At 66.0% G+C, this 51,929-nt stretch carries 51 protein-coding genes and 3 pseudogenes (1 of these 54 only partly in view); 26 read left to right on the top strand and 28 right to left on the bottom strand.

Annotation, left to right across the window (positions count from 1 at the left end):
* Positions 1-175: 175 nt before the first annotated feature.
* Positions 176-265: pseudogene (locus V8683_RS16115) on the top strand (NIPSNAP family protein); the annotation flags it as partial.
* A gap of 92 nt (positions 266-357) precedes the next feature.
* Here the strand turns inward: V8683_RS16115 and rpoD are convergent.
* On the bottom strand, positions 358-2,334 hold the full coding sequence (gene rpoD, locus V8683_RS16110) for an RNA polymerase sigma factor RpoD (RefSeq protein WP_411192579.1): 1,977 nt from the start codon (positions 2,332-2,334) through the stop codon (positions 358-360).
* Positions 2,335-2,980: 646 nt separating this feature from the next.
* Here rpoD and V8683_RS16105 point away from each other — a divergent pair.
* A pseudogene (locus tag V8683_RS16105) lies at positions 2,981-3,145 on the top strand (peroxiredoxin-like family protein); the annotation flags it as partial.
* 292 nt (positions 3,146-3,437) lie between these two features.
* Here the strand turns inward: V8683_RS16105 and V8683_RS16100 are convergent.
* The gene (locus V8683_RS16100) at positions 3,438-3,779 is read right to left on the bottom strand and encodes a helix-turn-helix domain-containing protein (protein ID WP_411192580.1); all 342 of its coding nucleotides are present in this window, start codon (positions 3,777-3,779) and stop codon (positions 3,438-3,440) included.
* A gap of 78 nt (positions 3,780-3,857) precedes the next feature.
* Between V8683_RS16100 and V8683_RS16095 the strand changes: the two genes are divergently transcribed.
* From V8683_RS16095 to V8683_RS16085, 3 genes are read left to right on the top strand one after another with little or no spacing between them, the layout of a single operon-like run.
* The gene (locus V8683_RS16095; protein ID WP_411192582.1) at positions 3,858-4,757 is read left to right on the top strand and encodes a hypothetical protein; all 900 of its coding nucleotides are present in this window, start codon (positions 3,858-3,860) and stop codon (positions 4,755-4,757) included.
* Positions 4,705-4,953, top strand: a complete 249-nt coding sequence (locus tag V8683_RS16090; protein WP_411192583.1) for a hypothetical protein — start codon at positions 4,705-4,707, stop codon at positions 4,951-4,953. Before V8683_RS16095 ends, V8683_RS16090 begins: the two co-directional genes overlap by 53 nt.
* Positions 4,954-4,968: 15 nt before the next feature.
* Positions 4,969-5,835, top strand: coding sequence for an SAM-dependent methyltransferase (locus V8683_RS16085; protein WP_411192584.1), 867 nt, complete (start codon positions 4,969-4,971; stop codon positions 5,833-5,835).
* A 44-nt stretch (positions 5,836-5,879) separates the two neighbouring features.
* Here V8683_RS16085 and V8683_RS16080 read toward each other — a convergent pair whose 3' ends face one another.
* The 3 genes from V8683_RS16080 to V8683_RS16070 form a co-directional block, all read right to left on the bottom strand.
* On the bottom strand, positions 5,880-6,245 hold the full coding sequence (locus tag V8683_RS16080; protein ID WP_411192585.1) for a copper resistance CopC family protein: 366 nt from the start codon (positions 6,243-6,245) through the stop codon (positions 5,880-5,882).
* Between the two features lie 16 nt (positions 6,246-6,261).
* Positions 6,262-7,185 carry a hypothetical protein gene (locus tag V8683_RS16075; protein WP_411192586.1) on the bottom strand — a complete coding sequence of 308 codons (924 nt, stop codon included), beginning with the start codon at positions 7,183-7,185 and terminating at the stop codon, positions 6,262-6,264.
* Between the two features lie 124 nt (positions 7,186-7,309).
* Positions 7,310-7,684: a DUF2946 domain-containing protein gene (locus tag V8683_RS16070; protein ID WP_411192587.1), complete on the bottom strand. Its 375-nt coding sequence runs from the start codon at positions 7,682-7,684 to the stop codon at positions 7,310-7,312.
* Between the two features lie 196 nt (positions 7,685-7,880).
* Between V8683_RS16070 and V8683_RS16065 the strand changes: the two genes are divergently transcribed.
* Positions 7,881-8,315, top strand: coding sequence for a cupin domain-containing protein (locus tag V8683_RS16065; protein WP_411192588.1), 435 nt, complete (start codon positions 7,881-7,883; stop codon positions 8,313-8,315).
* 49 nt (positions 8,316-8,364) lie between these two features.
* Here V8683_RS16065 and V8683_RS16060 read toward each other — a convergent pair whose 3' ends face one another.
* Positions 8,365-9,717: a polyhydroxyalkanoate depolymerase gene (locus V8683_RS16060; RefSeq protein ID WP_411192590.1), complete on the bottom strand. Its 1,353-nt coding sequence runs from the start codon at positions 9,715-9,717 to the stop codon at positions 8,365-8,367.
* Positions 9,718-9,969: 252 nt separating this feature from the next.
* Here V8683_RS16060 and V8683_RS16055 point away from each other — a divergent pair, with 252 nt between their 5' ends.
* Complete coding sequence (locus tag V8683_RS16055; protein ID WP_411192591.1) at positions 9,970-10,629, top strand: glutathione S-transferase family protein; 660 nt, start codon at positions 9,970-9,972, stop codon at positions 10,627-10,629.
* A gap of 110 nt (positions 10,630-10,739) precedes the next feature.
* Here the strand turns inward: V8683_RS16055 and V8683_RS16050 are convergent, their stop codons facing one another.
* On the bottom strand, positions 10,740-11,528 hold the full coding sequence (locus V8683_RS16050; RefSeq protein ID WP_411192593.1) for a COG4705 family protein: 789 nt from the start codon (positions 11,526-11,528) through the stop codon (positions 10,740-10,742).
* 181 nt (positions 11,529-11,709) lie between these two features.
* On the opposite strand from V8683_RS16050, the gene V8683_RS16045 reads away from it, so the two are divergent.
* The 3 genes from V8683_RS16045 to V8683_RS16035 all read left to right on the top strand — a co-directional run bounded on the left by V8683_RS16045 (position 11,710) and on the right by V8683_RS16035 (position 15,070).
* A complete protein-coding gene (locus tag V8683_RS16045) occupies positions 11,710-12,372 on the top strand; it encodes a response regulator (protein WP_411192594.1) in 663 nt (220 codons plus the stop codon).
* Positions 12,369-13,709: an ATP-binding protein gene (locus V8683_RS16040; RefSeq protein ID WP_411192595.1), complete on the top strand. Its 1,341-nt coding sequence runs from the start codon at positions 12,369-12,371 to the stop codon at positions 13,707-13,709. The genes V8683_RS16045 and V8683_RS16040 overlap by 4 nt, the downstream gene beginning before the upstream one ends.
* A gap of 194 nt (positions 13,710-13,903) precedes the next feature.
* Complete coding sequence (locus tag V8683_RS16035; RefSeq protein ID WP_411192596.1) at positions 13,904-15,070, top strand: alpha-hydroxy-acid oxidizing protein; 1,167 nt, start codon at positions 13,904-13,906, stop codon at positions 15,068-15,070.
* A gap of 51 nt (positions 15,071-15,121) precedes the next feature.
* On the opposite strand, the gene V8683_RS16030 is transcribed toward V8683_RS16035, so the two are convergent.
* On the bottom strand, positions 15,122-15,994 hold the full coding sequence (locus V8683_RS16030; RefSeq protein WP_411192597.1) for a LysR family transcriptional regulator: 873 nt from the start codon (positions 15,992-15,994) through the stop codon (positions 15,122-15,124).
* Between the two features lie 182 nt (positions 15,995-16,176).
* Between V8683_RS16030 and V8683_RS16025 the strand changes: the two genes are divergently transcribed.
* Positions 16,177-17,637 (top strand): MFS transporter, encoded by a 1,461-nt coding sequence (locus V8683_RS16025; protein WP_411192598.1) that lies wholly within the window; start codon positions 16,177-16,179, stop codon positions 17,635-17,637.
* A 19-nt stretch (positions 17,638-17,656) separates the two neighbouring features.
* Here the strand turns inward: V8683_RS16025 and V8683_RS16020 are convergent.
* A pseudogene (locus V8683_RS16020) lies at positions 17,657-17,932 on the bottom strand (LysR substrate-binding domain-containing protein); the annotation flags it as partial.
* Here V8683_RS16020 and V8683_RS16015 point away from each other — a divergent pair.
* Entirely contained in the window at positions 17,823-18,248 is a 426-nt protein-coding gene (locus V8683_RS16015; protein WP_411192599.1) for a hypothetical protein, read from the top strand. The pseudogene V8683_RS16020 and the gene V8683_RS16015 sit on opposite strands and share 110 nt — an antisense overlap.
* Before the next feature lie 34 nt (positions 18,249-18,282).
* Here the strand turns inward: V8683_RS16015 and V8683_RS16010 are convergent, their stop codons facing one another.
* Positions 18,283-18,996, bottom strand: coding sequence for a GNAT family N-acetyltransferase (locus tag V8683_RS16010; RefSeq protein WP_411192600.1), 714 nt, complete (start codon positions 18,994-18,996; stop codon positions 18,283-18,285).
* Between the two features lie 98 nt (positions 18,997-19,094).
* Here V8683_RS16010 and V8683_RS16005 point away from each other — a divergent pair, with 98 nt between their 5' ends.
* Complete coding sequence (locus tag V8683_RS16005; protein WP_411192601.1) at positions 19,095-20,057, top strand: GlxA family transcriptional regulator; 963 nt, start codon at positions 19,095-19,097, stop codon at positions 20,055-20,057.
* A 26-nt stretch (positions 20,058-20,083) separates the two neighbouring features.
* Here V8683_RS16005 and V8683_RS16000 read toward each other — a convergent pair whose 3' ends face one another.
* The gene (locus V8683_RS16000) at positions 20,084-21,571 is read right to left on the bottom strand and encodes an MFS transporter (protein ID WP_411192603.1); all 1,488 of its coding nucleotides are present in this window, start codon (positions 21,569-21,571) and stop codon (positions 20,084-20,086) included.
* A 40-nt stretch (positions 21,572-21,611) separates the two neighbouring features.
* On the opposite strand from V8683_RS16000, the gene V8683_RS15995 reads away from it, so the two are divergent.
* Positions 21,612-22,544 carry a LysR family transcriptional regulator gene (locus V8683_RS15995; protein ID WP_411192604.1) on the top strand — a complete coding sequence of 311 codons (933 nt, stop codon included), beginning with the start codon at positions 21,612-21,614 and terminating at the stop codon, positions 22,542-22,544.
* Here V8683_RS15995 and V8683_RS15990 read toward each other — a convergent pair.
* From V8683_RS15990 to V8683_RS15980, 3 genes are all read right to left on the bottom strand, one after another.
* Complete coding sequence (locus tag V8683_RS15990) at positions 22,523-23,668, bottom strand: WD40/YVTN/BNR-like repeat-containing protein (protein ID WP_411192606.1); 1,146 nt, start codon at positions 23,666-23,668, stop codon at positions 22,523-22,525. The two genes, V8683_RS15995 and V8683_RS15990, sit on opposite strands and share 22 nt — an antisense overlap.
* A 36-nt stretch (positions 23,669-23,704) precedes the next feature.
* Entirely contained in the window at positions 23,705-23,974 is a 270-nt protein-coding gene (locus V8683_RS15985; RefSeq protein ID WP_411192607.1) for a MoaD/ThiS family protein, read from the bottom strand.
* A gap of 104 nt (positions 23,975-24,078) precedes the next feature.
* Positions 24,079-24,717, bottom strand: a complete 639-nt coding sequence (locus V8683_RS15980) for an FMN-binding negative transcriptional regulator (protein ID WP_411192609.1) — start codon at positions 24,715-24,717, stop codon at positions 24,079-24,081.
* Positions 24,718-24,840: 123 nt separating this feature from the next.
* Here V8683_RS15980 and pdxR point away from each other — a divergent pair, with 123 nt between their 5' ends.
* On the top strand, positions 24,841-26,337 hold the full coding sequence (gene pdxR, locus V8683_RS15975; RefSeq protein ID WP_411192610.1) for a MocR-like pyridoxine biosynthesis transcription factor PdxR: 1,497 nt from the start codon (positions 24,841-24,843) through the stop codon (positions 26,335-26,337).
* Here pdxR and V8683_RS15970 read toward each other — a convergent pair.
* The gene (locus tag V8683_RS15970) at positions 26,309-27,040 is read right to left on the bottom strand and encodes a glutamine amidotransferase (RefSeq protein WP_411192612.1); all 732 of its coding nucleotides are present in this window, start codon (positions 27,038-27,040) and stop codon (positions 26,309-26,311) included. The genes pdxR and V8683_RS15970 overlap by 29 nt on opposite strands.
* Before the next feature lie 107 nt (positions 27,041-27,147).
* Between V8683_RS15970 and V8683_RS15965 the strand changes: the two genes are divergently transcribed.
* Entirely contained in the window at positions 27,148-27,927 is a 780-nt protein-coding gene (locus tag V8683_RS15965; protein ID WP_411192613.1) for an AraC family transcriptional regulator, read from the top strand.
* Between the two features lie 12 nt (positions 27,928-27,939).
* Here V8683_RS15965 and V8683_RS15960 read toward each other — a convergent pair whose 3' ends face one another.
* Complete coding sequence (locus V8683_RS15960) at positions 27,940-28,491, bottom strand: GNAT family N-acetyltransferase (protein ID WP_411192614.1); 552 nt, start codon at positions 28,489-28,491, stop codon at positions 27,940-27,942.
* A gap of 237 nt (positions 28,492-28,728) precedes the next feature.
* Between V8683_RS15960 and V8683_RS15955 the strand changes: the two genes are divergently transcribed.
* Positions 28,729-29,922, top strand: coding sequence for an alpha/beta fold hydrolase (locus V8683_RS15955; RefSeq protein WP_411192615.1), 1,194 nt, complete (start codon positions 28,729-28,731; stop codon positions 29,920-29,922).
* Between the two features lie 100 nt (positions 29,923-30,022).
* On the opposite strand, the gene cyoD is transcribed toward V8683_RS15955, so the two are convergent.
* The 4 genes from cyoD to cyoA are packed head-to-tail and all read right to left on the bottom strand — an operon-like array spanning position 30,023 to position 33,997.
* Positions 30,023-30,391, bottom strand: coding sequence for a cytochrome o ubiquinol oxidase subunit IV (gene cyoD / locus V8683_RS15950; RefSeq protein ID WP_411192616.1), 369 nt, complete (start codon positions 30,389-30,391; stop codon positions 30,023-30,025).
* Positions 30,388-30,996, bottom strand: coding sequence for a cytochrome o ubiquinol oxidase subunit III (gene cyoC / locus V8683_RS15945; RefSeq protein WP_411192618.1), 609 nt, complete (start codon positions 30,994-30,996; stop codon positions 30,388-30,390). Before cyoC ends, cyoD begins: the two co-directional genes overlap by 4 nt.
* A 3-nt stretch (positions 30,997-30,999) precedes the next feature.
* A complete protein-coding gene (gene cyoB, locus V8683_RS15940; RefSeq protein ID WP_411192620.1) occupies positions 31,000-32,991 on the bottom strand; it encodes a cytochrome o ubiquinol oxidase subunit I in 1,992 nt (663 codons plus the stop codon).
* A 7-nt stretch (positions 32,992-32,998) separates the two neighbouring features.
* On the bottom strand, positions 32,999-33,997 hold the full coding sequence (gene cyoA / locus V8683_RS15935; protein WP_411192622.1) for a ubiquinol oxidase subunit II: 999 nt from the start codon (positions 33,995-33,997) through the stop codon (positions 32,999-33,001).
* Between the two features lie 190 nt (positions 33,998-34,187).
* Here cyoA and V8683_RS15930 point away from each other — a divergent pair, with 190 nt between their 5' ends.
* The gene (locus tag V8683_RS15930) at positions 34,188-35,588 is read left to right on the top strand and encodes an aminotransferase-like domain-containing protein (protein ID WP_411192623.1); all 1,401 of its coding nucleotides are present in this window, start codon (positions 34,188-34,190) and stop codon (positions 35,586-35,588) included.
* 93 nt (positions 35,589-35,681) lie between these two features.
* Here the strand turns inward: V8683_RS15930 and V8683_RS15925 are convergent, their stop codons facing one another.
* Positions 35,682-36,641 carry a LysR family transcriptional regulator gene (locus V8683_RS15925; RefSeq protein ID WP_411192625.1) on the bottom strand — a complete coding sequence of 320 codons (960 nt, stop codon included), beginning with the start codon at positions 36,639-36,641 and terminating at the stop codon, positions 35,682-35,684.
* A 329-nt stretch (positions 36,642-36,970) separates the two neighbouring features.
* Here V8683_RS15925 and V8683_RS15920 point away from each other — a divergent pair, with 329 nt between their 5' ends.
* Positions 36,971-37,300 carry a hypothetical protein gene (locus V8683_RS15920; protein ID WP_411192627.1) on the top strand — a complete coding sequence of 110 codons (330 nt, stop codon included), beginning with the start codon at positions 36,971-36,973 and terminating at the stop codon, positions 37,298-37,300.
* Between the two features lie 38 nt (positions 37,301-37,338).
* Here V8683_RS15920 and V8683_RS15915 read toward each other — a convergent pair whose 3' ends face one another.
* A complete protein-coding gene (locus V8683_RS15915; protein ID WP_411192628.1) occupies positions 37,339-39,564 on the bottom strand; it encodes a TonB-dependent receptor in 2,226 nt (741 codons plus the stop codon).
* 288 nt (positions 39,565-39,852) lie between these two features.
* Positions 39,853-41,109 (bottom strand): LysR family transcriptional regulator, encoded by a 1,257-nt coding sequence (locus V8683_RS15910; protein WP_411192630.1) that lies wholly within the window; start codon positions 41,107-41,109, stop codon positions 39,853-39,855.
* Positions 41,110-41,655: 546 nt separating this feature from the next.
* Here V8683_RS15910 and V8683_RS15905 point away from each other — a divergent pair.
* The 3 genes from V8683_RS15905 (at position 41,656) to V8683_RS15895 (ending at position 43,315) form a co-directional block, all read left to right on the top strand.
* Entirely contained in the window at positions 41,656-42,522 is an 867-nt protein-coding gene (locus tag V8683_RS15905; RefSeq protein ID WP_411193498.1) for a gallate dioxygenase, read from the top strand.
* Positions 42,519-42,878, top strand: coding sequence for a protocatechuate 3,4-dioxygenase (locus V8683_RS15900; protein WP_411192632.1), 360 nt, complete (start codon positions 42,519-42,521; stop codon positions 42,876-42,878). Before V8683_RS15905 ends, V8683_RS15900 begins: the two co-directional genes overlap by 4 nt.
* A gap of 110 nt (positions 42,879-42,988) precedes the next feature.
* A complete protein-coding gene (locus V8683_RS15895) occupies positions 42,989-43,315 on the top strand; it encodes an antibiotic biosynthesis monooxygenase family protein (RefSeq protein WP_411192634.1) in 327 nt (108 codons plus the stop codon).
* A gap of 48 nt (positions 43,316-43,363) precedes the next feature.
* On the opposite strand, the gene V8683_RS15890 is transcribed toward V8683_RS15895, so the two are convergent.
* From V8683_RS15890 to V8683_RS15870, 5 genes are all read right to left on the bottom strand, one after another.
* A complete protein-coding gene (locus tag V8683_RS15890) occupies positions 43,364-44,191 on the bottom strand; it encodes a peptidoglycan DD-metalloendopeptidase family protein (protein ID WP_411192635.1) in 828 nt (275 codons plus the stop codon).
* 255 nt (positions 44,192-44,446) lie between these two features.
* Entirely contained in the window at positions 44,447-45,586 is a 1,140-nt protein-coding gene (locus tag V8683_RS15885) for a CmpA/NrtA family ABC transporter substrate-binding protein (RefSeq protein ID WP_411192637.1), read from the bottom strand.
* A 10-nt stretch (positions 45,587-45,596) separates the two neighbouring features.
* On the bottom strand, positions 45,597-46,172 hold the full coding sequence (locus V8683_RS15880; RefSeq protein WP_411192639.1) for an ANTAR domain-containing response regulator: 576 nt from the start codon (positions 46,170-46,172) through the stop codon (positions 45,597-45,599).
* A gap of 207 nt (positions 46,173-46,379) precedes the next feature.
* The gene (locus V8683_RS15875; protein ID WP_411192640.1) at positions 46,380-47,561 is read right to left on the bottom strand and encodes a metallophosphoesterase family protein; all 1,182 of its coding nucleotides are present in this window, start codon (positions 47,559-47,561) and stop codon (positions 46,380-46,382) included.
* Between the two features lie 214 nt (positions 47,562-47,775).
* Complete coding sequence (locus V8683_RS15870) at positions 47,776-48,549, bottom strand: SDR family NAD(P)-dependent oxidoreductase (protein WP_411192642.1); 774 nt, start codon at positions 48,547-48,549, stop codon at positions 47,776-47,778.
* A 354-nt stretch (positions 48,550-48,903) separates the two neighbouring features.
* Between V8683_RS15870 and mug the strand changes: the two genes are divergently transcribed.
* From mug to V8683_RS15850, 4 genes are all read left to right on the top strand, one after another.
* Positions 48,904-49,488 carry a G/U mismatch-specific DNA glycosylase gene (gene mug / locus V8683_RS15865; RefSeq protein WP_411192644.1) on the top strand — a complete coding sequence of 195 codons (585 nt, stop codon included), beginning with the start codon at positions 48,904-48,906 and terminating at the stop codon, positions 49,486-49,488.
* A gap of 357 nt (positions 49,489-49,845) precedes the next feature.
* The gene (locus V8683_RS15860; protein WP_411192646.1) at positions 49,846-50,058 is read left to right on the top strand and encodes a hypothetical protein; all 213 of its coding nucleotides are present in this window, start codon (positions 49,846-49,848) and stop codon (positions 50,056-50,058) included.
* A 44-nt stretch (positions 50,059-50,102) separates the two neighbouring features.
* On the top strand, positions 50,103-50,387 hold the full coding sequence (locus V8683_RS15855; protein WP_411192647.1) for a hypothetical protein: 285 nt from the start codon (positions 50,103-50,105) through the stop codon (positions 50,385-50,387).
* A 41-nt stretch (positions 50,388-50,428) separates the two neighbouring features.
* On the top strand, positions 50,429-51,929 hold the beginning of the coding sequence (locus V8683_RS15850) for a two-partner secretion domain-containing protein (RefSeq protein ID WP_462880661.1). Its footprint extends 7,334 nt past the window's final position; only the first 1,501 of its 8,835 coding nucleotides appear in the window; its start codon is at positions 50,429-50,431; its stop codon lies beyond the right edge, outside the window.

The following is a 51,929-nucleotide window of genomic DNA, read 5'->3' as shown; positions in this document are numbered from 1 at the left end:
CTGTAACCCGGAACCCCGGCCTCTCCCACAGAGCGCCGGGGTTTCGGCGTTTACGCACTCCACTCGCCGGACCCCGGCAGCCCGCGCAAATCCCGCGCACAAAAAAACCGTCCCGAAGGACGGCTTTGTCATCCTGGCTGGTGCGAAACCGATTCAGTGCGCGCTGTCCTGCAACCGATTCGGTGGCCGGCATCACGGATATTTCCTGCCGGCGGAAGGTGCCAACGACATTGTGTTGGCGTTATTCTCTTTCCCAAGCTTGGCTTTGTCGCCATCCCGACGTTCAAGCAAAAAGGCCCGTCACAACCGTGACGGGCCTTTCCACAAATAACTTCAGTCAGCACAACGAAAAACCGCTCAACGCTCCAGGAACGGCCGCAGCTTGTCGGCCCGGCTCGGGTGCATGAGCTTGCGCATCGCCTTGCTTTCGATCTGGCGGATCCGCTCGCGCGTCACGTCGAACTGCTTACCCACTTCTTCGAGCGTGTGATCCGACGTCGTGTCGATGCCGTAGCGCATGCGCAGCACCTTCGCCTCACGCGGCGAGAGCGCCTTGAGCGCCTCGTCGATCGCGGCACGCATGTTCGCGTGGATCGCCGCGTCGGCAGGCGAAGCGGAGCCGGCGTCTTCGATCATGTCGCCGAGCGTCGCGTCGCCGTCGTCGCCCACCGGGCTTTCGAGCGAGACGGGCTGCTTCGCGATCTTCAGGATGCCGCGCACCTTCTCTTCGGTCATGCCCATGCGTGCGGCCAGATCCGCCGGATGCGCTTCCATGCCCGTCTGTTGCAGGATCTCGCGCGAGATGCGGTTCAGCTTGTTGATCGTCTCGATCATGTGCACCGGCACGCGGATCGTGCGCGCCTGATCGGCGAGCGCGCGCGTCACGGCCTGGCGCACCCACCACGTGGCGTAGGTCGAAAACTTCCAGCCGCGTCGGTATTCGAACTTGTCCACGGCCTTCATGAGGCCGATGTTGCCTTCCTGGATCAGGTCGAGGAACTGCATGCCGCGGTTCACGTACTTCTTCGCGATCGAGATCACGAGACGCAGGTTGGCCTTCACCATCTCGCCCTTGGCCTGGCGCATCTTGGCTTCGGCGGCGGTCATGCGGCGGTTGATGGCCTTGATCTGCTGCAGCGAGAGCGACGCGGCGGCTTCGATTTCGGCGAGCTTGTTCTGCTCGGCCTGGATGGCCGGCAGGCTGCGTTCCATCGAGGGGCCATACTTGCTCGACTTCGCGGCCATGCGCGTGGTCCAGTCGAGTTCGGTCTCGTGGCCCGGGAACTGCTCGACAAAGGTCTCGCGCGGCATGCCGCAGCGATCCACCACGATGCTCAGCACGTTGCGCTCGATTGCGCGAATTTGCGCCACCTGGGCCTGCAGCAACTGGCAGAGGCGGTCGATCGTGCGCGCCGTGAAACGGATCGGCGCGAGCTCGCGCTGGATATCTTCGCAGATCTTCATTTCGGCGGCCGATGCGCGCGCTTCCGAATCGGTCGTGCATGCCATCTGGTCGAAGAGCGTACGCACGCGCGTGAAGATCGCGAGGCTGTCGGCCTTCAGCTGCGCGAGTTGCGCTTCATTGGCCTTGTTGGCGTCAGCCTCGCTGTCCTCTTCGTCGGAGCCGTCGCTTTCTTCGGCGTCGTCAGCCTGCGCTTCGATCTCCGCACCGTCTTCGGCGTCGGCTATTTCGGCCTCGGCTGCCGGCTCGTCGCTGCCGATGCCGTCGACGAGTTCATCGATGCGCATCTCTTCGGCCTCGATGCGATCCGCGTCCGCGAGGATCGTCGCGACGATCGACGGGCACGCCGCGATCGCCTGAATCATTTCCTGCAGGCCGTCTTCGATGCGCTTCGCGACTTCGATTTCGCCGGCGCGCGTGAGCAGTTCGCTCGAGCCCATTTCGCGCATGTACATACGCACGGGGTCGGTCGTGCGGCCGAACTCCGAGTCGACGGTCGAGAGCGCGACTTCGACTTCCTCGTCCGCTTCGTCGTCGCTTTGCGTGTCTGCGCGCGCTTCGTCGTTGAGCAGCAGCGTTTCGGCGTCGGGCGCTTGCTCGTAGACCTGCACGCCCATGTCGTTGAACGTGGCAACGATCGTTTCGAGGGCGGCCGTCTGCGCGAAGTTGTCGGGCAGATGGTCGTTGATGTCGGCGTGCGTCAAATAGCCGCGTTCGCGGCCGAGCTTGATCAGCGCCCGCATCTGATGCTGACGCTTTTCGAGTTGCGAGCTTGTGTCCAACTGAGTCGTATCGCCGGCCTTCTCTTTCGAGGCGCGGCGGGCAGGGCGGGCAGACGAGGCCAGCACGTCGTCCCGGTCATGGCTTGTCAATACGTTCTCCTTGAAGAGGGGGCCTGACAAGGGCAAAAAGAGTCACGCGCCAGCGGCGTTGCGTCCTGGCGAAGACGAAATTGCAGGGGAGTAGGCGGGGGCGAATGCCGGTTCCGCCGGGCGAACGCCAGACGCACAGGGCGTGAGGCGGCCTGAATTTTCGTGCAATGCAGAAAGATCGCGTATGGTAGTGCGTTACGCCATGCGAGGCAACCTGAATCGTCGTGTGTAACGCACAGTTTCGCATTCGCATAGGGTCGGATTACCACGCCGGCTGAACCGCACCGGTTTCCAGTCGATTTTCGACGCCGGAAAGTGCGATCGGTTCGATCGAATCCTCTGATCAATAAGCGTGCGCACTGCTTTCCGGCCCTCAATCGCGAATGGCGACCCTATGATGAACGCGTTTGCCCGATGACTGGTTGACCGCCGCAACGTCCAGCAAAAGCGTGGCGCCGCTGGGCGCCTGTTCCGCAATTGAGGCCTCGAACGCCGAATACAAGCGGCCGGCCGTGTCGCGCACGTTGCCGCTTTCCGTGGCGATCAGTCTTCGCGTGTCGCGACAGCGCCCGTCAAGTCCAGTAACGGACCGAGCGTCTTTTCTATATAGCTCACGAGCGCGCGCGTGCGCGCATTGACCATGCGGCCGACCGTGAACGGCGACCCGAGCTGGACTTTGCCGATGCCGGCGCGCTACGTGATCGGCCTGGGCGGCGTGATTCTGTATCCGGAGGTCAATCCGGACTACACGCGCCGCCCCGAGCCGTCCGATCTGCTGCCCGTGCTGCAACATGCGCGCACAACGGTCTGAGGTAGCGCCGAAGCCCGGCGCGGGAGGCGCAAGGTAACCGGATTTGGGATCCGGCGACCTTGCAGGCTGGAACGCGGCGCACGGCGCGGCTTTCCGAGGGCCGCGCAACGCGTTTCCGACGGAATTTCTCTGACGAATCGGCCTCTTTCCGGGGCCAACTTCCCATAACCGGTGACCTTTCGAGGCTTCGTCCCCTCCACCCGGCGACCTGTGCGATCGCTACCCGCATCTTTTCCTTCCGGGCCGCCTGGCGCCGCGACCTGCTGCGGCTATCTGGCGACCTATTGGCTACCTACCGCGGCCGTCCGCTCATCTCTTTCAATCCGTTGATCACGACGAGCAGCGCGCGGCCGTGCTCCTCCGATCCGTCCCACGCTTCGACGATCGCGTTGCGGAGCAAGTCGTTATAGGCAGCGTCATGCCGTCCGGCGGGCGGAGGTTTGACATCGTAGAAACTGCATAGCTTATTGAATGACGCGCTCCGGCGTAGCCGGCGCCCGTTCGACGACCGAAGTCGCGAGACGGTAGGCTGGCTAACTCCCGAAAGCCTTGCTATTTCGCTGGCCGAGCGGGAATCTGCCGACAGCCGCATCAATAGCTCCTGCACCGGAAAATGTTTGTCTGGGGCTTCCATGTCATGCATTATACCTATACAGTAACGACTATTGAATTGCTCGCCGAATTGGCGAGTCGATGTATTCCGAGGAAGTCGATGGCACTGAAACACCTACCGCCCACCTTTTGCTGGTCCCGATCCGGATCGGAGACCGGGGAAGATCTCGCTACGCTCATGCTGCGCAAGGAGTGGGAGCGCAGGCTGGGCGGCGGGCGGTTCCTGTGGGGCATCAGCCAGTCGCTCGGCAGCAGCGCGCAGGTCGCGGCACTGCGCACGGGCTCGCTGCTTGCGCTCTTTTCGCCTTCGGCGGGCCGGCCCCGCCATGTGCCGCGCAAACGCGAAGACGCGCTGGTATGGAACGCCTGGGTCGATGCGGGCGGGCAGGTGCGGCAACTGCCCATGCATGTATTCGTGGCGAGCCGCACGACCTGGCCTTCGGGGCGCGCCCGCGATCACCACTACGCGCTGGTGTGCGCTTCGCCCACCGAGCTCAGCATCGGTAGCAGCCTCAACATCTGTCCCGAGCGGCTGCGCAGCGTGAGCACCGGCAAGGCGCCGTGCGTGTCGCAAGCCACGGTCGTGGTCGATCGCGTGGAGCGCGCGGGAGAGCCTGCGCCGGCGGGCAAGCCGTACCCCGTCGCGCTGGGCGTCGAGCTCGAAGCGCCGTACTTCGTGCGCCTCACGCAGCCCACGCTCGTCAAGGCGCGCGATCTTGCGTCGATTCACGAGGCCGTGCGCAACGGCGATTTCGAAGCCTATGCGGATCTCACGAAGCGCATGCGCAGCCAGCCGGCCACGCAGCAAACGCGCGGCTTCACGCGCGATCTCTTCGATATGTCTCCGGTCGAGCCGGTCGTTGCGGCCCGGCACGGGGGCGCACGTTCACGGGCACGCAGCGTTGCGCGCGTGACCGACTGGACGCAACTGACGATGGAACTCTTCCATGGCGATCATCATCCGTTCACGAGAAGCCGAGGCCGCGCAACGCTTCGTTGAAGCGACGCGCAACGTCGAGGTGGCCTTTCGCGCCGTTCGCGGCGAGGCCGAATTCGAAGTCTCATCGATGGCTCATGGAGCCGCGCAGTCGCGCCTCGACCACGCGCTGGACGAGCTTGCGCGCGCCGAGGCGCTGTTCGACTCCGTCGTCAGCGTGCAGGGGCGCCGGCACGGTCCGAATCATCTGGATACCTGAACGATTGGGCCGGCCGTGACCCACGAAGCCGCCCGGACCAGTGTGGACCCAATGGCGCTGGTGGCGCTGGAGCAGCATTTCGCGCCGCGCGAGCGGATCGTTACCGACCCTCTCGCCGTCGCGCTCCTCCCCGGCGCCGCGCGAGCGGCACTTGCCCGCATGGGCCCGCGTGCGGCCAACGTGTTGGCCGCACTGGCGGAGCGACGCTACCCGGGCCTATGGGGCGGCATCCTGTGCCGCAAGCGCTTTATCGACGACAAGCTGCGCGAGGCGCTGGACGGGATCGAAGCGCTCGTCAATCTCGGCGCGGGCTTCGACACGCGCGCATACCGCATGCTGCCGGGCACCCGCGTACGCGCGTGGGAACTGGATCAGCCGGTGAATATCGATGCGAAGTGGCGGCGTCTGTCGCAGCGCCTCGGTTCTTTGCCGCCGCAAATCCATCTCGTGGCGGCGGACCTTGGGCACGACGCGCTGGACGCGACGCTTACCGCTCACGGCTACGCGCCGCAGCAGCGAACGTTCTTCATCTGGGAGGGCGTCACGCAGTATCTCGACGAAGCGGGCGTGCGCAAGACCCTCGAATTTCTCGCGACGGCGGTGCCCGGCAGTCGCCTGGCGTTGACCTACGTGCGCCGGGATTTTCTGGAGGGGGTGCCGCTGGATGGCCAGGACGTGTTCTATCGCCGCTTTGTGGCGAAGCATGCGATCTGGCGATACGGCATCGATCCGGCAGAACTGCCCTCATTGCTTGCGTCTTACGGCTGGCGCGTGATCGACGCACCGGAGCCGGCCGAGCTTGCGCGGCGCTACATCGTGCCAACGGGCCGTACGCTCGTCTGCATGCCGATCGAGCGATCGGTCTACGCGGAGCGCATCTGAAACGAGGCGGCGGCGCGCGGCCGCCACCGGCCTGACTGCCAGCCCTATTTCACCGTGAACGAGTAATGGCCCTGCGTGCGATGCCCGTCCGCGGCGACGGCTACCCACGCAACCGTATAGACGCCCGGCGTCAGCGCATTGAGCCCCACCGACATGTGTTTGCTGTCCGAAGCGTCGACTTCGGATTTGCCGCTCGTAACGGACTTGCCCTGAGCATCGGTGACGGCGATCGAGCTGAACGCAGGCTCGAGCGCGTCGTCGAATTCAATCGCCACGTCCTTCTGCGTGGCCGGCACGGTGGCGCCCGCGGAGGGCTCCTGGTGCTTGGGATAGGCATGCGCGTGGGCGAGCTGGCAGGTGGCGACGAAAAGCGCGGCAACGGTGGCGCGTACGGCAGTATGCAGTTTCATGGATAGTCTCCTTCGATCAGAAGAGGGGTTTGCCAAGCGAATTCGGGAAGAGATCGTCGAAATACAGGTGGGCGTCGAGCAGCACGCCGACGTGATTGCCGGTCAGGCGGTTGACCGGAATCTCGGCTTCGACGCCGAGCTGGCCATAGCGGTTGAGCCACAGGACGCCCGGGTTGATGGTCCCGGTCGTCTGCCCGGAACATGCGCCCGCCGTGCAGGTCGCCATGGGCGCTTCGACAACAAGGTACAGGTTGCTGAACGGCTGCGGCAACCCAAGATCCTTCACCTCCTGCTGCAGGTAAGGGATGCTGTACTGCAGGGTGAACGCCCAGCCGAACGAGTTCGGCCCTTCCGCCGATGTCGCGGTCGTCAGGTTGGGCCCGATCTGGGCCGTGATGGCGAACGGCCTCAGGTAGCTGAGCGAGGCGGGCAGGTCGCCAAAGCCTTTGCCGAAATAGACCGTGGGCGAGAACGTGGAATACGGGTCTGCGACCGACTTCGCGCCCGTGCCGCCGATGGTGGCGAGCAGCCCGACCGACGCCATGAACTCGTGCCGGGCGTTCGCGTAGACGAGGTATTTCGCGCCTATCGTCACGTCGTCCCAGCCCTTGGCCGAATTGCCGCCCGGCGCGTTCTGGCCCACATAGTCGCTCTGTACGATCAGGTCGAGATTCTTCGTGATGAGCTTGTCCCACTCGTAGGAGACGGTGTTGACGTTCATGTTGTCGCCGTCGTCGTCGGGCGACTTGATATGGCCGAATTGCGTGTCGAATTCGTCGCCCACGCCGGGGTCGTCCACGGTGAGCGTGGCCGGGAAGACGCGGTCGCCGACCACGGCGTGCGCGCGCGCGGCCGTCGGGCCGGCCGCGCACAGGACTGCGGCCGAAGCGAGCAGGGCGGCGCGCGCAGGCGCGATATGCCGCCTGAAGTGCGTATGCATGTGATTTTTCCTGATGTGTGTTTCCGAAGTCATGCGCGCACGCATGACGGCCAGCCGCGGCTGCGGGTGCAGCGCGGTGTTCGGTTTTTCGGTTCGTTACCGGGGGAGCCGGGGGTGGACCGGATCAGGAAAAGGCGGGAGGGGCGCGCGGCTGCGCGGTGGTATGGATGGCCAGCGCGCGGATTTCGGGCCGCGCCGGCGCAACCGTCGCGCGTGCGATGGCGAGCGAGACAGCAAACGGCACGGACACGCCGGGGAGCACGGGCACATGCGCGAGCAGGCCGCAATACGGGCAGGCCTGCCAGTGCTGCATGGGCGCATGCTGGCCGCTGTCCTGCGTCGCGCCGGTGCCGGCTTCGGCCGTGCAGTAAGTGGCGAGCGCGTTGCCCAGGCGATGATGGGCGGCCAGCGTCTGCGAAACGGTCGGCGCAAGCGTGCTCAGCAGGATTGCAAGCAATCCGAGCAGGCTGCCGAGTTTCTGTAGACGGATGCGTAGCATGCGGCGCGGGCGTGCGCCACGAAGGCGCGGTTCAGGTGCAGGCGAGGCGCGCCGCGGTGCAGCGTGGCGTGCTCGGGTGCGCCGATTATGCCACGCAAAGCCGGAGTGCCCATGCATGCGCGGCTATGCCGCGATTCGCGGCGATGGAACGGGAAATGCTTGTTTTCAGGCCGCCATTCTGAATGGGAGCCGGGTCATGGCCACGGAGTTCGCTACTCGCTTTTCGCACGTCAAGCCGCAGGACACCGCATTCGAGAGCGGCGGCCTGCGCGACTTCTTCGTCTATCGCGATCTGGGGATCGCGGCGGCGACGCACGGCAAGGTCGTCGCGCAGCTCGTGCGCGCGAATCAGCCGCCCGAGCAGGGCACCGGCTGGCACCGGCACGAGGCCGACTTCCATATCGTCATCATGCTCAAGGGCTGGGCGCGCTTCATGTATGGCGAGCAGGAGACGCTCGTCGAGGCGGGTGACTGCGTGCATCAGGCGCCAGGCATCGCGCATTACCTCTTCGACTACTCGCCCGATATGGAGTACCTGGAAATCGTGAGCCCCGCGAGCTTCAAGTCGATCGACGTCGAAGCCCCCTGCGCGGTCCCCGCGCCTGCGCCCTGGCGTACCGCGAACGTTTGATGCAGGGCGCCATACGGGACATTGCGCCGGACATCGCGCGGGCCTTGCCTCAGGTCTGCGCCGCCTTCGCGATGACGGCGGCGGTCCTGGCTTCAGCGTCGACGAGCTGGCGCAGGCTCACCTGCTCGCCGTGCGCCCCGGCTTGCGAAGCCGAGCCGAAGCGGCGCACGCGCGGCTCGTGATCGTGAATCGTCGCGCGCACCATGGGGTAGATCTGCGACTCCCATTTGCGGCCGTTGAACACGCCGTAATGTCCCACGCCGGTTTGCACGTGATGTGTCTTCATGTACGGGCGCAGCGCCGCACACAGCTCCTGGGCCGCTACGGTCTGTCCCACGGCGCAGATGTCGTCTTTTTCGCCTTCGATCGTGAGGAGCGCCGTGCGGCGGATCGCATGCGGCTCGACGAGGCGCTCGCCCACCTTCAGCCTGCCGAGCGGCAGTGCGTATTGCTGGAATACCGAGCTTACGGTTTCGAGGTAGAACTCGGCGGTGAGGTCGGTGGTGGCGAAATACTCTTCGTAGAACGTACGGATGGCGTCGGCCCTGGCCGGATCGCCCTTCGCGCGTTCGCGGTGCAGATCGGCGAACGAGGCCGCGTGCCGCTCCAGATTCATCGACATGAACGCGGTGAGCTGCACGAAGCCCGGGTAGACGCGCCGCTGCGCGCCGGCGAAGCCGCCCGGCACGACACTGATGAGGTTGCGCTCGAACCATTCGATGGGCTTGCTGTTCGCGAGATCGTTCACGCGCGTGGGATTCACGCGGCAATCGATGGGGCCGGCCATGAGCGTCATGCTGGCGGGCTGGGACGGATCGTTGTCGGCGGCCATCAGCGAAACCGCGGCGAGCGCCGCCACCGTGGGCTGGCAGATCGCGACGAGGTGAGCGTCCGGCCCGATGCGGCGAATGAACGAGATGACGTGCTCCACATATTCGTCGAAGCCGAAGCGGCCGGCCGCAAGCGGGACGTCGCGCGGGTTGTGCCAGTCGGTGATATAGACGTCGTGGTCGGCGAGCATGGTGCGCACCGTGCCGCGCAGGAGCGTTGCGAAGTGCCCCGACATCGGGGCGACGATCAGCACGCGAGGCTGCGGTACGGCGCTGTCCTTGCGAAAGTGCAACAGCGAGCCGAACGGCGTACGTTTCACGTACTCCTCATGAACGGCCACGGGTTCGCCGTTCACGTCGATCTGGCCGATGCCGAAAGGCGGCCGCGCATGCGTGAGGCCCATCATCTCGACGAGTTCGCAGCACGCGTCCAGGTGCCGCGCGTCGAGGCCGAAGCCTGCGGTGGCCTCGGGCCATGCGGCGAGGGCGGCGCGCACGGCCGAGGCGCCGGCGCGCCATGGGGCGCCAAGATCGGCGATGGCCTGATAGAGCGGATAAGCGAGCAGGTTCATGGGGCGCAGACCGGGCGAAGGCCACAGCGGGGACAGGCGTGAGCAAGCAATACGTGAGCCAGCGTGACGCCGGCGACTGGCACGACGCTTGCGGCGAACCGCTTGCAAAGGCGGTGCCGCGGCCTCGCGAACGAGACGCGCATGATCCGGCGGTCCGCACCGCGCCGCAAGTTGGTGCATCGCTCGCCGTTCGCGGTGCGCGGCGCACCCCGACGACACCACTTGAGATGGCATCGCCACGCGGAGACGCGCATGAGTCAGACGGAAACGACCTTGACGATCAGCAGCCGGAATTATTCGTCGTGGTCGATGCGGGGCTGGCTGCTGGCGAAGCTGGCGGGACTGCCGTTCGAGACGGTGACCGTGCCCGTGGACGATCCCGCGGCGCGCGCGGAGTTGCTGCTGCTTTCGCCGTCGATCCTCGTGCCCTGCCTGCAGCACGACGGCATCAAGATCTGGGACACGCTCGCGATCTGCGAGTATCTGAACGAGGCGTGCCCGAACGCGGGTTTGCTGCCGGCCGGGCGCAATGCGCGCGCGCATTGCCGCTCGATCTGCGGCGAGATGCATTCGGGCTTCAGCGCATTGCGTTCGGCTTTGCCGATGAACCTGCGCGGCCACTTCCCCGACTTTCGCGTGTGGTCGCGTGCGCAGGACGACATCGAACGCATCGTGACGATCTGGCGCGAATGCTTTGCCGCTTATGGCGGCCCCTGGCTCTTTGGCGAGATCTGCGCCGCCGACGCCATGTATGCGCCTGTCGTCACGCGTCTTCTGACCTATGACGTGAAGCTCGACCGCGACATCGCCGACTACTGCCTGCGCGTGCTCAAGCAACCCTTCGTCGCGGAGTGGATCGCGGCGGCCCAGTCGGAGACCGAGGATATCGACGAGCTCGACGTCGAGTTCTAGATTTACGCGTGGCGCCGGGCGTTGCAGTACCACATCGTTGGCGTGCGCTCAACGTCGTGATGCGCAGCATCCAGTACGCGAATGGCGTGCGCGTGGGTTGAGCGCAAGCGTTACGCGGAAGGCGCGCGCCGCGCCGCGCGTTGCGGGATCAGCACGACGCAGCCCACCATGAACACGATCAGGATGGCCGACGCGTAGAAGCGGCTGAAATCCAGGCCGCCTTGCGCGACCGGCTTGTCGAGCAGATCCCCGAGCGTGGCGCCAAGCGGGCGCGTGAGCACGAACGCGGCCCAGAAGAGTGCCGTGCGCGATACGCGCGGCCAGAGCCGGAGCAGCGCCACGACCACGAGTCCGGCGCCGAAGAGGGCGGCGCCCGTTTCGAAGCCGAGGCCGAGCCCGCCGCGATCGTCGTCGGCGACCCAGTCGCCGAGCGCGGTGCCGAGCGTCTGCGAGAACAGAATCGTGATCCAGTAGAACCATTCCGCGCGTGCGCTCACGACGCTCTCGACCGACACCGTGCCCTCGACGCGATACCAGACGGCAAGGCTCGCGACGAGCAACGCGGCGACGATCGAGACGCCGCCCGGATAGCCGACGCCGAGCGAGCGGTCGCAGAAGTCGGCGAGCGTCGTGCCGAGCGTGGTCGTCGCGACGATGGTGGCCCAGTACAGGAAGGGATAGAACCGCTGTGCGCGGATCTGGCCCGAGACCAGTACGATGAAGCTCACGAGGAAGATCAGCGAGCCGGCGAGATAGCCGAGATTCAGCGACATCGTCACCCAGTCGCCGCCCGTTTCGCCGAGCGTGGTGGCCGCGATCTTGATGAGCCAGAAGCCGAGCGTGACCTCGGGGACCTTGCTGACGACATGACCGGCAAGACTTCGACTGCTGGAATGCATGGGGCGACTCCCTGGGGAACGTACGGAGGAAACGAAACAGTCGCGCACTTTAAGCTTCCGCGGCTTAACGAACACTTAAGCGGCACGGAGCAGTGCGTCGCGCATTCGCATGGCATGCAGTTTAAGCCCGACTTAAGCCGCGATGCGGGACAATGCAGGGTTGCGATAAACGGGGAGCGCCATGCGCCTCTTGCTGGTGGAAGACGACGAGATGATCGGCGAGACGGTGCTCGAGTCGATGCGGCGCGAAGGCTATGCGGTCGACTGGGCGCATGACGGACGCGAGGCCGAGCTCTCGCTCGGCAGCGGCGTCTACGACCTCGTTCTGCTTGATCTGGGCCTGCCGAAGAAGGACGGCATCGCGGTGCTCACCGACTATCGCCTGCGCGACGGCGATGCGCCCGTGCTTGTCCTGACCGCGCGCGACGCGGTGAGCGAGCGCATCGGCGCCCTCGACGCCGGCGCCGACGACTACCTCATCAAGCCCTTCGACCTCGACGAACTGGCAGCCCGCGCCCGCGCGCTGCTGCGCCGGCGCACGGGCAAAAAGCAGCCTGTCTATACGCACGGCGCGCTGCTGCTCGATCCGGCCGGCCATGAAGTGACGATGAACGGCGAGAACGTGGCGCTGCTGCCGCGCGAGTTCGCGTTGCTGCGTGCGTTGATCGAGGAGCCCGCGCGGGTGTTTACGCGGGCCGAGCTCGAAGAGCGCATGTACGGCTGGGGCGAGGAAGTGGGCAGCAACACGATCGAAGTGCATGTCCACAGCTTGCGCCGCAAGCTCGGCCCGGAGCAGATCGTTACGGTGCGCGGCGTGGGCTACCGGCTCAAGAGGTGCGAATGAGTTCGATACGCCGCAAGCTGCTGGGCGGCCTGATCTGCGGGTTCGCTGTCGCTTCGGCGATTTCCGCGTTCGGCATCTTTCACACGGCCCGTAAGGAGGCCAGCGAACTGTTCGACTACGAGTTGCGCACGGTGGCGCTCTCGATGCCGGCGAATCTCGAAGCCGCACGCAATGTCGAGCAACCCGATCCGGAATACGAAGGCATTGCCGACGACCTCATCCTGATCGAGATCTGGGACGACGCCGGCCATCTCGTCTACCACTCGCGCATGACGCCTACGCTGCCGCGCTATGTGAGCGGCATTCGCACGGTCGAACACGAGGAGAATCGCTGGCGCGTGTACGGCACGCAGCAGGCGGGGCGCTACGTGCAGGTCGCGCAACCGGTTTCGGTGCGCGACGGGCTCGCGCTCAGGCTCGCGCTGCATACCCTGTGGCCGTTCGCCCTGTTCGTGCCGGCGGCGATTGCGCTCGTGCTGCTCGTCGCGGCACGCGGGCTCGCGCCCGTGAGCGCGCTCTCGACGGCACTCGCGACGCGCTCGCTCAACTCGCTCGAACCGCTGCGCATCGACAACACAACGCCGGTCGAACTGCGACCGCTCGTCGAGGCGCTGAACGACTTGCTGCAACGCCTGAGAATCGCTTCGCAGACCCAACGCAACTTCATCGCCGACGCGGCGCACGAACTGCGCTCGCCGCTCGCTGCGCTCAAGCTTCAGCTTCAGGCGGCGCTGCGCGACGGTACGCTCAGCGGCGAGGCGCACACGCTAGAACGTGTCTCCATGCGGCTCAATCGCCTCATCCGGCTCGCGCAGCAACTGCTGACGCTCGCGCGCGAGGACGCCGGCCCCGAGCGCGACGCGGCGCGCGTGAGCCTGCGCAAGCTCGCGGAGCACGCGGTTGGCGACTTCTCGCTGCTGGCGGAGGAGAAGGGCATCGACCTCGGTCTCGAACACCGCGCGCCGGTCTCCCCAGACGATCCGTGCGAGGTGCTCGCGGACGCGCATGGCCTCGCCACGCTCCTCGGCAACCTGATCGACAACGCGGTCCGCTACACCCCGCAGGGCGGCAAGGTCGATCTCGTGCTGACGCGCAGCGGCGACCGGCTCGGCTTCCAGGTGGTCGACAACGGACCCGGCATTCCGGCGGACGAGCTCGAACGCGTGCTCGACCGCTTCTACCGCAGCAGCCATGTGCCCGGCACGGGCAGCGGGCTCGGGCTTTCCATTGCGTGGCGCATTGCGGAGCGGCAGGCCCTGACGCTGACATTGCAGAACAATGCCGACGGGCACGGCCTGACCGTGGCCGTGGAAGGGCTGAGCGCAGCCGGCGCTTGAGACGGCGCAGGCCTTCCGGCCGTTGCCACGCTTTATTCCCGCGCACGGAGTTGTCGCCTACCCGACAGAATCCGCGCGGGATTACCGACATCATGCCTCCACGCCTCTGGCCACGCGACGCCGCCGGTACCGCACAGGCGCCCGCGAGTCGCGCGACGCGTCCGGAGATCGCCCACCCACTTGTGCAGGTGACCATGAAGCAATTCGGTGATTACCAGAACGAAATCTACTTCAAAGGCCTCCACGGCATTCGGCCGAGTCTTCCCGTGGATTTCAAACGGCTGGAGGAGCGGGCGGCCTCCGCCCTGTCGCCGTCGCTGCTGAGCTACGTCCAGGGCGGTTGCGGCGACGAGTCCACGCAGCGCCGCAATGTCGATGCCTTCGCGGAGTGGGGGATCGTGCCGCGCATGCTGGTCGATACGCGCGAGCGCGATCTTTCCGTCGAGATGTTCGGAAAGCGCTACCCGTCCCCGCTGATGCTCGCGCCGATCGGCGTGATCGGCGCGTGTGCGCAGGACGGCCACGGCGACATCGCGACGGCGAAGGCCGCGGCGGAAGCCGGCGTGCCGATGATCGCTTCCACGCTGATGAACGACCCGCTCGAAACGGTTGCGCAAGCGTTGGGCGAAGGCACGGCCTTCTTCCAGCTCTATACGCCCAAGGATCGCGATCTTGCCGCGAGCTTCGTGCGGCGGGCCGAAACGGCCGGCTACCAGGGCATCGTCGTCACGCTCGACACCTGGCTGACGGGCTGGCGCCCGCGCGACCTCAACGACAGCAACTTTCCCCAGTTGCGCGGCGTGGCGCTCGCCAATTACTTCTCGGATCCGCACTTCCGCGCAAAGCTCGCGGCGCCGCCGGAAGAGGATATCGCCGGGGCCGTGCGTCAATGGGCATCGGTATTCGGGCAGACCGTCACCTGGGACGATCTGGTCTGGCTGCGCTCCCTCACCCGCCTGCCGCTGATCGTCAAAGGCATCCAGCATCCCGACGACGCGAAGCGCGCCGTCGACACCGGCGTCGACGCGATCTATTGCTCGAACCATGGCGGCCGCCAGGCCAACGGCGGAATCGCCTCGATCGACCTCCTGCCCGCGCTCGTCGCGGCATGCGGCAAGGTTCCGGTCTGGTTCGATTCGGGCATCCGTTCGGGCACCGACGTCGTCAAGGCGCTCGCGATGGGGGCCAGCATGGTCGGCGTCGGCCGGCCGTATGCCTATGGTCTTGCGCTGGGCGGCGCGGCCGGCGTCGTCCACGTCGTGCGGTCCCTGCTTGCCGAGGCGGATCTGCTGATGGCCGTCGACGGCTTCCCCGATCTCGCGATGCTGCGGGCCGCGGGCGTGCGCCGCACGCGCCCGTAACGCTATCCACCGGCCCGGCTCTTCTGGCCGAGTGGCCAGGTCTCACACGTCTCACACCAACAACTGCCGCGACAGCACCTCTCTCGCCTGCGTCACCGTTTCCCGTTCGCCGGGATGCGGCGGCGTGAGCGAGAACACGGCCTCGGGCAACACCGGCAACCGGTACTTCGCGCCCAGCCGCACGAGCCCGTCCGGGATCGACGACGCGCAGAGGCAGCCCACGCCGAGGCCGGCCGCGACCATCGATTGCAGGCCAGCCACGCCGGACGCGCTGTGCACGAGCTCGTAGGGCAGCGCCTTGTCTTCGAGCGAACGCACCGCGGTCTGGTGCATCATGCAGTCGTCCGGCAGCAGCACGAGCGGCAGCCGCTCGGGCAACTGCTCCGCCAGCGCCGCCGACGCGACCCAGTAGAGCGGCTCGCGCCGCAGGATCCACTGGGCGTCGCTGGCAACGGGCCGGTACGGCCCCGTCGAGAGGTTCATGACCACACCCAGGTCGATCTGCCCCTTCGTCTGGGCGAGTTCGATATCGGCGCTCTTCATCGCGCGCACATGCAGGCTGAGCCGCGGGTAGCACTCGCGCAGCCGCGCGAGCAGGCCCGCCACCTCGTTGGGACGGAAATATTCGGTGATCGCGACACGCAGCTCGCCCTTGATCGCCTGGCCGCGCAGTTCGTCGAAAGCGGCCTCGTTGAGCGCTACGAGACGCCGCGCATGCTCCAGCAGCCGTGTGCCCGAAGCGGTCGGCTCGACGCCGCGCTTGCTGCGCACGAAAAGCGGCACGCCCGCGCGCTCCTCGAGCTTGCGCACCTGTTCGCTGACGGTCGATTGCGAGAGATGCAGCAGCGGCGCAGCCGCGGAGAGGCTGCCCGCCTCCGCCACCGCTGTGAAGGTCTTCAACTGGTCGAAATCGAAACCGCGCATCGCACGCCTCATCCATCGGGATATGCGATGGATGCTACCATCATTTCCCGCTTTTCCGGATCATGAGGAAAGGTCAGAATGGCGTCTCGAATGCCCGGCTGTGGGTTCCTGAAAAGGCGAGCGGCTGTGGCGCTGATTGGCCCATCTGGCCCATCATCCGGCCCCCCATCGAGATTTCGCTCATGACAGACAGCACGCTTGCCGCACGCGCTCCGGCGTGCGGCGCCACCGCTAAGGTGGCGCACAACCATCACGGCTGGGCGCTGGTCGTCTTGCTGGTCGGCGCGATCCTGCCGCCGATCGACTACTTCATCGTGAACCTCGCATTGCCGGCCATCCGCGACGGACTCGGCGCGCAACCCGCCGAGCTGGAGCTGGTGATCTCCGCCTATGCCTGCGCGAATGCCGTTGCCCAGATCACGGGCGGCCGCCTGGGCGACCTGTACGGCCGCAAACGCATCTTCATGATCGGCATGACCGGCTTCGTCCTTGCGTCCACGCTTTGCGGGCTGGCCGGCAGTGGCGGCGTGCTGGTTGCCGGGCGCGTGCTCCAGGGTCTGTTCGCGGCCATTCTGGCGCCGCAGGTGCTCGCCACGATCCGTAGCGTCTTCACGCCGCACGAACAGGTGCGCGTCATGGGGTTCTACGGCTTCGTGTTCGGGCTTGCCGCCGTCATCGGCCAGCTTGGCGGCGGCGCGCTGATCAGCCTGCATCCGTTCGGGCTGGGCTGGCGCGCAATTTTCCTCGTCAATCTGCCGATCGGTCTGCTTGCGCTCCTCGGCAGCTGGCGCTTCATCCCGGAAAGCCGGCCGCCGCGCGGCCAGCGCATCGATCTGCCCGGCACGCTCCTGCTCTCGCTGTTCCTGCTGATGCTCGTGTATCCGCTCACGCGCGGACGCGAGGCCGGCTGGCCGCTGTGGATGCTGGCCTGCCTCGCCGGTTCGTTGCCGGTGCTCGGTTGGCTGCTGCGCGTGGAGTGGCGCAAGCTCGTGGAGGGCCGCGATCCGCTGCTGGATCTGCGTCTTTTCCGCAACCCCGTGGTGGCGCTGGGCCTCGCGCTGGCGTTTCTGTTCTACACGATGAGCGCGTTCTTCCTGACCTATGGCATCTATCTTCAAGGCGGCCTGCACTGGTCGCCGCTCGCCTCGGGGCTCGCGATCCTGCCGTTCGGCCTGGGGTTTCTTTCGAGCCCGCTGCTGATGCCGCAGCTCGTCCATCGGTTCGGCGGTTACCGCGTGCTCACGCTCGGCTACGTGCTGCTCGCGTGCGGGCTCGCGGCCTCTGCCGCGTTCGCGGGAAGCTCCGCGCCCGGATTGGGCTTTTACCTGGGACTCGCTGCGATCGGCATGGGGCAGGGGCTCGTGCTTCCCTCTGTCGTGCGGATCGTGCTGGCCGAGGTGGCGCCCGAACGGGCGGGCGTGGCGTCGGGGATGGTGACGGCGACGCTGCAGATTGGCGCGGCTGTGGGTGCCGCAACGCTCGGCGGGGTGTTCTTCTCGGCGCTCGGTGCGCATCCCATGGTCGCCGATTATGTGCACGCGTTCAGGACTACGATGTTTGTGCTCGTCGGGGTGCTGCTGGCCTACGTGGCGCTTTCTCTCGCGCTTGGGCCGTTGCATCGGCGTTTGCATGGGCGCGCGTGATGCCGGGCGGCACGGACTCCTGAAACAGGTGCGCACACATGAAGTCGACGAAAACGCGCAGCTTCGGCGAAAGCTGCCGGCTGGACGGCCACAGGATCGAGAGCTGGCCGAGCGCGATCGGGTGATCGCCGAGCGCCGTGACGAGCGCGCCGCTGGCGAGCGTTTCCTGGGCAAGGAAGTCCGGCATGAAGCCGATCCCGAAGCCCGCGGCTACTGCGCCGCGCAGCGCCTCCATGTTGTTGCAGGTCATCGTCGTGCGCAGGTTCGGCGGCTCGCTGCCGTCGGGCGTGAGCGCGCTGCTTGCCGGACTCGTGCAGGCGCGGCTGCACGCGGCGCTCCCGCAAGCGCAGCCGGCCGCGGTGGCCGATGCTGCTGCGCGGCTCGCGGCGGGGAACCTTGCCGATGCGGCGGCGCGACTGCCGGGCCTCGCGCCCGCGACACTGCAGGCCGGCTACCACGCGGCGTTTGGCCAGTTACTCGACGGACTCGCGCTGATCACGCTGCTATGCGCGCTCGCCGCGTTTGCGTTCCTGAGCCGCGTTCGGGTGAGGGACGAGGCGCTCGGCGAACCGTCGCGCCGTTCCGGGATTCCCGCCACGGAGCAGCTTTAATTTCGCGCTTCGGCCTGCCGACAATCGATCAACTCTACGCCACGCCAAGCACCATGAGATGCATCGCGCGCCGCTCGACGAAGCCCAGCTTTTCGTAGAGCGCGATGGCGCCGCGATTCGACGCGATCACGTGCAGAAAGGGCGTTTCGGAACGCGCGGCAATGGTCGAGATCAGCCGCTTCATGAGACTTGCTGCAAGACCTTGCCCTCGAAAAGCCGGGTCTACGCAGACCGCGCTGATCTCCGTGAAGCCGTCCGGCTTGATGCGTTCGCCGGCCATCGCGGCGAGCTTGCCCTCGTGACGAATGCCGATATAGGTGCCGAGCTCGATGGTGCGCGGACCGAAGGGGCCGGGTTGCGTGGCCGCCACGAGGGCGAGCATTTCGGGCACATCCTGGACCGTCAGCCTCACGTGCGGCGGTTCGTGCTGGCGGTCGGGTTCGCCTTGCCACACCATCTGCAGCAGGGTGTCGCGCCTCGCGATGGAGAAACCCGCGGGAGGCACGACCTCGCTCACGGTCACCAGGGCAGTCGGGCCGTGCTGCTCGATGAGCGCGCGCAACGTCCGGAACGACTCCGGGCTGGTGTCGGCTATCGCCCCGAACGGAGCGACCGTGCCTGCATAGCGCCGCACGCGGTCGTCTCCTTCCGCGAAGGCGTGGTGTCTGCCGGCGAGCGCGTTCCCTATCGCCTTGTCCAGCGGGTGCGCGGTGCCGGCTTCCTGTTCGGCGAGGGTCGTTTCCGCCATGCTGTCCTCCTGCATCGATCATGTGGTGGTGCAAAGAATAGACGCAGACGGCCCGCGAAGGTAGCATCGCAAATGACATTATTCGAATCATTTACGCCATGCGTATCGTCGTGTTTCCTCTGGATGGCGTGTTCGACACGGGCCTCGCGGTGGTGCGCGACGCGCTCAGGATGGCGAACGGGCTCGCCGCGGTCGCGCATCCCGGCGAGCCGCCGCCATTCGAAGTCGAACTGGCCGGCCTGCGAACCCGCGTCACGACGGCGCTTGGCGTGACGGTCGAGACACACAAGGCGCGTACCGTGCAGCCGGCCGACTGGATCCTCGTTCCTGCGATCAGCACCGTGGCGCCCGACATGCTGGCCGAATTTCTCGAGCGCCCTGCGGTGCGCGACGCCGGGATGCAACTGCGCGACTGGTACTCGGGGGGCGTGCGGATCGCGGCGGCCTGCGTCGGGACGTTTATCCTCGCCGAATCGGGGTTGCTCGACGCGGAGGAAGCCACGACGACCTGGTGGCTCAGTCCGCTTTTTCGCAGCCGCTACCCGAAGGTGCGCCTCGACAAGGACCGCATGCTGGTGCCATCAGGCCCCTTCGTGACCGCCGGCGCGGCGATGGGGCACCTCGATCTCATACTCTGGCTGATTCGCCAGGCGAGCCCGGAGCTGGCGACGCTCGTGGCGCGGTACATGCTGGTCGACGGCCGGGTTTCGCAGGCGCCGTACATCATTCCCGATCACCTTGCGCACAGCGATCCGCTCATCGAGCGCTTCGAGCGCTGGACGCGCGCGAACCTGGCAAGCGGCTTCTCGCTCCAGGAGGCGGCGAGTGCGCTCGCCACCAGTCCGCGCACGCTGCAAAGGCGCGCGGAAGCCGTGCTGGGCAAATCGCCGTTGTCGTATTTCCAGGACCGCCGGGTGGAGCGCGCACGGCACCTCATCGAAACGAGCTCGATGGATCTGGATGCCATTGCCGCGGAAGTGGGCTATGCCGACGGCGCCACGCTGCGAACGCTGCTGCGCCGCAGGTTGGGGCGAGGGGTGCGGGAGCTGCGGTCGGCGTGAGCGGGGAGGCCGGTTCGGATATCGGGCTATTCCTGTACCTGCATTCCGGCAGTCGCGCCGAGGGTAGGCCGAATCGGTGCCTGGCGTATCAGTTGCGGCGGAAGACGCCACGCCGCAAGGCCGGCAATGAGTACCACGCCGGCGACGACCCATAGCACCACGCTCAGCGCACTTTCAAACGTGACCGCTTTCGATGCGATGCCCGGGAACGCGGTTCCGGCGTGACGCATGGCGCCCGAAAAGATCGCATCGAGCACCGACACCCCAAGGGCGCCCGCCACCGACCTGAACATGACCGGGCTCGCCGTAGCCACACCCAGCAGGGTTGGGCAGACCGATCGCTGTGCCACCACGGTGACGAGCGGAAACAGGATTCCCAGGCCGGCTCCCAACGGCGCGAGGCACGCGGAAAGTACGAACACAGGCGCGCGATGGCTGGCGAGCCCATACGCCAGCGCCACGAGGGAGGCGAAGATCAGCCCGCACGCGGTTATTGCCAGGCGGCGTACTCGGCCGGCGGCGGCGAGGGAACGGCCGCCGGCCGCCGAGCCGAGCGTAATGCCGGCGGTAAGCGCCATCAGATGCCATCCGGACGCGGTCGGCGTCAACATTCGCGCGGACTGGAAATACAGTGGCATGAACACGACAATGGCAAAGAGCGCGATGCCCGACGCAGCGCTCAGCACGTTGGCCGCCACATAGGAAGGATGCCGAAACGGTTCGAGCGGAAGAAGCGCATTGGGCGTACGCGCCTGGAGCCAGATAAAAACGGAAGCCAGTGCAATGCCCGCCAGCACGAAGCCGGGCCGGCCTACGCCCATCGCCACGTTGCGGGACGTCCCCACGATGATGCATACCAACGATGCGGTCAACAGCAGCGCACCGCGGTAGTCCATGCCGCTGGCCCGTATCGCGCGCGTGCGAGGCAGCGTGAAACTGAGGACCGCGATGGCGAGCAACGCCGCGGGGACATTGAAAAGGAACGCCCATCGCCACGAGCCGTATTGCACGAGGATGCCGCCCAATACCGGTCCAGCCATGGTCGAAAGGCTGAATGCCGCGCCGAGCAGCCCTTGAAGCCGAAAGCGCAGCGGCGGATCGAAGAGACGTGCTACCGAGGTCATGGCCAGCGTCATGAACGCGCCTCCCCCCGCCCCTTGAAGTCCGCGCGCCAACACGAGTTCCGTTGCGCTGCCGCTCGCGCCACAGAAAACGGAGCCCGCCAGAAAGATCGACGCAGCAGCGAGCAGAGCCGGCTTGCTACCCCACTGATCGGCGAGCTTTCCGTATAGCGGCACTGCAACCGTCGATGTGATCAGGTAGGCAGAGAATATCCACGAAATGTCGCTCGTGCCGCGAAGATCGCGTTGAATACCGGGAAGGACCGTCGATACGACGGTCTGATCGAACGCGGCCAGTACAACGAGGCTGAGGAAGGCCAGGAACGTCGCGGCGAGCGGAAGCGCGGTGTTGGGTCTCGTAGTCATGGGCGCCAGTGTTGTACGATGGCTCACATTTGACCAGTGCAATGTTCTTAATCGATACCTGCACGAAATGAACAAATTCGACTTGAACCTGCTCTGTGCGCTCGACACGCTGCTCAGTACCGGTAGTGTGAGCGAGGCCGCGGAACGCATGCACCTCAGTGCGCCGGCAATGAGTCATACGCTCGCGCGCATTCGCGAGGCGCTGGGCGATCCCATCCTCGTGCGTGCCGGCCAGCGCCTCATTCCTACGCAGCGCGCGATGGAACTACGAGAGCCCGTGCGCCGGCTCGTCGCCGAGGCGCGGCAGTTGATGCTACCCGCGGACGGACCGCAACTATCGGCCATGCGTCGCGAATTCGTCGTGCGTGCGATGGACAGCTTTCCTGTCGTGTTTGGCGCGCAGTTGCTGGCAGCGGTGCGGCAGGTCATGCCGCTTGCCACCGTGCGCTTCGTGCCCGAGCTCGACGGCGACGTCATGGCTTTGCGCGAGGGTCGCGTCGACGTCGACATCGGGACTTTGTACGATCGCAGTCCGGAGATTCGTACGGAGTTGCTCCTCGAACAGCACATCGTGGGCGCCGTAAGGGCGGGGCACCCGCTGATACGGTCGCGGGCCACGCTCAAGCGCTTCGCCGCCTCGCAGCATGTAGCCGTGCTGCAGCGCGGACAAAGCCGCGACGTGCTGGGCCGCGCGCTGGCCGACGCCGGGATCGTGCGCGAGGTTGCCTTGACGGTGCCGACCGCCTACGGCTCGCTGATGGCAGCGGCTCAATCGGATCTGGTTGCGTGCGCGGCGGAGCCTATGGTGCGCAACGTCGAAAAAAGCCTTGGAATCGCGATGTTCCGGCTGCCGGTGGCCGTGCCGGCCGAGCAGATCGTGCAGGGGTGGCATCCGCGCGCCGACACCGACCCCGCGCACCGATGCCTGCGCGAATGCATTCGCGGCCTCGTTGCGCACCGTTGGGCCGGCGCCACGCTTCATCCGAACCGGACACAATAAACCGGCGGCAAATGCGCTGAAATCAAATGCCAGTGTTCCCCGCCGTTATCGGACGTCCACAGCGCGCCGGTGGTCGACCCCATGGCGAGGCGCGTGCCGGAGTCGTCGATCGCGAGTCCGTGCCGATACACGAGGTCATACGCGGGTGCGGGCGGCAAGCCGTTCGCAAAGCGCTCGAAGGTGCGCCCGCCGTCCCGCGTGCGCGTGACGACGAACTGACCGCTCACCGGGATCCGGTACTGGTCTTTCGCGGCGGGGACGAACCATGCGGTGTCCGGCTCGCCCGGATGCACGGCCACCGCGAAGCCGAAGCTCGAAGGCTGCGCCTCGATCCGCTGCCAGCGCGCCGCCCCGTTGGTCGAGCGGAAAATCCCGCAGTGATGCTGCGTCCAGAGCACGTCGGGATTGGCGGGGCACTGCACGACGCGATGCGGGTCCTGCACGTTGCCTTCGCCGCGCCGCTCGGGCGGCATGTAGTCGGCTTCCATGCCTTCGGCGGTCAGGTGCCAGCTCGCGCCGCTGTCGAAGGTCTGCCAGACGCCGCCGCTCGATACGCCCAGGGTCACGTGCCGGCTGTCGCGTGGATCGACCAGCACGGAATGGATGCCCGGCCAGTCGTAGCCGCCACCGGCCCATTCGCGGCGCTCCGGGCGGTCCCATAGCGCGCGGTTGAGTGCCCAACTGTCGCCGCCGTCGTCGGAACGGAAGAGGCCGCCAGGTATCGTGCCGGCCCACAGGACGCCCGGCTCGTCCGGGCCACCCGTTTCGAGCGACCAGATCTGATGAAGCGTCCAGGCGAGCGGCGGGCCGGATGGATCGGTATCCTGATCGTCTTCGCCCGTGTTCGCGCTGCCGTCGGCAAGCGGCTCATTGGCAGGCTGCGGCGGATAAACAGGAACCGCGCACTCTTCCCAATTCGCCGCGCCCGCGCGCTGGCGATGCAGCTTCACGCCGAAGTGGCCGAGATTGAGCGCGGCGTACAGCGATCCGTCGCGCGGATCGTGCAGCACCATGCTTACCGGCTCGCCGACGAAATGGGGGTCGCCGAGTGTCCAGCCGCCCTTGCCGTCGGTATGCAGAACGAACAGCCCTTTGCGGGTTGCGACGAGCAATCGATCGTTCATGCCGAATGTCTCCTCGTGTACAGCCGTGATGTCCCTTTATCCGCCCGACAATGCCTGCACGACGTACACGCGGCTCTGCTCGCCGAGCGAGTCGGATAGATGCTGGCGGTCGCGCACCGGCCGGCCGTCCACGAACACGGCCAGATGTTTTCGCAGCGAGCCCTGGTCGTCGAGGATGTAGCCGCGCAGCCGGGGTTGCGCGGCAAATACGGCCGCGAGCGCTTCGCCGAGCGTACGTGCGTCGACTTCGTGCTCGGGCGTTGCGATATGGCGCTGAATCGAGGCTGCGAAGAAGAGGTGCGCCATGATGGACCCATGCGGGTTGACCGCGTTCGCCGGTTCTGTAGTGTAGGCGATTTCCGCGCGCGCTTTGGCGAGAGAGGCGGACGCCGAAGCTCCGCCAAAGCGCGTTATTCCGGCTTCCTCGCGGCCTCGACGAGCATGGCATCGCCAATGGGCGACGCTCCGCTTGCCCTGAGCGCATCAGCCGCCCCGCGAATATCGCGGGTTTCCTTGTTCTGGCTGAGTTTGCTCTTGCCGACGAGTTGCGTGATCTCGATCTGCAGGCCGACAATCGCCTTGAGCATCGTATCGATATAGTCCTCGGGCGCGTCTCCCATTTTCCAGGGCTTCGGCAGCGGTGCTTCGTGCGTGCGCGTCAGTCGGCTGACCACGCCGCGCACATAACGCTCGTCGTCGAGGATCGTGATCCGCCCGTGCGCGTGGACGACCCTGTAATTCCAGGTGGGCACCTGTTTGTGCGTTTCGTGCTTGCTCGGATACCAGTTCGGCGAGATATAGGCGTCCCCCGCCTGGAAAATCACCAGTACCTCGTCGCCGTTCGCCACGTCCTGCCATACCGGATTGGCCCGCGCGACGTGCGCGCGCAGCACACCCAGTTCGCCTTCCGCGGCGGCCAGTTCGAACGGAACGTGATTGGCGTCGAGTCCGCTTTGGCCGTGCGTGACCAGCGTACCAAACGGGTGCTGGACGATGAGGGTATGCAGCACTTCCTTGCGGGATTCGGCGAAATGGGCGGGTACGTACATGCGATTGCCTCGGGCTGGCGTGATGAACGGGATGATGGGCGGGCACGGCAACGGCATCCAGTTTGCCCGAAAAGTGGTTTATTCTGTAGATCCAGTTTATTCCATTCCCGATAGACCAGAATCATGGCGAGAACGGTGCGGATTGCGGAGATGCCGTCGTTCGGCGCGCTCGATCGCACGGCGGGCAATCTGAGCCGTCAGGTTGCCGAGGCGTTGCGGGAGGCGGTGCATAAAAGCGATCTCGGGGCCGGCGATGCGTTGCCGTCCACGCGTTCGCTTGCCGCTTCGCTTCGCGTGGCTCGCGGCACGGTGATCGAAGCCTACGCGCAATTGATCGCCGAGGGCTTTCTCGAATCGAAGGCGGGCGCGGGAACGCGCGTCGCGCAGGCACTGGCCCGGCCGCAGCCGGCCAGCGAATCCCGTGCGGCGCGAGGGCGCGCGACATCGGAACCCGGCCTGTCTGAACGCGCCAGGGGATTCGCGCAGATTGCGCAAGAGTTCCGGCCGCTGGAGCCGATACCCTTCGCGATATCGGTGCCAACCGGCCTCACTGCACCGGCCGACACCTGGCGCCGCCTCGGAAACCGGTTGCGCGCGAGGGGACCCGGCGCGCCAACGGGATATGCCGATCCGCTTGGCGCACCAGCGCTGCGCGAAGCGATTGCCGCGTACGTGCGCAAGTCCCGCTCGGTGCGTTGCGAAGCGGATCAGGTCGTGGTGACGAGCGGAACCCAGCAGGGGCTCTTTCTTGCAAGCCAGGTCCTGCTGGGGCCGCACGATCGGGTATGGGTCGAGAACCCAGCCTACCGCGGCGTTACCGCCATTCTGGAGAGCCTGGGCTATCGTGACGGCATGGTGCGGGTTCCCGTCGACGCCGAAGGCCTCGACGTGGAAGCGGGCATGCGCATGGCGCCGCAGGCACGCGCGGCCTTTGTCACGCCGTCTCATCAGTATCCGCTGGGGATGCCCTTGAGCATGGCCCGGCGCACGGCGTTGCTGGCCTGGGCGGGGGCCGGCAACGCCTGGGTGGTCGAGGACGACTACGATAGCGAGCTGCGATATGAGGGTTATCCGTTCCCGGCGCTTCAGGGCCTGGACCCGGACCGCGTGGTTTACCTCGGCACTTTCAGCAAGATCCTGTTTCCCTCGCTGAGGCTGGGCTATGCGATCGTCCCGCGCAGTCTTGCGGATGCCTTCTGCGGGGCCAGGGTGCTCATGGACCGCCATCCGCCCACCGCCGATCAGCACGTGCTGGCCGCTTTCATGGCAGAGGGGCATCTCGGGCGTCACATTCGAAAGGTTCGCAACGTGTATGCGGAGCAGCGCATTCAGTTGATCAGGACGCTTGACGAAGTATTGCCGGGGAATCTGGCCTGGATCGAACCTGGCGATCAGGGCATGCACCTGGTGCTGTGGCTCGCCGACCGCTTCGACGACCGCGCGGTCGTTCAACTGGCGGCTCAGGCCGGTGTGGCGGTGCGCGCGGTGTCGCCGATGTTCGCGCGGGGAACCGGCCGCCCTGGGCTCATACTCGGCTTTGGCGGATTCGGCAGCGCGCAGATGGCGGCGGCGGCGCGGCGACTCGCGGCGATTATCGTCGAGGCGGCAGGAAGTCCTTGAACATGGCCGCCGCGGCGTGCTCCAGCTTCGCGCCGTACCGTTGCGTATCGTCGCGCAACTGCTGCACGGTGACACCGGGTGTCGCTGCGATCTCGCAGGCATGCCCGATCAGCCAGCGTTCGAATTCTCGCGCCCGCACTTCAGGGTGGCACTGAAGCGCCAGCACGTTGCGCCCATGCATGAAGGCCTGGTTGCGATACAGATCCGTCGAAGCCAGCAGCACGGCGCCTTGCGGCAGATCGAACGTGTCGCCGTGCCAATGCAGCATCGACGTGTGTTCGGCCCCAAGGTGCCGCAAGGGCGAGGCGAGGCCCGCAGCGGTCAGCTTGAGAGGCGACCAGCCGATCTCCTTGCGGTCTCCCGGGTAGACGCTCGCGCCCAGGGCACGCGCCAGCAACTGCGCTCCAAGGCAGATCCCCAATGTCGGAGCGTCTGCCCGAACGCGTCGATCGAGTACCCGAAGCGTATTCGTCAGCCATGGGTAGCGGGTTTCCTCGCAGGCGCCGATGGGACCTCCCAGAACGACGAGCAGATCGGGCACGGTTGCCGCTTCGTCGGGCAGTGCCTCGATGCCGGCTTCGAAGTATCGGATGGCGTAGCCCGATTCGGTCAGGACGTCGGCCAGACTGCCGAGATCCTCGAAGTGGACGTGTCTGAGGACCCATGCGGTCCTGGTTGCCGCAGCGGTGGAGCGTGGTGTCATGACAGTCAGCCTGAATGCGATAGGGCAGCGCAGTGTAGGTCGATGACGCCGGCTTCGCTACACTATATCGGCCAACCTCTGCATCAAACCGGACACGTCAACCGGCCATGAAAAGCTCTAATCGGGACGACTACCAAACGATCGCGCGCGCCGTAGGTGCGATGGCCAAGGAATTCGCGCGCGGCACGGTGAGCGCCTGGCATTGCCATGCACGCGCGCAACTGCTCTATGCGCCGGTGGGCGTCATGGAAGTCCGTACCGGCGGGACGACGTGGGTTGCGTCGCCGCAGCGCGCCATCTGGATCCCGCCGTCATGCGGGCACGAGGTCCACTTCCGGACCGCCACTTCCGTGCGGACCTTCTATATCGACCCCGCGGTGTTGCAGGGAGACGTGCCTTCCGTGCCGTGCAGTATCGACGTGTCGCCTCTACTGCGAGAGCTGATCCTCAGAGCGGTCGAGATGCCGATCGAGTATGACGAAGCGGGGCGCGACGGTCAGATTACGTCGCTCGCACTGGCGGAAATCGAATGGTCGACGGTGCGGCCACTGGAACTGCCGGCGCTGACCGATTCGCGACTTCAGGTCTTGCGCGAGGTGCTTGAAAACGCGCCAGCCGACTCGCGCACGCTCGAAGAATGGGCGCGTGCGCTGAACATGTCGGCGCGCACGCTTGCGAGATTGTTTCGCGCTCAGGCCGGTATGTCCTTCGGACAATGGCGGCAACACATGCGCGTTTATGCAGCCTTGCCGCGACTTGCCGCCGGGGAGCCGGTCACGGCCGTCGCATTCGACCTCGGTTACGATTCGGCCAGCGCGTTCGCAGCGGTTTTCCGGCGCATCATGGGCGTGGTCCCCAGCCGATACTTCGCAGCACCTCGACGATAGCCGGCTGGCCGCTCAGGCCCGACGATCGCGTTCGAGCAGCCCGTAGAGCGCGCTATCCGATACTTCGCCACCCACCACCCAGCGTTCGCGCAGCAGCCCCTCCCGGACGAAGCCGAGCCGCTCGAGCAGGCGTGCCGAGGCGGCGTTGCGCGGGTCGATATCGGCCTCGATGCGGCGCAGACACAAGGTGCCGAACGCATGCTCGATCAGCGCCGAAACCGCTTGGCTCATATAGCCGTTGCCCCAATGCCCGCGCTGCAGGCTAAAGCCGACTTCCGCGCGCCGGCATTGTTCCTCCGCGTGAAACAGCGCGCAGTCACCAACCACTTCGCCGGTGCCCTGCAGCTCGATCACGCAGATGAAGCTCTCGCCATCCATCGCAGTCCTCAATTTGCGCGCAATCCGATCTTTTGCCTCGTCGAGATGATTCATCGCGGGAAACGAAAAGTAGCGCATCGCTTCTGCATCCGACCAGATCGTGAACAGCGCTTGCGCATCGTCTTCGCGTAGCGGCCGCAGATTGAGGCGAGGCGTAGTCAGCGTGGCGGGCGTGAATAGCGGCATGGCGGCAAGCGGGGCGGGAAAGTAAGGACACCATTAAAACATGGAAGTCCGGCATTGTTGCCGGGAGAAACCGTTTCCGCGCTTGCGAGCTAATTCGATCTTGCTGTGATCGACTGTCGATAAGGGATGCCGGATTATCAATTCAATCGACCGGGTCTACGATGCTTTCATGGTTTGGGTCCACTCCCAACCACTCCACTTTTGTGCCACCGGCACACCAGACCCAGGAGCATTGCCATGCATATCCAGACGAACGGCCCGAGAATTCATGTCACAGTACAGGGCGACGGCGAGCCGGCGCTCGTGTTTCTGCATTACTGGGGCGGATCGTCCCGCACGTGGGATGGTGTCGTGGGGCAGCTAGCGGACCGCTACCGCACCGTCGCCATCGACCATCGCGGCTGGGGCGATTCGGAAGCGCCTGCGCAGGGCTACGCGATAGCGGACCTGGCCAACGACGCGCAAGACGTTGTCGAAGCACTCGATCTGCGGCGCTATGTGCTGGTCGGGCACTCAATGGGCGGCAAGGTTGCGCAACTGCTCGCGTCGCGCCGCCCGCGCGGGCTGGCGGGTGTCGTGCTCGTCGCGCCTTCGCCGCCGTCGCCGATGGCCCTGCCTGACGAGCAGCGCGCCGCGATGGTTTCGGCCTATGCGTCGCGCGAATCCGTGAGCCAGGTGCTCGATCACGCGCTCACTGCGAACCGGCTCGAACCCGCGCATCGCGAGCAGGCCATCGCCGACAGTCTGCGCGGCGCGCCGCAAGCGAAGACCGCGTGGCCCATCGCCGGCATGCTCGAAGACATCACGGGCGAAGTGGGGGCGATCGATGTGCCCGTCGTCGTGATTGCCGGCGAGTTCGATCAGGTCGACCGGGTCGAGACCTTGCGCAAGGAGTTGCTGCCGCGCATTGCCGGTGCGTGCCTGCACGTACTGCCTCGTGTCGGACATTTGTTGCCGCTGGAGGCGCCCGCCGCCCTCGCGGCGCTGATCCGGCAGTTCGCCGGCAAACTGGACGCAGACCGCGCGGCAAACGGACCCGGCACCCCCGAGCAGGTTCCGGTGGCCTTCGACGCCGCGTTCAACGCCGGCGATATTGACGGCATGCTTGCCGTGTTCAGCGAGAACGCGACAATGCGGATGGCCGATGGCAAAGGTGTGGCGAGCGGTCACGACGCGTTGCGTACGCAGTTCTCCGGACTCCTGAAGGCGGGGCCCCGCATTCACAACGAGGTACGGCGCTCGCTCGTCAGCGGTAACGTGGCGCTGGTCTTGATCGACTGGACCGTGACGGTGGCGTTGCCGAACGGGCGGGAGGCCCGCCAACGCGGCACGGCGACCCAGGTGATGGTACGCGGCGACGACGGCGTGTGGAAGCTGACCATTTCGAACCCGCCCGGCATCGCCGAAACGGCAGAAGAGGTTGTGGTCTAGCGCGACGGGCTGTGCGGGGCGAGGGGGTATGCGCGGGCGCGCTACCGGAAGGCCGGCGGGCCCGCCCACGGGGCAGGCCGCCGGCAAGACGCCGGCGCGTCTAGTCGTGCGCCATGGCGCGCTCGACGGTGAGGTGCGTCGACATCATGTTGACGTTGGCATTGTGCATGACCCACAGCGAAAGTCCGACGATCACTGCGATCAGAAACGTCGTACACACGAAGATGCCCGTGTTCGCGCGCTGGCTGCGCGCCGAGCCGATATGCAGAAAGTAGACGAGCTGCACCACGAGCTGCGCGATGCACAGCGCGACGATGGCCGCCAGCCCTGCACCGGGTGGCACGACGTGAAACATGACCACGCCGAACGAGGCGAGCGTGAGCAGCAGTGACAGGACGGCGCCCGCCATGTAGCCCTTGAGGCTGCCATGCGCCTGGCCGACCGGATGCGTGACGGGGGAGTGGCTCACAGCAGACCTCGCAGATAGACAAAAGTGAAAACGCAGATCCACACGAGATCCAGGAAGTGCCAGAAGAGGCTCAGGCAGGCGAGACGGCGGCGAATCGTGCCGGTCAGGCCGAACTTCAGGGTCTGGTGCATCATGAGGGCGATCCACAGCAGCCCCACCGTGACGTGCAGGCCGTGCGTGCCGACGAGCGTGAAATACGCCGAGAGATAGGCGCTCGTGCCGGGGCCGGCGTTTTCGGCCACGAGTTTCGCGAACTCGTTGACTTCCATGCCGATGAAGCCCGCGCCGAACACGAACGTCACCGCGAGCCACGCTATCACCGCCGCGCGCCGGTGCGCATGGAGGTTCAACATCGCCATGCCGAACGTGACGCTGCTGGCAAGCAGCAGCAGCGTTTCGCCGAGCACGTAGGACGGCTCGAACAGTTGCGTGGCGCCAGGACCGCCTGCTGTTGCGTTCGCGAGCACGCCGAAGGTGGCGAAGAGTGTCGCGAAGATGAGGCAGTCGCTCATCAGGTAGATCCAGAAGCCGAACGTGGTCTTCGTGGTGTCGTCGTGATCGTGGCCATGCGCATGGCCGGCGTGATGGATTGCAGCGTGCGCCATGAGTTACGCAGCCTCCCTGATTTCCAGTTGCGCGAGCTGTTCGAAGCGCGCGTTCTCGATGCGTGCGACCTCGGCGGCGGGGACCCAGTAGTCCGTGTCCTCGTCGTAGGTGCGCAGGATGAAGGTGACGATCATGCCGGCGAGGCCGATCGCCGCGAAGAGCCACATGTGCCACACGATCGCGAAGCCGAACAGCAGGCTGAACATGGCGATGATGAAGCCCGCGCCCGTGTTGCGCGGCATGTGGATGTCCTCGTAGACCAGCGCTTCGGCGTACGCGCGGCCCGCTTCCTTGTTGTCCCAGTGCTGCTCCATCGAAGTGATCTTCGGCAGCACGGCGAAGTTATAGAACGGCGCGGGCGAGGCGGTCGACCATTCGAGGCTGCGGCCGTTCCAGGGGTCGCCCGTGAGGTCGCGGTTGGCTTCGCGGTCGCGCACGCTCACCACGATCTGCACGATCATCGCGAGAATGCCGAGGCCGACGAAGACCGCGCCCACGAGCGCCACCACGAGCCACGGATGCCATGCCGCCACGTCATAGTGATTCATGCGACGCGTCATGCCCTCGAAGCCGAGGATATAGAGCGGTGTGAAGGCGAGCCAGTAGCCGATGAGCCAGCACCAGAACGAGACCTTGCCCCAGAACTCGTTGAGCGTGAAACCGAATACTTTCGGAAACCAGAAGCTGACGCCGGCGAGACAGCCGTACACCACGCCGCCGATGATCACGTTATGGAAGTGGGCAACGAGAAAGAGCGAATTGTGCAGCACGAAGTCCGCGCCCGGCACGGCCAGCAACACGCCGGTCATGCCGCCCACGGCGAACGTCACCATGAAGCCGATAGTCCAGAGCGTTGCGCTGTGATAGCGGATGCGACCGCGGTACATCGTGAAGAGCCAGTTGAAGAGCTTCACGCCGGTCGGGATCGAGATGATCGTGGTCATGATGCCGAAGAACGCATTGACGTTCGCGCCCGATCCCATCGTGAAGAAGTGGTGCAGCCACACGAAGAACGAGAGGATGCCGATCGAGGCCGTGGCGTACACCATCGACTTGTAGCCGAACAGCGGTTTGCCCGAAAACGTCGCGATGATTTCGGAGAACGCGCCGAACGCGGGCAGGATCAGGATGTACACCTCGGGATGGCCCCACACCCAGATCAGGTTGATGTACATCATCGCGTTGCCGCCCAGCTCGTTCGTGAAGAAATGCATGCCGAGATAGCGGTCCATCGTGAGCAGCGCGAGCGTGCCGGTCAGCACGGGGAACACGGCGACGATCAGGATGTTGGTGATGAGCGCGGTCCACACGAACACCGGCATCTTCATGAGATCCATGCCGGGCGCGCGCATGCGCAGGATCGTCACGATGAAGTTGATGCCCGAGAGCGTGGTGCCGAGGCCGGATAGCTGCAGCGACCATATGTAGTAGTCCACACCGACAGTCGGGCTATAGCCGAGCTCCGAGAGCGGCGGATAGGCGACCCAGCCCGTAGCCGCGAAATCGCCGACGAACATCGAGATCATCACCAGCACGGCGCCCACCACGGAGAGCCAGTAGGAGAGCGAGTTGACGAACGGATAGGCCACGTCGCGCGCGCCGATCTGCAGCGGCACGACCACGTTCATGAGCCCGAGAATGAGCGGCGTGGCCACGAAGAAGATCATGATGACGCCGTGCGCCGTGAAGATCTGGTCGTAGTGGTGCGGCGGCAGATAGCCGGCGGCGCCATTGTACGCAATGGCCTGCTGCACGCGCATCATGATCGCGTCGGCGAAGCCGCGCACCAGCATGACGATGGCGAGCACGATGTACATGGCGCCAATGCGCTTGTGGTCGACCGAAGTGATCCACTCGCGCCACAGATAACCCCATTTCCCGGCGAGCGTGATGGCGGCGAGCAGGGCGAGTCCGAGCACCGCCACGACGGCGCCGGTGCCCATGATGATGGGCTCGTGCCAGGGAACGGCATCGAGCGTGAGTTTTCCGAACATGATGTGATTACTCCGCTGCCAGGGTGGTGCCGCGGCTCAGGGTGGGAGGAGGCGCGGCGCTGCCGCAGATGGGGTTGCCGTAGACGTCGCGCATGTACTTGTTGACCGCGCCTTCGAACAGACCCGGCGCGACGCTCGAATAGAGCGTCACCGGGGCCTTCTCGCCGGGTTGCGCGAGTGTTTCGTAGGCCGAAAGGCTCAACGGCGCATTCGAGGCTTTCGCACGCGCGATCCACGCGTCGAAATCGGCGCGACTGGTGGCGATCGTGTTGAAGTGCATGTCGGAGAAGCCCGGGCCGCTGAACGCGGACGAGCGGCCCGCATACACGCCGGGCTGGTTCGCGATCAGGTGCAGGTGCGTTTCCATGCCCGACATGGCGTAGATCTGGCTGCCCAGTTGCGGGATGAAGAACGAGTTCATCAGCGATTCCGCGGTCAGCCGGAACGAGACGGGCGTATCGACGGGAATCGCGAGCTGGTTCACGGAGGCGACGCCGTAGTCCGGATAAATGAACAGCCACTTCCAGTTGAGCGCGACGACGTCGACGCGTATGGGCTTTTGCTGCGACTCGATCGGCCGGTACGGATCGAGCGTGTGCGTGGTGCGCCAGATCAGCCCGGCGAGCATCAGCACGATCACGCACGGAATCGACCAGACGACGATCTCGATCGCCGTGGAGTGCGCCCACTTCGGCGCGTAGGTCGCGCGCGTGTTCGACTCGCGATAGCGCCATGCGAACCATAGCGTGAGCACGATCACCGGGATCACGACCAGCAGCATGAGGCCGAGCGCGATCAGGATCAGGTTCTTTTCCTGCACGCCGATGTCGCCCTTGGGGTCGAACAGTACCGCCTGGCAGCCGCCGAGCAGCGTGAGTGCGCCGGTGGCCGCAAGCGTGGCGGCGGCGCGCAATCGCGGGCGGATAGAACGCCCCAGGCGGGGAGGAGGGGGTGGAGGTGCGCCGGCTTCGGCGGCCGGTCCTCTTCGAATGTCGGGATTGCGCATGTCGGGTTCCGTGGTTGGCGATCGCGCAAACCCATCCCTACGGGCCTGTGTAGTCTTGACGGGAGGTGCACAGGACGGCGCTTTCCGGTCAAAAGCCATACATGATCATATGTATGGATTTACGCGCTTCGTGTCCGCATGCTAGAGTAAGACATGATGCATACATGTGCGGCAAGATGACGCAAATCCGATGACGCGAAATCCTTCTTCCGGTGCTGCCAGAGACGCTTCGCCGTGGTCCGTGGCGCTTAAGACGGGCAGCGGTCCGCGCTACCTGCGGCTTGCCGACTTCATCGAGCGCGCGGTTGCCGAAGGCACGCTGGCGGCCGGCACGCGCATGCCGGCGCAGCGGGCGCTGGCGGCGCTGCTCGGCGTCGATCTCACGACCGTCACGCGCGGCTTCAACGAGGCGCGCCGGCGCGGGCTGATCGAGTCGCGCGGTCCGCTCGGCACCTTCGTTGCGCCCCCGCGTGCCGCGCAGTTGCAGCGCGTCGACCTGAGCATGAATATCCCGCCGGCGCCGCTCGGCATCGAGATGGCAGCGCTGCTGCGCGAAGGGCTCTCGCGGCTGCTGTTGCGCAGCGATGCCGATCTGCTCATGACCTACCACGTTGGCGGCGGGACCCTGCGCGATGGCGAAGCCGGCGCGCGCTGGCTCGAACCGGTGCTCGGCGCGGTCGCGCCGGCACAGGTAGCGGTTTGCCCCGGCGCGCAGGCGGCGCTGGCCGCGTTGATCCTCGCCTTCAGTGCGCCGGGCGAAGTCGTGCTGTGCGAGCCGCTGGTCTATCCCGGGCTTCCGCATGCGGCGGCGCAATTGGGCCGCCGCCTCGAAACCGTGGCCGCCGACGCCGACGGCATGCGGCCCGACGCGCTGGAGGCGGCCTGCCGGATGCACGGCGCCCGCCTCGTGTACCTCAATCCGACACTGCAGAATCCCACCGGCGCGACCATGCCCGAGGCGCGCCGCCGTGACATCCTGCGCGTGGCGGCGCGACAGGGTCTCCTGGTTGTCGAGGACGATCCGTACTGGCGTTTCGCGCCCGAGGCGCCGCCCCCGCTCGCGAGGCTCGCCCCTGCCCGGGTCTGCTATCTGTCTACGCTTTCGAAGGTACTGACGCCCGGCCTGCGCACCGCATTCCTCGTCTTGCCCGACGCCATGGCGCATGCGCGCTTTCTGGCGGCGCTGCGCTCGTTTTCGCTGATGGCGGCGCCGCTCACGTACGCGCTGGCCATCCAGTGGATCGACGACGGCACGGCTGCGCGAATTTTCGAGGGTGTGCGCGCCGAGGCGCACGAGCGTCAGCGCGTTGCCGTGCAGGCGCTTGGCGCGCCGGCGGGCGCGGGCATCCATCTCTGGTACGTTCTGCCGCGCCACTGGTCGGCGCGCGATCTGGCCGCGGCGGCCAGTACGGAAGGCCTGGCGGTCGCGCCTTCCACCGCGTTCGCGGCCGACGGGCGCCAGGACGTGACGAGTGCGATCCGCATCTCGCTGGGCGCAGCGGCGGACCGCGCCCACCTGCACTCGGCATTGCGGCGACTCTCCGCACTGCTCGCCAACGATCGTTTCGCGCAGACGCAGGTGATCGTGTAGCGTTCCGCAGGCCGCCGGATCGTCTGCATTCCTGATGGTTGTCCTGAGGCAGACGCAGCGCCGCGTGCGGCCATGCATCGATTGCCCGGCGGCTTAGGTCTTCGACTTGCCGCGCGAACCCCGCGGGCTGCTCCGGCGTCGTGATGCGCCGCGATCCCACGGCGGTTCGTCGCCGAACGTCGTCGCGAGAAAATCCAGGAAGCGGCGCACCTTGAGCGGCAGATGGCGCGCGCTCGGATAGACGGCCTGGATCGCAAGTTCCGCCGTGTCGTACTCCGGTAGTAGCTCGACTAGCCGACCAAGTGCGATCTGCTCACCGAAGACAAAGGTCGGCCCATAGGCGACGCCGGCTCCGGCAAGCGCCGCTGCGAGCAGCAGTTGGGTGTTGTTGGCCGCCAGCCGGCACGGGCCGTCTATGACGTGACGGCGGCCGTTTGCGTCGATGAGTGTCCAGTCGTCGTCGGAAACGGCTTCGCTGAACGTGAGCCGGGTGGCTTGCCGCAAATCGCGGGGATTGCGCGGCGCGCCGTGGCGCTTCAGATAGGCAGGGGACGCACAGACCGCCATGCGGCATGGCGCGAGCCGGCGCGCGACGAGCCCGGAGTCGGGCAGGCGGCCGATTCGTATGGCCACGTCCACGCCGGTTTCGAGCAGGTCGACGTAGCGGTCGTTCAGCGATATCTCGATGTTGACCTGGGGGTGCGCCTCCAGATACTGCGCGACGACCTCGCCAAGATGCATTGCCCCGAACGTGACCGGCGCGGCAATTCTCAGAACGCCATGGGCCGATCCGCTGGCATCCGTGACTTCGCGATTGGCTTCGTCATAAGCTTCGAGAATCCGCTGGCACCGCTCGTAATAGACCTCGCCGATATCGGTGAGGGTCAGGCGGCGCGTGGTGCGGTGGAGCAGCCTCGCATTCAGCCCGGTTTCGATCGCGCTGACGTATTTGCCGGCCATCGCAGCGGATAATCCATAGTGTCGTGCGGCTGCGGCAAAACTGCCGCTATTGACTGCGGCGACGAACACTCTAATGCCGGTCAGCCGGTCCATGAAATCCTCGATTCGAAGCGCCGATTATCAGGTGGGCAATGCGCTCGTCATTATTGACGAGCTACGCCAAGGTTAGCCAAAGCTTTAATTTCTGTTACAAAATAATCAGTTGGCTGGGCAATGAGGCCGAATGTATTCTTGCGACTTGAGATTTTCTTTTCGAATTGAATCTTTCGTGCGATGCGAAACGGCTCATCCGGAAATGATTCATTTTGACTAAGGCATCGTTCGCCGTATGCGCGCCGGTTATGCCTTTTATGGTTGACGTCAGAAGAGTTGAGGGGATTTTTATGATAATTCGCAGACCTATATTATTTTTCGCTTCTGTCGTGACGTTTGCCGTAGCGGGCGTCGCGTATGCGCAGGACCAGGATCAGACGCTAAAGCTCGCGAAGCTGGGCGTGCAGTTTGCCGCGAACAACGCTCGGGTGGCTGCGGAAGTCTGCGGCGTCGATGCATCGACCGTTTCGAACTACAAGGACGCCGCGAGCCGGAAATTCGTCCAGGATCCGGATTTCGCGAAAGACTGGGATGCGGGCTGGAAGAGCGCCGCGCAGACCGTCAATGGCCTGCGGCAGATGAAGGCGAGCAACCCGCAGGAATACGATCAGCAGAAAGGGGCGATCTGCAGCGATATGCAGCGAGAGATGAAGTCGTGAACGGCGGGGCGGGCTGATGCCGCGCCGCCGTTGCCCGATCAGAAGTCCGTCGTCATCGAGAAGAGCACGGTGCGCGGCGCGCCCTGCGTCAGATATCCGCCGATCGTTGAGGCCCAGTAGGCCTTGTTCGCCACGTTGAGCACGTTGGCGCGAAACGTGGTCGGCCTGCCGAACACGGTGGTTGCATAGCGCGCGCCGAGGTCGACCGTGTCCCACGCCTTGATCGACAGGGTGTTGGCCGCGTCCAGATACTGCGGGCCCGTATGCGTCCAGCGGGCGCTGAGCGTGAGGCCCTGGAGCCACGGCACGTCGTATTCGGCGCCCAGGTTCAGCAGGAACGAGGGCACGCCAACCGGACGGTTGCCGTTCGTCGCGCCGTTTTCCGTGTCGAGTTGCACGGCGTCGATATAGGTTGCGCCCGCAATCACGCGCACGCCCCTGAACGGCTCGCCGAACACGGACGCTTCGAGGCCGCGATGGCGCTCGGTGCCGTTCGCGGCAAAGTAGCCGTCACCGTTCGTGTAGGTCTGCGGCTTTTCGAGCTGGAACGCCGCGAACGAGGCGCCATAGCTGCCGGTGTCGTACTTGATGCCCACTTCGTACTGCTTCGTGCGCTCGGGCGCGAGCAGCGCGCCATAGTTTTTCGAGCCGAGCGGCGCCTGGTCGCCGGCTGCGAGCGATTCGGCGCGGTTCGCGTAGATCGATACGTTCTGCCAGGGTTTGACGACAAGACCGAACAGCGGTGTCGTGATCGCGTCGTTGTAGGCTTCGGTCTGCTCGAGCGTCGACGACGAATACGCGTTCGAGAGGATCTCCTGGTGGCGCACGCCTACCGTGAACAGCACGCGGTCGTTGAGGAAGCCGAGCGTATCGGAAGCGGCGACGCTGCGCATGAGCGTGAGCGCCGTGATGGGCGGGTTGCCGTCCATGCCCGCGGAGTAGACGGTGGCCGGATACGGAACCTGCACGGTGTTGTAGAGGCTCGCGGGGAACGAGCCGCTCAGCGTCCAACCCGACTGCGTTTCCACGCGCGTGATCGAGGCGCTCGCCGTGACGAAGTGGCTCACCGGGCCCGTGTCGAAGCGGCCGCGTACGCCGGCCTCGGCAGAGTCGGCGTCGTCCTTGCGCGGCACGCCCAGGCGCGAGCCCGTCGTGGTCGTCGGGTCGGTGTAGTACGGCGAGTAGTACTCGCCGTGTTCGTTAGTGTGGCGCGTGCCGCCCGTCACGTAGGCGGTCCAGCCCGGCAGGAAGTCGTACTCGGCCTTCAGGATGCCCACCGTGTCTTCGGCCGAGCTGTATTCCCAGGTCTGGCCGTAGTTGTAGCTGGCGGACGGCACGGAGGGAATCGTGTCGCCGCTCACGTAGACCACCGGGCGGCCGTCTGTGATGGTCTGGCGCTGGTAGAGGAAGTCGCCTTCGAGCCGCAGCTTGTCGCCGCGCCAGTCGAGCGTGACGGCCGTCTGGTCGCTGCGGCGGTGTTCGCCGTCGATGCTCGTTTCGCCGTCGTGGTTCGACTGGTTCACGCGAATGCCGAACTGGTCCTCGCTGCCGAAGCGGCGGCCAACGTCGATGTGCTCGCCGAATTCGCCCGAGCCGGTGCCTTCGAAGGTGACGCGGGTGAGCGGCTGATCGTCGGCGCGCTTGAGCTGGAGATTGACGCTGCCGCCGATCGCCGAGCCGTTCGGCGACGCGCCGTTCAGGAACGCGCTCGCGCCCTTGAAGACGTCCACGCGTTCGAGTGCGTCGGTCATCACGAGCTGGCGCGGCGTGATGCCGTAGAGGCCGTTGAGCGAAACGTCGTCGCTGTCCAGCTCGAAGCCGCGGATCACGTAGACCTGCTGGAAGTTGCCATAGCCGTAGGCCGAGCGCACGGCCGGATCGTTCGCGAGCACGTCCGCGACGGTGCGGGTCTGCTGGTCCTCCATGAGCTTCGACGTGTAGGTCGTCATGCTGAACGGCATGTCGATGTTCTTTTGCTGGCCGAGCACGCCGTAGTCGGCGCCGCGCGCTACCTGGCCGCCGGCATAGGTGGGCGCGAGATCGCCGGGAAGGGTGTCTTTCTGCGCCTGGATTTTCACGCTCGGCAAGGTGCCGTTCGTGTTCGCGTTCGTGCCCGCGTTGCTGCCGGTGGTGTCACCGTTAGCCGCCTGCGCGTGCGCGGCGGCGGGGCAACCGAATGCGATGGCAATGGCAGCCAGGATGGCGCAGCGGCTGGAGGAACGGGGGAGGGCAAGGGCAGGCGTGATCGGGCGGGCAACGGACATGGACAGGTGATGGGCGAGTGGTTAGCCGCCGCCCCGCGATGCCGGGAGATCCGGGCGGCGTGTTATTGGGCGGAGGCAGGCCGTTTCGCACCGGGCGCGTGGCTGACGCACGAGGGGTACGAAGCAGGCATGCAAACCGCATACACATGGCCGCAAATTGTATGGCAAATGATAATGATTTGCATTTAAAATATTGGCGTTGCCATGGGTATTCGGCGTTTACGCAACAGCGCGCACCACCGCGTTGCTGCCAGTCTGGTTGTGTGAACAACGAGAACGCGAGCTGGGCTACGCGCGCCGCCCTTCCACCACCCGCACGTCGGGGGCGAGGTTCGCCACCGTGAGCCGGACCGCATCGATCAGCGCGCGAGCGGCCGGCGAGGGCGCGCTTTCGGCCCGCAGCGTGAGGCCGATGTCGCGCCGCGTGTTGTGGAGCGGCAGATCGAGCGCCACGATCAGACCTGCCTGGCACTCGTAGTAGAGCTGCTGCGCGGAGAGCGCCGCCACCATGTCGGTGCCGAGCAGGAGGCCCCGGATGACGGCGAGATCGGCGCTTTCGACGGCCGGCGCCGGCGGTTTGAGCTTTAGCCGTCTGAACTGCGCCTCGAACAGCAGGCGCGCGGGCGAGTGGATGCGCGGAACGATCCATTGCGCGTTGCGCAGGTCGCCGATGTTGAGGTCTTTCTTGCACGCAAGCGGATGATCGCGCCGGGCGAACACCACCATGTCCTCCGACATCAGCCGCTCGTTCGCGAGACTGCTGGCGGCGTCGCTCTCGCGCAGCGCGCCGAGGATGAAGTCGATATCCCCCGCGCGCAGTCCGGCCACCAGCAGGTCCCACGCGCTTTCGTCCGTCACGACGCGCACGCCGGGATGGCGCGCGTTCAGCCGCGCGATCGCCGCGGGCAGGATCAGCGTGCGCCCGAGCGGCAGGGCGCCCACCGTCACCGCGCCCTGGATGTTGCCGTGCAGGGCGGCGATATCGTCGGGAACGTGGCGCAGCTCGTTCAGCGCGCGCCGCACATGCAGCAGGAAGGTTTCGCCTTCGGCCGTGAGCAGCACGCCGCGCGGGCCGCGATGAAAGAGCGTGACGTCCGAGCCGCTTTCGAGCACACGCATGGCGCTGCTCACGGCGGGCTGGCTGATGCCGAATGCGCCGGCCGTGCTCGGCATGTGACGGTGCCGCGCGAGCGCGACGAAGAGCTGCAGCCGCCGCGTATTGAGCAGCCAGGCGGGTAGCGCGCCTTCGGGCAGCGCGCGGCGCCGCGCCTGCCGCGAAGCGCACCAGTGCGCGAGTTCTTCGAGTTCGCCGAAAATGCGCGCGCAGCGTTCGAGCACCACGCGCCCGACCGCGGTGGGCAGCATGCCCGAGGGCTTGCGCTCGAAAAGCGGTTCGCCCAGCGCGGTCTCCAGTTCCTGCACGGAACGCGTCACGGCGGATTGCGCGCGATACAGGGCGGCGGCGGCGCGTGTGGCGCTGCCGGTGTCGGCCACGAGGCGAAAGGCGCGCAGTTGCGCGAGATTCAGGAGTTCGGGCTGGCTCACGTTCGAATCGATAGGGACGTCGGGTCGTGCATGCCGGGCGCGGCGTTCACGGGCATGATTGTGCGCGGCTTCCTCGATTGGCGTTCGGAATCCGGCTTTCGTCGCCGCGTCGCGCGCCGGCCCGCGTCGTTCGGGTTCGATGCCGCCACCGCTGCCGGTGGCCTCGCATCGTGTTGCCGGCTGGTCGAGGCGCCGCGAAGTCTCGCGCGAACACAGCGCAGCCGCAATAGCCGGGTTTGCGAGTTGATTCTTTAGCGATCTGTTTTATTTATGACCGAGCGCGCCGGCGCGCCGGATGCCCCACCGGGCGGGCACGGTTTCGCGATATCAAGATCCTTTGGGGCACGCGGGTCTCCGGTCGGCCGGACAGGGCGCGGCGATACAAAAATCTCCTGAAATAAGTAGTAAACATCCGGACCTAAAGGTTAACCCTTGCTTATCGCACGAACCGGTATTCGGTAATTTCCTCTCCCGATTGAGCGGCTGCCGCGCGCTGCAAGCATTCGGGCGGCCGCAATGGAATCTGGCGTTAGCGAGGGCATCGACATGGCAAGAATAGTGGGCGGCATCGGCACTTCGCACGTGCCGACGATCGGATTGGCCTATGACAAGGGCAAGCAGAACGAGCCCGCGTGGGCGCCGCTCTTCAAAGGGTACGAGCCGGTGGCCGAGTGGCTCGCGGCGCGCCAGCCCGACGCACTCGTGATGATCTACAACGATCACGCCAACAGCTTTTTCTTCGACTGCTATCCCACCTTCGCGCTGGGTGTTTCCGCGCAGCACGAGTTTGCCGACGAAGGCGCGGGCAAGCGGCCGCTGCCCGATATCGCGGGACATCCCGATCTCGCGATCCATATCGCCGAGCAACTCGTGAACGACGAGTTCGACCTCACGATCTTCCAGGACAAGCCGCTCGACCACGGCTGCAACTCGCCGCTTTCGCTCATGCTGCCGCACGCGGGCGGCTGGCCCGCGGCGCTCGTGCCGCTGGAGGTGAACGTGGTGCAGTATCCGCTGCCGACGGCGCGGCGCTGCTATCGGTTAGGCCAGGCGCTGCGCCGCGCGATCGAATCGTTCGATGCGGATCTCGACGTCGTCGTGGTCGGCACGGGCGGCCTCTCGCACCAGGTGCACGGCGAGCGCAGCGGCTTTAACAACACCGAGTGGGACATGGCGTTCCTCGACCTGATCGTGAACGACCCCGAGCGGCTTGCCGCCATGAAGCACGTGGACTATGTCCGTCTGGGCGGTGCGGAGAGCGTGGAGACGATCATGTGGCTCGCCATGCGCGGCGCCCTCGGGCCGACGATAAGCGAGGTACATCGCCACTACTATCTGGCGACGAGCACCGCGATGGCCGTGACAGTGTACGAAGAGGTGGCCGCAGGGGTAGCCGAAGGAGGGGCGCAATGAATCCGCAGCTCGTGGGCATCGAGGAACTGACGGGCACCTATCCGTTCGACATTCGCCAGAGCATGAAGGCGATGCGCCTGAACCGCTTCTTCTGGCAGATGCGCGAGCCGGCCGCGCGCGATCTGTGGCTCGCCGACCGCCAGGCGGCCTACGACGCGGCCGCGTTGACCGGGGAAGAGCGCGCGCTGGTGGACAACACCGACTGGCTCGGGCTCGTGCGCTACGGCGTGTGCTTCTTCGTGCTGGAGAAGTTCGCGCGCGTGGTGAAGATCACGAATCTCGGCATGTACGCGAGCATGCGCGGCGAAACGCTCGAAGCGTTTCTGAAGACGCGCCAGGTACCCGAGGCCGTCTGAGGGCCCTGGGGGCCGAGGGTCGCCGGACGAACGCGAAAACTTCCCCGTGCTAACGTTGCGGCTGGCCGCTTCGCCGTGTGTCCTTTGGGGACGGCGCGGCGTAGCGGGTCATGCAACGCAGTTCCGAATCAGGAGAGGGTCTCGTGGTCTACGAAATGGCGCACATCGTCGTGCAGCAGGGCAAGAACGCAGAATTCGAAGCGGGTGTGGCGCAAGCGCTTGCGCTCTTCCATCGCGCACGCGGCTGCCGCGGCGTCGAACTGCAACGTTCGATCGAAGAGCCGAACCAGTATGTCCTCGTCGTGCAGTGGGATACGGTCGAGGATCACATGGTGCACTTTCGCGAGTCCGCGGACTTCCAGGTGTGGCGCCAGCTCGTTGGCCCGTACTTCGAGAAGCCGCCGGTGGTGGGGCACACCCAGGTTGTCGTGAAGTAAGGGCGCCTCGCCTGCGTCATGCACGCCGCAGGCGAGGCCCGTCCCGGCTTATTGCGGCGGCAGATAACGCAGCGGATCGACAGGCTTGCCGTCGCGCCGCAGTTCGAAGTGCAGCATCACATGATCCGAATCGGTGCTGCCCATGTCGGCGATCACCTGGCCCTTGCTCACGGTGTCGCCTTCCTTCACCTTGAGGTCGCGGTTGTGCGCGTAGGCCGTGAGGTAGGTCGCGTTGCTCTTCACGATCACGAGGTTGCCATAGCCGCGCAGCCCATTGCCCGCATATACCACGCGCCCGCCGGTTGCCGCCCGCACGGGCTCGCCGGCGGTACCGCCGATGTCGATGCCCTTGTTGGTCGAATCGTTGAAGCGGCCGATCAGCGGCCCGCGCGCGGGCCAGGCGAGCGCGAGGCTGCCGGCGTCGGGCGCTGGCGCGCTGTCGCCAGCCGCGGCGGCGACGGTGGGGGCCGCCGCGGGCGCTGCGGCGGGGTTGGAGGGTACTGGCGCGGCCGGCACAGGCGCGGAGGCCATCGCACCGCCCTCGTCCGGCGGCACCACGCGCAGCACCTGGTCCACTTCGATATGGTTCGGATCGGTGAGGTTGTTCCACGCAATCAGATCGCGGCCGCTGCGGCCGTTCGACCGCGCGATGGAATACAGCGTGTCGCCGGGGCGCACGCGGTAGTAGCCGGGCGGCGGCGGGCCGAGCGGGACCGGTGCGGCGGCGCCAGGCGCGAGCTGGCCCGGGGCCGGCACGGCAGCTTGCGCGTTGGGGTTCGTGCCGGTGGTCATGTCGACGACAGGCGCCGGGTCGAGCCGCGTGGCGCACGCCGACAGCAGGCAGAGCGCGGCGGCGCAGATGCCGCGTTGGGTCATGGTCGTTCGGAGGCCCGGAAGATTTGCTCGCATCGCTTGATACCTGGTTCTTTCAGTTGCTTGACGCCCCGGGCGCACCATGCGGCGCGTCCGCGTTCTGGACTGTCAACGATTGGCCGGGGGCGATGGTTGACCGCGCGGATGCGTCGGTCTTCGCCGCCGTGGCGGCATGCATGATAGCCCGAGAAGCCGGGTCTCAGGCAGACGAGGCAGACGCGGCGGCCTGTCTCCTTGCGCGCGGTGCGGGCCGGCGGCTCAGGCGCGGATCATGAAACCTTCCACGTAGGCGCGGGGATCGGCGGCGTCCCAGCGATGCCCGTCGATCAACACCGGTGGCGCATTTTCCTCCGGCAGCCGCTCCACAAGGCCTTGTGCGGCCTCGCGAAAGCGTTCGGTCTGATTCAGCGCCTGCGCGATCTCGCGATAGTCGCCGCGCCGCGCGAGCATGCCCCAGCGTTCGAACTGCGTGAGGAACCACACGCCCTCCGAAGCGTGCGGGGTGTTCACGACACCACCATCGAAGAAGCGCACCGGCGGCACGCCGTGCGTGTCCGCGCTGTCCAGCCGCGAGGCGATCAGCGCGGCGTCGACGCCGACGAATTCCGGCCGCGCGAGCCACTGCGCGATTTCGCGCCGGTGCCCCGCGCCGTCGAGCCAGCGGCACGCCTCCAGCATCGTGCGCACGAGCGCCCGGGCGGTACGCGGGTACGCCCGCACGAAATCGCGCCGGCAGGTCAGCACCTTCTCCGGATGATCCGGCCAGATCTCGCCGCTATATGCAACGGTGCGGCCCACGCCGCGCTGCTGCGCGAGCGCGTTCCAGGGCTCGCCGACGCACAGGCCGTCGAGCCGTTCCTCGGCGAGCGCCGCGACCATCTGCGGCGGCGCGATCGCGACGCTTTGCACGTCGCGCAGCGGATGCACGCCCTGCGCGGCAAGCCAGTAGTAAAGCCACATCGCATGCGTGCCGGTAGGAAAGGTGTGCGCGAACACAGGCTTTCTGCCGAGCGCGGCGAGCGCGCGCGGCAGCGTGCCGTGTGCGTCGAGCGCATCGGCGAGGCGGTTCGAAAGCGTGATGGCCTGGCCGTTGCGCGCGAGAACCATGAGCAGCGCCATCTCGGTCTGCGGCCCGCCAAGGCCGAGCTGCACGCCGTAGACGAGCCCGTAGAGCGCATGGGCGGCGTCGAGCTCGCCGGCGAGCAGCTTGTCGCGCAGCGCGGCCCACGAAGGCTGGCGCGAGAGCTCCAGCGTGAGGCCGTGCGCGTGGCCGAATTCGAGCAGCTTGGCGGCGACGAGCGGCGCCGCGTCGGAGAGCGGCACGAAGCCGATCTTGAGATGCGTCTTCTCGGGAGCGCCGTCCAGGTCGGCGGAAGGGGAGAGCGTAGTCGGATTCATGGGCATCGCCTCATTCTTTCGCGCCGGCCGCCTCGACGATCTGGCGTGCGGCCTCGGCGAGCTTCACGCTCTGGTTCATGGCGCGTTTGCGCAGCGCGGCGTAGGCGGCCGGCTCGCTCAGCTTTTGCTGCTCCATCAGGACGCGCTTCGCGCGGTCGATCAGCTTGCGCTCGGCGAGTTCGGTCTCGGCCTGCGTCAGGCGCTCGCGCAATTCCGCTTCCTGGGCGAAGCGCGCGAGCGCCACTTCGAGTATGGGGGCGAGCCGTTCGCTCGCGAGCCCTTCGACGAGATAGGCCGTCACGCCCGCCTGCACGGCGGCGCGGATGAGCCGCTGGTTCGCGTCGTTGCTGAACATCAGCACGGGGCGCGGCGCGGTGGCATTCATCACGGCGAGTTGTTCGAGCGTGTCGCGCGAGGGCGACTCGGTATCGACGATGATGACGTCGGGGTGCGCGCGCTCGACCACGCGGTGCAGGTCTTGCGGCGTGGCCGGATCGGGCAGCATGGCGTAGCCGAGCCGCGCGAGGGCGTCGCGCAGATCGCCGATGGGCTTCTCGGTGTCGGTGACGAGCAGGACGCGCAGCATGCGAGCTAAAAAGCAAACCTCGTGCCAGCTTGCGGCGCGTCCTCCCGCGATGCCTTGCAGGAGGGCTCGCGGGCCGGCTGGTGCACCGCAGCAGTGCGAGGTGCGCGAGGCCGCACTCAACTGGCGCAGCGGGCGCACGCCAGGGCGGCGCGACGAAACCCCGCGACGCCCCCGCCCGCCGCGCCTCGGGCGGGTTCCCGCGGGTTCCTATAGCTGGTTCGGCACCCAGCGCCGGTGCTTGACGTCGTACTGCCAGTGATCGAACAACTGCGATCCCTTGGTGCGCGGCTCCTGCGGACGCGGCACCAGGTAGTACCGCCCGGTGACGAGCGTCTTCGTCACGTCCATGCGCAGGAAGCCGTGGTGGTCGTCGGAGTAGGTTTCGAGCGTGACGGTTTCGCCGTCGCCCGCGTCGAAGTTCACGGGCGCGACCATCTTCTCGCCATCCACCTTCATGATCGAGTGCAGGTTGTGATAGCCGCCCGCGCCCGTTACGAGCTGCGGAATGAGGCCGGCGTCGGGGTGCATGCTCGAAATGCGCTGATAGTTGTGGACATGGCCCGTGAAGATCATGTCGGGATAGCGGCCGGCGCTCTTGCTCGCATCCTGCAGCACCTTGCGCATGCGCGAGCTGCCGGAATGGTAGTCGTCGGCGGAGTAGAGCGGATGATGAAGCGCCACGAAGAGCGGCAGGTCCCTGGGCAGCGTGCGCAGCTCTTCCACGAGCCAGTCGGTTTGCGGTTCGACGATCTCGCCGCCCTCGGGCACGTTGCTGTAGAGGCCGACGATCGAGCACAGCGGCGTGAGCAGCGTCCAGTAGCAGTTCGGCTGGATCATCGCCGTGCGGAACGAGCCCATCGACTCCGGCGTTTTCGTGCCGGGCTTGCTCGCGCAGAAGTTGCGCATGAAGCCGTCCAGCGTCTGGTCGGTCGCCAGGTTCTCGCCGTCATGGTTGCCCGGCACGGCGAATACGGGACGATGGTACAGCTCGTAGGGCTCGTAGAACTGCGCGTAGTACTGGCTGATCTGCCCGTTGAAATAGACGCAGTCGCCGGTGATGTAGAGAAAGTCGGGCAGCGAGCCGTCCTTCGTCGCCTTCGTGAGATCGGTTTCCATGCCCGCGGCTACGAGTTCCTGCGGGACCGCATAGCCAATGCCGCCCATGTCGCCGTTCAGGTGGAACACGAGACGCTGGCGTTTCACGATGGCGTCGTAGTCGGCCTTGCTGATGATGTCCTTCAGGTCGAGCCGGAACGGCGCCTTGCCGGTTGGTGGAGGGAGGTCGCGGAAGTGCGTGTCGCGCGGCGGATCGCGGTGGATGGCGTAGCCGGTATGCGACGGTCTCATGCGGCCGAAGATATGGCCGTGCGAACCCTTGGAAACGGTCATGGGGGTCTGCTCCTTGTGTGCCTTGCTGCCTCGTGGGGAAAGAATGGCTTGGGGCGCAGCCGGGGCCGCTGCACGGCTCCGGCGCGTGCAGCGTTAGTTTGGTTTCCTCGGACTAAAGTTTCGTGTCAGTTCTGTTACGGCGGTCGGGGCGCCATGACGGCGCCTTGGGGCCTGCGATCCGGCCAGCGACTACGTGGCCCGGTCGATGCGCGCGTCAGTTGCGGCCGGCCATCACGCCGCCGTCCACGTCCCAGATCGCGCCGGTGACCCAGCCTGCCTTCTCCGAGAGCAGGAACGCGATGACTTCGGCAACGTCTTGCGGGGTGCCCACGCGGCCGATCGGGTGGAAGCTGTTGAAGCCCTGCAGCGTGTCGTGCACTTCGGCTTTCGGGATGAAGCCCTCGTAGATCGGGGTTTGCACCACGGCGGGCGAGACGGCATTGACGCGGATATGCTTCGGCGCCAGTTCCATGGCCAGGTGCTGGGTCAACGAATGCAGACCGGCCTTGGCCATCGAGTAGGCCGAGGACGGCGTGGCGGCGATGGCCTGTTTCGCCCACATCGAACCGACATTGACGATCGCACCTGGCTGGTTCTTCGCGACCAGGTTCGCGGCGACTTTCTGCGTGATGAAGAAGGTTGCCTTGTTCAGCTTCATGTACGGGTCATAGTCGGCCTCGCGATGTTCGAGGAACGGCTTGGGAAAGAACACGCCGGCCGCGTTGACGAGCAGGTCGATATCCGGGTGTTGCCCGTCGATCGCCTCGAGCAGCGCGGCCAGCCCTTCATCCGTGGCCAGGTCCGCGCTCAGCGCGGTGACCTGGCCGAGCGCGGAGAGCGCCTCGCGCGCTTCCTCGGTCTTTTCCGGGCGGTTACCCACGATCACCGCGCTGCCGCCTTCGGCGAGAACCAACCGGGCCGTCTGCAGGCCCATTCCGCTCGTGCCGCCGACAACCAGCAGCTTCTTGCCCTTGAACTCATTGCTCATTTCGATCTCTCTTTCTGTCTGGTGGAAGAAAGCCGGGAACGAGCGTTGGCTGCTTTCAGGAAGAAAATCTATTCATTCCGTCAGCGACTCGCGGACTCCCGGCGCCAGTCGGCGGCATCTGCCTTCGCACCTGGCTTGAAAGATATTTTTCGCCGATTTCCTCGTATGGACAAACGAGATAAAATGTCTTTCATTGAAAGAAAAACTTTATTGCCACGGCGTGCTTGTTCAGGCGCCTGAAGAACCGGGACTACCAATGCCGCTGGACAGAGGCGAGGAGGCTGAGATGCAGCAGCGCCCCCACGTTGACGAGCGTATCGGCCCGGCCGGTGGCTTGCACGCCGCGAGCCGGCCGTGACGCACGCTGATTCGGCGCAATCTCTGCCGGACATCCTCGCGCCGGGCTTGTCGATCGTATTTTGCGGAATCAATCCGGGCCTGCGCGCGGCAGCTACAGGCCATCATTTTGCCGGCAGGGGCAACCGCTTCTGGCGGGTGCTCCATCTTGCCGGATTGACGCCCGGGTTATTGGCTCCCGAGAACGACCGCCTGCTATTGCAATACGGCTATGGTTTGACCACGGCGGTTTCGCGACCCACCGCGCGCGCCCACGAGCTGTCGCGATCGGAGATCGAAGCCGCGGCGCTGCAGTTCGAATCGAAGATTCGACGATACGCGCCGGGCGTGATCGCGTTTCTCGGCAAGGCGGTGATTTCCGCGATGACTGGCGTGCGCGATATCGAATGGGGTCCGCAAGCCGCCCGATTCGGCGGCGCGCATGCCTGGGTCCTGCCCAACCCGAGCGGCCTGAACCGGGCATTCAGTCTCGACGCGCTGGCTGCGGCTTATCGCGAACTTCATATCGCAGTCGCGTCCTCGAGCCCCGCTGGCGGAGGGCGTGCGGCTGCGTCGCCTGTACGGCATGCTCGATCGCCGTGAAGTGCCTCAGTACTTCGAGGAAGTGAAGCCAGCCGCCTGAAGCGGAACCGGCAGGATGACTAATCAAGAGAAGTCGGGTAGCATCGGCTGCGCCGCATCTTGCCCCTGCGCTAGAGTCGGGACTGCCACCAAAACAGCGGTGGCTCAGGCTTGGTCGCCTGAAAACGCAACACCCCGCCTGCCCCCCCAGGGGCAGGCGGCTGCCTTTGTTCGTCCATTGTTTTCTGTCTACGGGCGGGCCTGGCAGGGAGGCTTCGTGCCTGCCGGTTTGGTGTTGCGCCGGTCGACCAACCCTGTCATGTGCCCGCTCGCCCCTCTGCACCGGGCGGGCCGTTTCCACTCACAGGAACGGACGCGATGCACGACAGACCTCTTTCCGTTTTCCCCAGCGGCTATACGACCGACGACCTGATCAATGAACTGGTCGCGCAATCCGCCCACATCTATTCCCTGAAAGCCCGGGTTCGCGAGCTGGAGCAGGTCATTCGGACCCTGTCTACGCTCCACGCAGGCCGGCCCAAATCCGCTCGCCGGAATTTCGGTGCCCTGCTGACCGGCCGCAAGCACTGACGCGCCGGCCAGTATGGCGTATCTCAAGCGCTTGCCGGTTGTCTTTGCCTGACGACGATGCCCTCTTCGCGCAAGAGCATACGCAGACGGTCGAGTCCGGTTTTGACAGCAAGACGCATAAAAGATTAACGAAGCGTGGTTTCGACGCCGAAACCTGGCAATGCTTGACAACTGTTAAACAGGGATTGAGTGAAGCTCTTCCCATGCCCGTGCGCGCAGATAGCGCGCTTTCAGGTGCGATGCCGCGTCTGGTGTCGTGTGACGTAACTGGGAAACATCCTGCAAACCGGCAGGGCTTCATCCAGCATCACAGGTACAAGAAAAAATGAACCATCGTTGTTACCGGCTTGTGTTCAGCAGGCTTCGGGGAATGCTTGTCGCCGTTTCGGAAACGGCCATCGCGCAGGGCAAGTCAGGCCAGGGCGAAACCGGCCCATCGGTCGCACGCCGGTCCTTCACGCTGTTCGCCATGCGTCATGTGGCTTTTGCTGCGCTCGCGGTCTTTGGCCTCGCACCCTTGATGGCCGGGGCGCAGATCGTGCCATCCGGTGTGCATGCGCCGAACGTGATCAATACGGCTAACGGTCTGCCGCAGGTGAACGTGCAGAAGCCCTCGGGGGCGGGCGTCTCGCTCAATAGCTACTCGCAGTTCGACGTCGGATCGGGTGGCGCGATTTTGAACAATTCGCCCACGAACACGAACACGCAGCTCGCCGGGCAGATATCGGGCAATCCGAACCTCTCGCCCGGCCAGTCCGCGAAGATTATCGTCAACCAGGTCAACAGCAGCAACCCTTCGCGGCTGGCCGGCTACGTGGAGGTGGCCGGGCAGAAAGCCGATGTGGTGATCGCGAACAGTTCGGGCCTGGTGGTGGACGGCGGGGGTTTTATCAATACGGCCCGCGGAATTTTAACGACGGGCAATCCGCTCATCGACGGCAGCGGCAACCTGAGCGGTTTCAGCGTCACCCAGGGCACCATCACGGTCCAGGGCGCGGGCCTGAACGCCTCGAATATCGACGAGGTAGACCTGCTGGCGCGTGCCGTGCAGGCCAATGCGGCGGTCTACGCCAACCGGCTGAACGTCACCACGGGCGCCAACAGCATCGACTATGCGAGCCTGACGCCGACACCCATTGCGGGCAGCGGCCCCGCGCCCGGCGTGTCCATCGACGTGTCGCAGCTCGGCGGCATGTATGCGGGTAGCATAACTCTGGTCGGCACGGAGAATGGTGTCGGGGTAGCGAATGCCGGCACGATTGCGGCGCAGGCGGGAGACCTCACGCTCACGAGCGCGGGGCAGCTCGTACAGTCGGGCCGCATGAACGCGAGCGGCAACACCACCCTCAGCGCCGCCAGCATCCAGAACACCGGCACGGTCTACGCGCAGCAGAATACCATCCTCAATACGCCCGGTGCGCTCGTGAACAGCGGGACCCTTGCGGCACAACAAAACACGTCGGTCAACGCGGGCAGTGTCGCCTCGACGGGCGTGTTCGGCGCGGGCATCAACAGCGACGGCACGACCGGTCCGAGCGGCAACCTGAGCATATCGGCGGCGGGTCTGCTGTCGGCGAACGGCCAGACCGTTGCCGCTGGCTCGGTGACGCTCTACGGCGTCGCGCTCGACCTCTCGAATGCGAATATCGGCGCCGGCACGGCGCTGGCTCTCACGGCCACCGGCGGCAACCTGAGTCTGGTCAATGCGACCACGGGCGCGGGCACGTCGATCACAGCGAACGCGGCCGGCACGTTCGACAACAGCGGCGCGAAACTGTCGAGCGGCACGTCCACGCAGATTACGGCGGGCGCGGTCACGAACGCGGGCGGCCAGACGACGGCCGGCACGACGCTCGGCATCGCGACGGGTG

The organism is Paraburkholderia sp. AV2 (assembly GCF_054968425.1).
Note: the sequence above shows the minus strand (reverse complement) of the source record. Positions and strands in the feature narration are given on the sequence as shown.

Excerpts from the sequence above, each read along its gene's own strand:
- V8683_RS16025 (WP_411192598.1), top strand. The coding sequence starts at position 16,177 with ATGACAGACAGCACGCTTGCCGCACGCGCTCCGGCGTGCGGCGCCACC.
- V8683_RS16050 (WP_411192593.1), bottom strand. The coding sequence starts at position 11,528 with ATGCATTCCAGCAGTCGAAGTCTTGCCGGTCATGTCGTCAGCAAGGTC.
- V8683_RS15930 (WP_411192623.1), top strand. The coding sequence starts at position 34,188 with ATGACGCGAAATCCTTCTTCCGGTGCTGCCAGAGACGCTTCGCCGTGG.
- V8683_RS15980 (WP_411192609.1), bottom strand. The coding sequence starts at position 24,717 with ATGTACGTACCCGCCCATTTCGCCGAATCCCGCAAGGAAGTGCTGCAT.
- V8683_RS16075 (WP_411192586.1), bottom strand. The coding sequence starts at position 7,185 with ATGCATACGCACTTCAGGCGGCATATCGCGCCTGCGCGCGCCGCCCTG.
- cyoC (WP_411192618.1), bottom strand. The coding sequence starts at position 30,996 with ATGGCGCACGCTGCAATCCATCACGCCGGCCATGCGCATGGCCACGAT.
- V8683_RS15915 (WP_411192628.1), bottom strand. The coding sequence starts at position 39,564 with ATGTCCGTTGCCCGCCCGATCACGCCTGCCCTTGCCCTCCCCCGTTCC.
- V8683_RS15985 (WP_411192607.1), bottom strand. The coding sequence starts at position 23,974 with ATGGCGCACCTCTTCTTCGCAGCCTCGATTCAGCGCCATATCGCAACG.
- V8683_RS16095 (WP_411192582.1), top strand. The coding sequence starts at position 3,858 with ATGGCACTGAAACACCTACCGCCCACCTTTTGCTGGTCCCGATCCGGA.
- V8683_RS16100 (WP_411192580.1), bottom strand. The coding sequence starts at position 3,779 with ATGGAAGCCCCAGACAAACATTTTCCGGTGCAGGAGCTATTGATGCGG.
- V8683_RS16005 (WP_411192601.1), top strand. The coding sequence starts at position 19,095 with ATGCGTATCGTCGTGTTTCCTCTGGATGGCGTGTTCGACACGGGCCTC.
- V8683_RS15965 (WP_411192613.1), top strand. The coding sequence starts at position 27,148 with ATGAAAAGCTCTAATCGGGACGACTACCAAACGATCGCGCGCGCCGTA.
- V8683_RS16010 (WP_411192600.1), bottom strand. The coding sequence starts at position 18,996 with ATGGCGGAAACGACCCTCGCCGAACAGGAAGCCGGCACCGCGCACCCG.
- V8683_RS15875 (WP_411192640.1), bottom strand. The coding sequence starts at position 47,561 with ATGACCGTTTCCAAGGGTTCGCACGGCCATATCTTCGGCCGCATGAGA.
- V8683_RS16065 (WP_411192588.1), top strand. The coding sequence starts at position 7,881 with ATGGCCACGGAGTTCGCTACTCGCTTTTCGCACGTCAAGCCGCAGGAC.
- V8683_RS16030 (WP_411192597.1), bottom strand. The coding sequence starts at position 15,994 with ATGCGCGGTTTCGATTTCGACCAGTTGAAGACCTTCACAGCGGTGGCG.
- V8683_RS16080 (WP_411192585.1), bottom strand. The coding sequence starts at position 6,245 with ATGAAACTGCATACTGCCGTACGCGCCACCGTTGCCGCGCTTTTCGTC.
- V8683_RS15860 (WP_411192646.1), top strand. The coding sequence starts at position 49,846 with ATGCACGACAGACCTCTTTCCGTTTTCCCCAGCGGCTATACGACCGAC.
- V8683_RS15900 (WP_411192632.1), top strand. The coding sequence starts at position 42,519 with ATGAATCCGCAGCTCGTGGGCATCGAGGAACTGACGGGCACCTATCCG.
- pdxR (WP_411192610.1), top strand. The coding sequence starts at position 24,841 with ATGGCGAGAACGGTGCGGATTGCGGAGATGCCGTCGTTCGGCGCGCTC.
- V8683_RS15890 (WP_411192635.1), bottom strand. The coding sequence starts at position 44,191 with ATGACCCAACGCGGCATCTGCGCCGCCGCGCTCTGCCTGCTGTCGGCG.
- cyoB (WP_411192620.1), bottom strand. The coding sequence starts at position 32,991 with ATGTTCGGAAAACTCACGCTCGATGCCGTTCCCTGGCACGAGCCCATC.
- V8683_RS16035 (WP_411192596.1), top strand. The coding sequence starts at position 13,904 with ATGAAGCAATTCGGTGATTACCAGAACGAAATCTACTTCAAAGGCCTC.
- V8683_RS15870 (WP_411192642.1), bottom strand. The coding sequence starts at position 48,549 with ATGAGCAATGAGTTCAAGGGCAAGAAGCTGCTGGTTGTCGGCGGCACG.
- V8683_RS15880 (WP_411192639.1), bottom strand. The coding sequence starts at position 46,172 with ATGCTGCGCGTCCTGCTCGTCACCGACACCGAGAAGCCCATCGGCGAT.
- V8683_RS16055 (WP_411192591.1), top strand. The coding sequence starts at position 9,970 with ATGAGTCAGACGGAAACGACCTTGACGATCAGCAGCCGGAATTATTCG.
- V8683_RS15905 (WP_411193498.1), top strand. The coding sequence starts at position 41,656 with ATGGCAAGAATAGTGGGCGGCATCGGCACTTCGCACGTGCCGACGATC.
- V8683_RS16040 (WP_411192595.1), top strand. The coding sequence starts at position 12,369 with ATGAGTTCGATACGCCGCAAGCTGCTGGGCGGCCTGATCTGCGGGTTC.
- V8683_RS16090 (WP_411192583.1), top strand. The coding sequence starts at position 4,705 with ATGGCGATCATCATCCGTTCACGAGAAGCCGAGGCCGCGCAACGCTTC.
- V8683_RS15970 (WP_411192612.1), bottom strand. The coding sequence starts at position 27,040 with ATGACACCACGCTCCACCGCTGCGGCAACCAGGACCGCATGGGTCCTC.
- V8683_RS16060 (WP_411192590.1), bottom strand. The coding sequence starts at position 9,717 with ATGAACCTGCTCGCTTATCCGCTCTATCAGGCCATCGCCGATCTTGGC.
- cyoA (WP_411192622.1), bottom strand. The coding sequence starts at position 33,997 with ATGCGCAATCCCGACATTCGAAGAGGACCGGCCGCCGAAGCCGGCGCA.
- V8683_RS15885 (WP_411192637.1), bottom strand. The coding sequence starts at position 45,586 with ATGAATCCGACTACGCTCTCCCCTTCCGCCGACCTGGACGGCGCTCCC.
- V8683_RS15995 (WP_411192604.1), top strand. The coding sequence starts at position 21,612 with ATGAACAAATTCGACTTGAACCTGCTCTGTGCGCTCGACACGCTGCTC.
- V8683_RS15925 (WP_411192625.1), bottom strand. The coding sequence starts at position 36,641 with ATGGACCGGCTGACCGGCATTAGAGTGTTCGTCGCCGCAGTCAATAGC.
- V8683_RS16045 (WP_411192594.1), top strand. The coding sequence starts at position 11,710 with ATGCGCCTCTTGCTGGTGGAAGACGACGAGATGATCGGCGAGACGGTG.
- V8683_RS16015 (WP_411192599.1), top strand. The coding sequence starts at position 17,823 with ATGAAGCCGATCCCGAAGCCCGCGGCTACTGCGCCGCGCAGCGCCTCC.
- V8683_RS16070 (WP_411192587.1), bottom strand. The coding sequence starts at position 7,684 with ATGCTACGCATCCGTCTACAGAAACTCGGCAGCCTGCTCGGATTGCTT.
- V8683_RS15960 (WP_411192614.1), bottom strand. The coding sequence starts at position 28,491 with ATGCCGCTATTCACGCCCGCCACGCTGACTACGCCTCGCCTCAATCTG.
- V8683_RS15895 (WP_411192634.1), top strand. The coding sequence starts at position 42,989 with ATGCAACGCAGTTCCGAATCAGGAGAGGGTCTCGTGGTCTACGAAATG.
- V8683_RS15955 (WP_411192615.1), top strand. The coding sequence starts at position 28,729 with ATGCATATCCAGACGAACGGCCCGAGAATTCATGTCACAGTACAGGGC.
- V8683_RS15990 (WP_411192606.1), bottom strand. The coding sequence starts at position 23,668 with ATGAACGATCGATTGCTCGTCGCAACCCGCAAAGGGCTGTTCGTTCTG.